Here is a 56,998-nt window from a genome sequence, read left to right on the forward strand (position 1 = left end):
GGAGTGATGAAGAACGCAGCCAGGGCAACGCTTGAGTTGAATGCTGCGCAGGTTGGAATCCGCATCTCAGCCTACGGCGCCGCGATGTTGCTTTTGCCCCCTCCCTTGCGCCGCAGGCGGAGGGGAGGGCTGGGGAGGGGTTGAGCTTCTGCCTGTCTGCGGCAACACCGACAAACACCTCGTCGTGCAACGGAGGGTTCCATGTATCGGCACTGGCTCTCCGTTACCCTGCGACTCCCTGCACGACAAAGGAATCGCCCCATGCGCATTGATATCTGGTCCGACGTGGTCTGCCCCTGGTGCTGGATCGGCAAACACCGTTTCCAGCGTGCGCTGGCGTTGATGGGTGACAAGGCGCCCGACCTGGACGTGCATTGGCATCCGTTCCTGCTGGCACCCGACGCCGATGCCAACCCGGTGCCGCTGCGTGAGGCCTACGCGGCCAAGTTCGGCGGTATCGAGCGCACCAACCAGATGCTGGCGCAGACCCAATCCACCGCCCAGGCTGAGGGCCTGCCGATGGACTTCGACCGCGGCCAAGTGAAGGTAACCACGCTGCCGGCGCATCGGCTGCTATGGCTGGCCGGCACGCTCGGCGTGCAGGAGGCGGTGGGCGAGGCCTTGTTCCGCGCGCACTTCGCGCATGGCCAGAATCTGGCTGACCCGCAGGTGCTGGTCGAAGCGGCCGCAGCAGGCGGCATCCCGGCCGAGCGCGTCACCGCCATGCTCGGCTCCGACGAGGGGCTGGCTGAAGTTCGTGCCGGCCTGGGCCAGGCGCAGGCGCTGGGTATCCAGTCGGTGCCGACCTTCGTCATCAACGGCAAGTACGCGATCCAGGGCGCGCAGCCGCCGGAAGTGATCGCCCAGGTGCTGGAAAAGGTCGCTGCCGAACTGGCCCCCGCTGCACCGGCAAACGATGAACAGGGCTGCGGCCCGGATGGCTGCAGCGTCTGACGACAAAGGCGCCATCTGCGACAATGCCGGGCTATGCCGCAGCCTGCGGTGACCTGGAGTTCTTGCATGCTTTTGATCGGCGTCGCCGGCACCGGACTGACGGCCCAGGAGCGGGATTGGCTGCAGCACGACGCAGTGGCCGGGGTGGTGCTGTTCAAACGTAATTTTGCCTCCCGTGAGCAGGTGGTCGAGTTGACCTCGGCCATCCGCGCGGCCACCGCGCGGCCGCTGTTGCTGGCGGTGGACCAGGAAGGCGGGCGCGTGCAGCGCTTCCGTGAGGGCTATACCGAACTGCCGCCGCTGGATGGCCTCGGCAAGCTTTACGGCACCGACCCGGCCGCCGCACTGGCGCTGGCCGAGCAGCACGCCTGGCTGATGGCCAGCGAAATCCGCGCCAGTGGCCTGGACCTGAGCTTTGCGCCGGTGGTCGATGTCGGCCACGGCAACCTGGCCATTGGCAACCGTGCCTTTGGCGAAGACCCGCAGGCCGTGGCCGCGCTCACTGCCGCCTATGTGCGCGGCATGCACTCGGTGGGCATGGCTGCCACGCTCAAACATTTCCCGGGGCACGGTACGGTGCGTGAAGACACGCATGTGGACACCGCAATTGACCCGCGCCCGCTGCAGGAAATGGAAACCCTTGATCTGGTACCGTTCCGTGCAGGCATCGCCGCCGGCGCTGATGCAGTGATGATGGCGCACGTCATCTACCCGCAGGTCGCGCCGGAACCGGCCGGTTACTCGCCGCGCTGGATCAACCAGATCCTGCGTCAGGACATGGGGTTCCGTGGCGTGGTGTTCTCCGACGACATCGGCATGGCGGCCTCGTTCGCTGCCGGTGGCGTCAAGGCCCGGGTCGATGCCCACCTGGATGCCGGCTGCGACGTGGTGCTGGTCTGCCACCCGGAACTGGTCGAAGAATCGCTGCAGGCCGTTGCCGGCCGCAGTCTCAATACCGCTGCGCTGCTGGGGCTGATCTCCCGCGGTGCGATGGGCTGGGGTGGCCTGCTGGCCGACAGCCGTCATGGCGATACCCGCAACCATTTGCTTGAAAACCTTGGAAGAACCGTCTGATGCCCAACCTCACTATCGAACAGGCCCTGGCCCAGGCCGACCTGCTGGTCGACCGTCCCACCATCGACAAGGCCATTGCCGACATCGCCGACGCGATTGCGCGCGACTACAAGGGTGAAGTCCCGGTCTATCTGTCGATCATGCACGGCGCGCTGCCGTTCGCCGGCCAACTGGCGCTGGAGCTGGGCGCGCGCGGCCAGGACCTGCAGTTCGACTACCTGCATGCCACCCGTTACCACGGCGAAACTGGCGGTGAGCTGGTGTGGAAGCACCGCCCGGCCACCGCGCTGTTCGGCCGCCGCGTGCTGCTGGTCGATGACATCCTTGACGAAGGCTTCACCCTGCAGGGCGTGCGCCAGTGGTGCATGGAGCAGGGCGCCACTGACGTGCGCATCGCTGCGATGACGGTCAAGAAGCACGACCGCGCGCTGCCGGACGTCAAGGCCGACTACGTTGGTGTCGAGCTGCCGGATCGCTTTGTGTTCGGCTTCGGCATGGACGTCAACGAGTCGCTGCGCACCCTGCCGGCCATCTACGCGATGAAGGAATAAGCCACGCTGCACCGGAGCGCCCTGCGCGCTCCGGGCTGCCGCTGGCAACGATGTGCCCCGGGCGTGCCGTCTGGCCGCCGGGGACCGTGCAACACCGCATCAGGAATCAGACATGCAACCTATCGCTCTGGCCGTGATCGGCGGCACCGGGGTCTACAAGCTGGCCGCGCTGGACGACGTCCAGACCCATGAGGTGGAAACCGTTTATGGCGCCCCGTCCGGGCCTGTTCGCGTCGGCCTGTTGAATGGCCAGCGCGTGGCCTTCCTGGCCCGCCATGGCGAGGGCCATTCGATCCCGCCGCACAAGATCAATTACCGCGCCAACCTGGCCGCGCTCAAGCAGCTGGGCGCCACCCGCGTGCTGGCGCTGAACACGGTGGGCGGCATCACCGACAACTTCGGCCCGCGCGTATTGGCCTGCCCGGATCAGTTGATCGACTACACCTGGGGGCGCATCTCCACGCTCAGTGAAGAGGCCGGCAGCGAGGTGCTGCATGTCGATTTTGGCCATCCCTACACGCCGTCTTTCCGCGACCAGGTGTTGGCCGCGGCCAAGGCCAAGGGGGTGGAGGTGCAGGACGGTGGCTGTTACGGCGCCACCCAGGGGCCGCGCCTGGAAACCAATGCCGAAATCGCGCGGATGCGCCGCGATGGCTGTGATCTGGTTGGCATGACCGGCATGCCGGAAGCGGGCCTGGCGCGCGAACTGGGGCTGGAATATGCCTGCCTGGCGATCATTGCCAACTGGGCGGCCGGCTGCGGCGATGCCGGGGAAATCACCATGGCCGAGGTGCTGGCAAATGTGGAGGCGGCGTCGGCGGGTTTGCCGACTTTGGTGGGTGAACTGGCGCGGGGGTGATTGTCATCCCGGCCCAAGCTTTGCATACTCCGTCGGTACGCCTCATTCAGCGTGCATCAATCCATTCATCGAACAAGGTCTCGCATCACCATGCCGAACGGTACCGTCAAGTGGTTCAACGACGCCAAGGGATTTGGCTTCATCTCACCGGAGGACGGCAGCGCCGATGTCTTCGCGCACTTCTCCGCGATCAATTCCAAGGGCTTCCGCAGCCTGCAGGAAGGCCAGCGCGTCAGCTATGACGTGACCCAGGGCCCGAAGGGTGCCCAGGCTTCGAATATCACGCCGGCCGAGTGATTCACCCGGTTGTGCGGAAAAACCCCGCTTCGGCGGGGTTTTTTTTGGGTTGGATGGCGTGAGTTGGAAGCTTCCCCTCAGCCCAACCCCTTTCCCGTACACGGGAGAGGGGTTGGGCTGAGGGGAAGCTCGCGCTGGTGGCTTAAAGCCCCTCTCCCGCGAGCGGGAGAGGGGTTGGGGTGAGGGGCTGTTGAAGTCCGAAGGAACGCAATGAACAAACCATTGGATATCGCCATCGTCGGTTACGGCACCGGCGGCCAGGCCCTGTCGGTGTTGCTGTCGCGCGATGGCCACCGGGTGCAGGTGTTCGAGCAGGCGGCAACCCCGGGCCCGGTGGGCGCCGGTTTCCTGCTGCAGCCCAGTGGCCTGCAGGCGCTGTGGCAGATGCAGTTGTTGCCGCAGGTGCTGGAACACGGTGCGGTGGTGCGCCGGCTGTACGGGGAAACCCCATGCGGGCGCGCGGTGATGGACATGCATTACGCCGGGCTGGATGCGCGCCTGTATGGCGTGGGCATGCAGCGTGGCGCGTTGTTCTCGTTGCTGGATACGGCTCGGCAGGGTGCGGGCACGCTGCATGTGGACAGCCGCATCAGCGCCATCGACGACAGCCTGCAGCGCGTCCAAGACAGCCACGGCCGCTGGCATGGGCCGTTCGACCTGGTAATCGCCACCGACGGTTCGGCCTCGGGCCTGCGCGCGCAGGTGCAGGGCACGCGGCTGGACCGGATCTACCCGTGGGGCGCGCTGTGGTGCCTGCTGCCACGCGGTGATTGGGCGTTCGGCGACGAGCTGCGCCAGCGCTATGTGGCCGCGCGCAAGATGATCGGCCTGCTGCCGGTGGGTACGCGGCCCGGCGACGACGAGCCGCGCCTGAGTTTTTTCTGGAGCCTGCCGCGCGATGGCTTCGCCGGTTGGGAGCAGAACGGCCTGGCCCCCTGGCTGGACGAGATCCAGACGCTGTGGCCAGAAGCGCGCCAGCGTCTGCAGGGCGTCACCGTGCAGACGCAGCTGGCGCGCGCCAGCTACCGCGACGCAGTGATGGACCGCTGGTATCGCGGCCGGCTGGTGCTGGCCGGTGACTCGGCGCACTCCATGAGCCCGCAGCTGGGGCAGGGGGTGAACATGGCGTTGATGGATGCGCTGGCGCTGCGTGATGCCTTGCGCGCCGAAGCGGGCATCGATGCGGCATTGGCGCGTTACCAGGCCCAGCGCAAGGCGCATGTAGGCATGTACCAGTTCTGGAGCCGCTGGCTGACGCCGGTGTTCCAGTCTGAGCGCGACTGGGTGGCCGGCGCCCGTGATCTGCTGTTCAAGCCGATGGGGCGCCTGCCTGGCGGGCGCGGGCACATGCTGCGGGTGCTCAGCGGCACCCAGCACGGGCTGTTCGGCAAGCTGGCGCTGGAGGACGCATTCATCACCGCGCTGCAGGAACTGCCGGCCAGGCACTGACACGCGCGCAACGCAGGCATGCGGCAGAATCAGGCGTGCCCACACAAGGAGCCGCCGCCATGACGCTGCAATTGCCCGCGTTTGAAACGCATGTCGTCGACAACCAGCCGCCGCCGTTTGGCGGCCGCAACCTGTGGCGCGATGAGCCTGCTCTGCAGGAGGCGATGATGCGCGAAGGCGGCAAGGCGTTCATGGCGGCGCTGTCGCATTACGGTGAACTTGCCGGCGGTGATCTGTACCGCGCCGGCTTCGAGGCCAACCGCCAGCGGCCGCAGTTGCGCACGCACGATGCGCAGGGCCACCGCATCGACACGGTGGATTTCCATCCGGCGTATCACCAGCTGATGTCCACGGCCAAGACACACGGCGTTGGCGGGCTGTCCTGGCATGCGCCGCAGGCCGGTGCGCATGTTGCGCGTGCGGCGCTGAGTTATCTGCATCATCAGGCCGAAGCCGGCACCAGTTGCCCGCTGACCATGACCCACGCGGCAGTGCCGGTGTTGCGGCAGGAACCGGCCTTGGCCGAATGGGCCAACAAGGCCGCCATGCCGTTCTACGATCCGCGCGACCTGCCCATCGCTGACAAGGCCGGCATCGCCCTGGGCATGGGCATGACCGAGAAGCAGGGCGGTTCGGATGTGCGTGGCAACACCACCACCGCGACACCGCTGGCCACGCCGGGCGAATACAGCCTGGTGGGGCACAAATGGTTTTTCTCCGCGCCCATGTCTGATGGCTGGCTGGTGCTGGCGCAGGCACCTGGCGGATTGACCTGCCTGCTGATGCCGCGCCGTCTGCCCTGCGGGCGACGCAATGCGTTTCATCTGATGCGGCTGAAGGACAAGCTGGGCGACTGGGCCAATGCCTCCAGCGAGGTGGAGTTCTGCGGCGCATGGGCGCGGCGCATTGGTGAGGAAGGCCGTGGTGTCGCCACCATCATCGAGATGGTGATGCTGACGCGGCTGGATTGCATGCTGGGCGCGGCAGCTGAAATGCGCATGGCCCTGGCGCAGGCACTGCATCACGCCCGGCACCGGCGCAGCTTCGGCAAGCGCCTGGTCGAACACACGCTGATGGCCAACGTGCTGGCGGACCTGTCACTGGAATCGGAAGCAGCCACGGTGTTGTCGATGCGGGTGGCGCGGGCGGTGGATGCTGCGCCAAAAGATCCGCGCGAGGCGGCGTTCGCGCGGGTCGCCACGGCCATCGGCAAGTTCTGGGTCTGCAAGCGCGCGCCGGCCTTCGTCAATGAGGCGCAGGAATGCCTGGGCGGCGCGGGTTATGTCGAGGAATCGATGCTGCCGCGGCTGTACCGGCAGGCGCCGCTCAATTCGATCTGGGAAGGCAGCGGCAACGTGCAGTGCCTGGATGTACTGCGCGCGCTGGCGCGCGAGCCGCAGGCACGCGCCGCGCTGCTGGACGAACTGCAGCAGGCCGGTGGTCGGCTGGAGGCCTATGACCGCGCGCTGGCGGCGGTGTCGCAGATGCTGTCAGACGCCGCCGTCGTGGAGGCCGACGCGCGCAGCCTGGTCGCACGGTTGGCCGTGGTGTTGCAGGCCGCCCTGCTGTTGCGCGCGGGCAGTCCGTTGGCGGGCTTGTTCGTGCAGTCGCGGCTGGCTGGGCTGGGCCATTGTTACGGTACCTTGGATGCCGCCACACCGTTTGCCGATGTTCTGGCGCGCGCGTTGCCGGTGGATTGATCAGCCGGCGCCGTCGAGACTCGCGTCGAACGCCAGCGCACGGTTACGGCCGCTGCGCTTGGCGCGGTACAGCGCGGCATCGGCCTTGCGTAGCAAGGTGATGCCCGCCACGCCATCAACCGGATAGGTGGCCACGCCCAGCGACACCGTGATCGGCGGCAGTGTCTTGCCGGAGAACGGCACGCTCATCTGCGACAGGGCAAGGCGCAGCTCCTCGGCATAACGCAGTGCCGAGGCGCGGTCGGATTCGGGCAGGATCACGGTGAACTCTTCGCCGCCATAACGGCAGGCAATGTCCTCGCCGCGCAAACGCGAGGACAGCATTTGCCCGACCGCGGCCAGCAGCGCATCACCACCGCCGTGGCCATGGGTGTCGTTGAACTGCTTGAAGTGGTCCACGTCCAGCATCAGCACCGACAGCGGGAACTCGCGGCGTCCACAGCGGGCCACCTCGCGCGCCAGCGATTCCTCCAGGTAGCGCCGGTTGTACAGGCCGGTGAGGGGATCGCGGATGGATTGCAGGCGCAGCGATTCGCGCAGGCGCAGGTTGCTCAGGGCCAGCGACAGCTGCTCGACGGCGGATTCGGCCACGGTCAGCCTGGGCAAGGGCCCGGGGCCGGCGCCGCACAGGAACAGAAAGCCCAGCTGCACGCCCTGCGCCGACATCGGGATGCAGGCCGTTGCCACACTGTTGCCGGGCTCGGGGCGCGCGATGTGCGGGCAACCGGCGTCACGGTGCAGGTCGTCGGTCAGGTGCGGTTGCCCGCGGCGGATGGCCCAGCAGTCACTCGGTGCCAGGAAGGCACTGGTTTCCACCTGCGGTGTGCCCCAGCTGACGATGTTCTCCACCCGGTCATTGGAGGCGCGCAGCAGGTAGACCGAACCGGCGATCTGGGGCAGCAACGCTTCCAGCGTGCGCGCAGTGATCTCCAGCGCTTCCTCCGGGTTGGCGCAGCTCTGCAGCAGCCCGGTGTAACGGCCCAGCGTCTGCAGGTCGGCACTGGAGCGCTCCAGGTGCTCAAGATTGATGGCCAGTTGCTGGCTGGCACTGGCGGCGCGTTTTTCCGCGCGCGAGCGCCGGCGCAGTTCGGACAACAGAATGCCGTACACCGAGGCCACCACCGCCAGGCCGAACGGAATGCCGGCAAAGGCCAGGCCCAGCAGCAGATCCGCGCTGCGGCGTGAACTGGCTGCGCGTTCGGCCAGCAGTACCTGCTCGGCCTGCACCATCAGCCGTACCTGCTCGCGGATGGCGCTGGTGGTGCGGAACGCACTCTGGTTGATGGCCGCGCGCGTGGCGTCCAGGCCTTGGCGGTCGTAGATGTCAATCACCTGCTGCATCTGCATCAGCCGCCGCCCGACCAGTTCTTCGAGCGTGTGTGCCCTTTGGATCTGCTCGGGGTTGTCGGTGACGGAGCGGGAGAGTGCAGCCAGCATCAGCGGCAAGCGCTCCACGCTCATCTGGTAATCGACCAGATATGCCTGGTTGTTGGTCAGCAGGTAACCGCGCTGGGCAGATTCGGCATCCAGCACCATCGCCTGGATTTCATCGATGTGGCCGATGACTTCATGGGTGCGTGCGACCAGGCGTGCGTCGGCGATGAACCAGCGGGCACCGACAAAAACGCCGACTCCAATGGCAATGAAGACAAGCGCGGAAAAGGCCAGTGCGAGCTTGTTACGTGTGCGCTGTTGCATCGCCACTTCGAGTGCGTGAGGGTGAAGCCGGTGCAGTCCCCGCGCCAGCAGTTTTGTGTAAGCGGATTGTTCTCCGGGATTCCCCGGTGTTGCTGGCATCGCGCCAGTGATGCAGCCACCGGGTGAGCGGTGGCTGCGCGGGGAAGTCTATCAACGCTTGGCTTGCTCTGCCTTGTCGCGTGCATCCTTGGCAACGTCGTGAGCATGGTCGGCCACTTTCTGTGCGGCATCGGCGGTGGCCGCACTGGCATCGGCGGCGGCCTGCTTTGCCGAAACAGAAGCATCTTTTGCCGCCTGGCTGGTGGCATCGGCCGCCTGGTCCAGTGCCTGCTGCGATTCGGCCGCTGCATTGCGCGTGGCTTCGGCTGCCTGGCTGGCGGCATCCCGGGTGGCATCGGCTGCCGAATGTGCAGCGTCCTTGGCCGCTTCCGCAGCAGCGGCGGCATCGCGCTTGGCTTGTTCGGCGTCGGGGTTGTTGCAGCCCGCAAGCGCCAGGACCAGGCTTCCTGCAAGCAGGGGAACGAACAGCTTCATTGCGTTTCTCCGGGTTGGGGCAACGCTGCAAGCCTAGGGAATGGCGTATTCAGAGCGCGTCAACGGCGCAGTGTGGGGGCAATAAAAAAGCCGCTGGCGAACCAGCGGCTTCTCAAAACGTGCTTCGAAGAAGAAGTTATTACTTCTTGGCTTCTTCAGCAGCGTCCTTGGCTTCGGTTGCGACGTCCTTGGCGGCTTCGGCAACGTCAGCAGCGGCGCCAGCAGCGGCGTCGGTAGCAGCGCCGGCGGTAGCAGCAGCGGCTTCGCCAGCGGCGTCAGCAGCGGTAGCGGCGGTGTCGGCAGCAGCCTGGGCAGCGTCAGCGGTAGCGGCGCCAGCGGCAGCAGCCTGGTCAGCAGCACCCTGTGCTTCGGTGGCGGCGGTGTCGGCAGCAGCGGCGGCGTCGGCAGCCTGCTCCTGCTTCGAGCAGGCGGTCAGGGCCAGGCCCAGGGCCATCGCGATCAGCAGCTTGTTGATGCTCATTGTGTGAATCCTCGTCGTGGAAATTTGGCAACGCGCCATTGCGCGCCGGGAACATGATGACAAGCCCATTTCGACTGTCAAGCGGTCCCGCATTCATATTTCAGAATTTCTTGAATTTCCAAATTAAATCAATTCGATGGCGATGGCGGTTGCTTCGCCGCCGCCGATACAGAGCGACGCAACACCACGCTTGAGGCCACGCGTGCGCAAGGCGCTTACCAGCGTAACGACCAAGCGTGCACCCGATGCACCGATCGGATGACCCAGTGCGCAGGCGCCACCATTCACGTTGACCTTTTCATGCGGGATGCCCAACTCGCGGATCGGCGCCATGGCCACCACGGCGAAGGCTTCGTTGATCTCGAACAGATCCACGTCCCCGATTTTCCAGCCGGCCTTGTCCAGTACGTTCTTGATCGCACCAATCGGCGCGGTGGTGAACCACTCCGGCTCCTGCGAGAAGGTGGCGTGGGCCACGATGCGGGCCAGTGGCTGTACCCCGCGCTGGGCGGCATCGTCGGCCGACAGCAGCACCACGGCGGCGGCGCCATCGGAAATGCTGGAGGAGCTGGCGGCAGTAACGCTGCCGTCCTTCTTGAACGCCGGGCGCAGGGTCGGGATCTTGGCGATGTCCGACTTGCCCGGCTGTTCGTCCTGGTTGAACTCGACTTCGCCCTTGCGGGTGGCGACCTTGACCGCAACGATTTCGTCGTTGAACGCGCCGTTGGCCTGCGCGGCCTGCGCGCGGGTCACCGACTCGATGGCGTAGGCGTCCTGTTCTTCACGGGTGAAGCCGAACTTGGCCACGGTGCCTTCGGCGAACACACCCATGGCCTGGCCGTCGTAGGGATTGGTCAGGCCGTCCCATGCCATGTGGTCCACGGCCTGGAAGTTGCCGTAGCGGTTGCCGGTGCGCGAGTTCGGGAGCAGGTGCGGGGCGTTGGACATGGACTCCATGCCGCCGGCGACGACGATGCTGGCCGAGCCTGCCTTGATCAGGTCGTGGCCCAGCATGATGGCCTTCATGCCCGAACCGCAGACCTTGTTGAGCGTGGTGGCGCCGGTACTGGTCGGCAGGCCGGCCGCCAGCGATGCCTGGCGCGCCGGGGCCTGGCCCAGGTTGGCCGGTAGCACGCAGCCCATGATCACTTCGGAGACGTCGGCGGCGGGAACGCCGGACTGCGCCATGGCCGCGCTGATGGCAGCTGCGCCCAGGGTCGGGGTGGGGACGCCGTTGAACTGGCCAAGGAAGGAGCCGATGGCGGTACGTTTGGCGGCGGCGATGACGATGTCGGACATGAGCAATCTCGGTTATACCTTGCGGCAATTATCGAACGTCGCCGGGGCGTAGCCCATTGGACCAACGGCACATCCGGCGGACAGTGGATTGTCGTTGCAGTATAGAAGGTCGGTCGCCGGGAGCTGGTTGCCGGCAATACCTGAATTGGCGGCAGCTGTACCTATCAGGACGAGGGGGCAAGCAATGAACAGGAATTTGGCTGTGCGTGGTGTCTTGGCCGGGTCACTGGCGATGGCGCTGGGGGCGTGTGGTGGCGGTGGCGGGACAAAGTCGAGTCCGCCACCTGTACAGCCACCCCCGACGACACCTCCACCCACCACGCCTCCACCCACGCCGCAGCCGGCGATGGATGCGCACCTGGCGTTGACCAATGCCAAGGCTGCGCAGGCCATGGGGCTGACAGGTGCCGGCTACCGCATCGGCGTGGTCGACTCGGGCGTGATGCGCAATCACCCGGCACTGGCTGGGCGGGTGGTGGCCAACTACTTCTATCTGGACCCGAGCCGGAACAATGCCAACGTCGATGACGTGGTTGGCCATGGCACCGCAGTGGCCGAGTTGGCCGCAGGTGCGGCGGTGGGTGCGTGGCCGGGCGGTGTTGCACCGGGGGCGCAGATTGTGTCGGCCCGCATCATCAGCGACACCCGGCCCACCGATGACGGCTCCGGACAGGGCAATGAGGTGGATGGTGCATTGGGCTTCGCGCCGATCCATGACGACCTGATCCGTGCCGGCGTGCGCATCATGAACAACTCCTGGGGCGGGCTGTACTGGAGCAAGCCCACCGCCACGGCGCCCATCGCCGCCGAGTACCGGCCTTTCATCATCGACAACGATGGGTTGGTGGTGTTTGCCACCGGCAACGAGTCGCGCAGCAACCCGTCGAGCATGGCCGCATTGCCCAGCCAGCTGGGGCCCAGTGGCAGCTTGCCGGCGGCGGACCTGGAGCGCGGCTGGCTGGCGGTGGCGGCGCTGGACACCGCCAATCCAACGCAGCTGGCGTCGTATTCCAATGCCTGCGGCGTGGCGAAGGACTACTGCCTGGTTGCGCCGGGAACGGCGGCCTATGTCGGTCATCAGAGCACCGCCGGCAACCTGAGCTATCAGTACAACAGCGGTACATCGTTCGCCGCGCCGTTGGTATCCGGTGCGGCGGCATTGGTGTGGCAGGCGTTTCCGTATTTCAACAATGATCTGGTGCGGCAGACACTGCTGGGCACGGCGACCGACCTGGGCACGCCGGGCCCGGATGCGCAGTTTGGCTACGGCCTGCTCAACGTTGGCAAGGCAGTGAAGGGGCCGGCGAAGTTCGATTGGGGCGACACCGTGGTTGATGTCGATCAGTTCGGGCTGGAATCGGTGTGGAGCAATGACATCAGCGGCAATGGCGGGCTGGTGAAACGTGGCGCTGCCGCACTGAGCCTGTCGGGCAGCAACACCTACAGTGGTGCCACCCGCATCGAGCGGGGCACGCTGGCGTTGCGCGACGGCGGCTCGATCCGCTCCGATGTCACCATCGTGCCGCAGTCCAATCCATCCGCTGCCGCGTTGCAGTTCCTCAATGGCGACACGCGCGTGGTGGGCAACGTCGACAACGGCGGCAGCGTATTGCTGATCGGTGATGACAGCCGCGGCACCATTGAAGGCAATTACGTGCAGCGTGCGGGCGCGCAGTTGATGATCGCGCTGGGTGCCAAGGCCTTGCAGGTCAGTGGTACGGCGACGCTGGACGGCGGCGTGCTGATCAACGGCATGGTCAGCGGCTACGTCGCGCAGGACGGCACGCGGCAGGATCTTGTGCATGCCGGTGGCGGTGTAAGCGGAGCGTTCGCCACGCCTGCCGCGGTAACCCAGAACACCGGCCTGAGCCTGCTGCAGAGCCATTACGACTACGACCCCAACAATGCGTGGCTGGTGCTGGACCAGGTCAGCGTAACCAGTGCAGCGCAGTCGGCAGGGCTGGGCATACAGGCCATGTCGGTGGCGCAGCGGGTGGAGCGCGCATTCGAGTTGCTGGATGGTGACCTTGCTCTGCAGGGCAGCACGTTCGGCGCTGCTGCGGCGGCGGTGCAGCAGGTCGGCGGTGGTTTCAATGGCCTGGGTAGCAGCCTGGAAAGCCTGTCCGGCAAGGCGCATGCAGCGGCAACCGCGATGACCTTCGACAGCGTTGACATGAATCGTCGCGCGCTTTCGGCGCAGTTTGCCGACGCGACATCCACGCCCTCGCAGGTGCGCAGCTGGACGCGCGCGCTGGGCGGCGGCGGACAGGGTGGTTACCTGGGCAGTGACTACAACGTGGGCGGCTGGATGATGGGCGGCGAGGCGGCCATCGCCGGCAACGGTGTGCTCGGTTTTGCGTTTGGCGAGACCCGCGCCAACGGCATGGCCGGGGTAGCGCAGGATCGCAGCCGTGACCGGCAGACGCAGTCGCAGCTGTATGCCGGTTGGCGCATGGGCAATGCGTATGTGCTGGGCCAGGCCGGCTTTGGCCAGTACCAGCGCGAGCTGGACCGCGGCCTGTTGCTGGGCAGTGAACGTGCCGGGGTGCATGCGCGTTACAGCGGCAATTTCCTCTCCGGCAGTGTCGAGGCCGGGTATCGCCTGGGCGCAGGCGCGGCCACTCTCACGCCCTACCTGGGCGCGGAATACACCCGCATCGACAACGACGCCTTTCGCGAGCAGGGCGGCTATGGCTTTGGCCTGCGTGCCGATGACTGGAGCAGCCGCCGCAGCCAGGCGCTGGCCGGCCTGCGTGGCCAGTACCTGTGGAAGCGGATTGCCTTCAATGGCTACGCCGAGTGGCAGCAGGCCCTGGATGGCAGCGGTTTGACGCTGGATGCCAGCTTCGTCGGCGTGGATGCGTGGGCGCCAATGGTCGGGCTGCAGCCGGCGCGCTCCGGTGGCCTGCTTGGGCTGTCGGTGGATTCGTGGTTGTCACGCAGCACGCGTTTGTCGCTGGGCTATGACCAGCGTGTTGGCCCACGTGGCGACAACCGGCAGGTGTCGTTGCGGCTTTCGCAGGAGTTCTGACACAGGGCGGGGCGGCAACCCGCGCGGATACCTGACTCCCTCCCTTGCGCAGCGCGCAGGGGAGGGTTGGGGAGGGGGCTCTTGGCTTGCGGGGCTTACTCGCCCCGCAGGCGGTTCATGCGCGGGGTGGAACGGCCCATCGGCAGCTTCAATTTGCCGATGGCATCCAGGCGGCTTTCGGCGATACGGTCGGCCGCGCGCTGGGGCGAGATGTCATCGCGTTCGGATTGGTCGAAGATCTTGCCCAGGTTGTGATAGATGCTGCGAATCAGGCGCATCGCGCGTTCGCGGTTGTAGCCATCGATCTCCAGTGACACGTTCATCACGCCGCCGGCATTGACGGCGTAGTCCGGCGCCCACAACACGCCGCGCTTGTGCAGCTCGTCGCCCACTGCATGGCTGGCCAGCTGGTTGTTGGCGGTGCCGCAGATGACCTTGGCCTTGAGCCGGTCCAGCGTTGCCATGTCGATGGCGCCTTCCATCGCGCAGGGGGCGAATACATCCGTCGCAACGTCGTAGATGGCATCGGGCTTGACCGCTTCGCAGCCGAACTCAGTGACCGCGCGCTGCACCAGCACCGGGTCCAGGTCGGTCACCTGAAGCTTGGCGCCGCGTTCGCGCAGCAGCTTCACCAGCTCCATGCCAATGTGGCCCAGGCCCTGCACGGCGATGCTGACCTTGCCGATTTCCTCATGGCCGAACTTGCGGTTCACCGATGCCATCAACGCCTGCAGCGCGCCGTAGGCGGTGAACGGGGCCGGGTCGCCGGAGCCGCCATGGACCTGGTGCACGCCGGTGACATAGCCGGTTTCCAGGTAGATGTTTTCCATGTCGTTGACGTCGGTGCCCACGTCTTCGGCCGTGAAATAGCGGCCACCCAGTGCCTCGACCTGGCGGCCGAAGGCGCGGAACAGCACTTCGCTCTTGTCGGTGCGGGGGTCGCCGATGATCACGGCCTTGCCGCCGCCGACGTTCAGCCCGGCCAGCGCGTTCTTGTAGGTCATGGTCCGGCTCAGGCGCAGCACGTCGCGCAGCGCGTCGTCGGTATTGGCGTAGGGGCGCATGCGCACACCGCCCAGTGCCGGGCCCAGGGTGGTGTTGTGGATGGCGATGATCGCCTTCAGGCCTGCATCGCGGTTCTGGCAGAACACGACCTGTTCATGGCCGGAGGTTTCGAGGGTTTCGAAAAGCATGGAAGCTCCGATGGCGGTTGTTACCACAACGTCAGTGATCTTGCTGCCAAAATGGCGGCCCATAAAACAAAAATGCGACTTCGTCGTTGGGGTGACGGGTCGCGAGGGGGCCATTCTAATCCATTCCCGGTTCGGGAATGTTCAGACAGGCATGCCTGACGCCGCCCCTTGCTTTGCCCGTACGGGTCTTCAGCCCTGTTACCGATAGCCTAAACCCGGGAAAGGTCACGCTGCGCTGCAACCTGACCTCGCGCGCGCGCGGTTCTATGATCGGTTTCAACAGAAACCGGATGTTGCACGGCCCATGAGCACCCCCGCCTCGCAGTTCCCGCAGACGCAGCCAGAAACCACCCCGCTGCGCTTCGTCACCGCCGCCAGCCTGTTTGATGGCCACGACGCGGCCATCAACATCATGCGCCGTCTTATCCAGGCGCAGGGCGCCGAAGTGATCCACCTGGGCCACAACCGCAGTGTCGAAGACGTGGTGCGGGCGGCGTTGCAGGAAGATGCCGATGCCATCGCGCTGTCGTCCTACCAGGGCGGCCACGTCGAGTACTTCAAGTACATGGTCGACATGCTCAAGGAGCGCGGTGCCGGCCATATCAAGGTGTTCGGCGGCGGTGGCGGCACCATCACCCCGGAGGAAATCCGCGAGCTGCAGGCCTACGGTGTGGAGCGCATCTATCACCCCAACGACGGCATGAAGATGGGGTTGGTGGAGATGATCGAGGATGTGGTTCAGCGCGCTGGTAGCGCGCGGGATTCGGGATTCGGGATTCGGGAACCGCAGCTTGCCGTGATGCCGGAGATCAGCGACGAGATCGGCATCGGCCGCGTGCTGAGCGCGTTGGAAGACGGCGTGTGGACCGATGGTGAGCTGGAGAGGCTTCGCAAACAATGGGCCAAGGCGGATGGTCAATCCCCATTCCCCAATCCCCAATCCCGACCGGCAACGCCGGTCATCGGCATCACCGGCACCGGCGGTGCGGGCAAGTCGTCGGTGACCGACGAGTTGTTGAACCGCTTCCTGGCCAACTTCCCGCAGATGCGCATTGCGGTGATCTCGGTGGACCCGACCCGTCGCCGTACCGGCGGCGCGCTGCTGGGCGACCGCATCCGCATGAATTCGCTGCGCTCCAAGCGCGTGTACATGCGCTCGATGGCAACCCGCCGCCAGCATGCGGCGATCAATACGGTGCTGCGTGACTGCATCGGCTTCCTGAAGTCGCTGCATTTTGATCTGGTGATCGTCGAGACGGCCGGTATCGGGCAGAGCGATTCGGAAATTGTCGATCTGGTCGACTTCCCGATGTACGTGATGACCAGCGACTTCGGCGCGCCAAGCCAGCTGGAAAAGATCGACATGCTCGATTACGCCGAACTGGTGGTGTTGAACAAGTTCGACAAACGCGGCGCCGAAGATGCGCTGCGTGATGTACGCAAGCAGTGGAAGCGCAACCGCGTCGCTTTCACGATGAAGGATGAGGATGTGCCGGTTTATCCGACCATCGCCAGCCAGTTCAACGACCCCGGCATCAGCTGGATGTTCGCCAACCTGTGCCGTCTGCTGCGCGAGAAGGCCAAGGCAGACGCTGGCCTGCAGCCGCAGATCGACACGACGCTGAAAGAGCCGCGTGCGACGGTGCTGATCCCCGGCAGCCGCGTGCGCTACCTGGCCGAGATTGCCGAGCAGGGCCGCGGCATCAACGCCCGTATCGAATCGCAGGCCGAAGTGGCCGAGCGTGCGCAGAGTCTGTGGCAGGCACTGAAGGAACTGGGTGACGTCACGTTGCCGGGTGCGCTGGATCTGTATGCGGCCGATGCGCTGACCGCTGCGGATGCTGACAACAGCATCCGTACCCTGCGCCAGCGCTACAACGACGCGGTGCAGTCGCTCGACTCCGATGCGCTGCGCCTGCTGCGCGAGTGGCCGGCACGGCTGAAGTCGATCACTGAGCCGGTCAACGAATACCAGGTGCGCGGCAAGACCATCCGCGTGGAGAACTACCGCGAGTCGCTCAGCCACCAGCAGATTCCCAAGATCGCCGCGCCCACCTACCGCAGCTGGGGCGAGTTGCTGGTGTTCCTGCAGAAGGAAAACCTGCCCGGCTCGTATCCGTACACCGGCGGTGTGTATCCGTACCGCCGCACCGGCGAAGACCCTATCCGCATGTTTGCCGGCGAAGGCACGCCGGAGCGCACCAACCGCCGCTTCCATTACCTGAGCGTCGGTCAGCCGGCCGCGCGTCTTTCGACTGCGTTCGACAGCGTCACCCTGTATGGCGAAGACCCGGCACCGCGCCCGGACATCTACGGCAAGATCGGCAACTCCGGCGTCAACATTCCCACGCTGGATGACATGAAGAAGCTGTATTCCGGCTTTGACCTGTGCGCGCCCACCACGTCGGTGTCGATGACCATCAACGGCCCGGCGCCGATGATCCTGGCGATGTTCATGAACACTGCCGTCGATCAGCAGGTCGAAAAATACCTGAAGGAAGATCCGGCGCGCTGGGCCGAGGCGGAACAGAAAATCGCCAGGCTTTTCGAGGGCCGCACGCGCCCGCAATACCACGGTGATATGCCGCCGACCAACAATGGTCTGGGCCTGGCGCTGCTGGGAGTCACCGGCGATCAGCTGGTGGATGCGGAGACCTACGCGCGGATCAAGACCGAAACCCTGTCCACGGTGCGCGGTACGGTGCAGGCGGACATCCTCAAGGAAGACCAGGCGCAGAACACCTGCATTTTCTCCACCGAGTTCGCGCTGCGGATGATGGGCGACATCCAGCAGTACTTCGTTGACCACAAGGTGCGCAATTTCTACTCGGTATCGATCTCCGGTTATCACATCGCCGAAGCCGGCGCGAACCCGATCAGCCAGTTGGCCTTCACCCTGTCCAACGGTTTCACCATCGTCGAGTACTACCTGGCGCGCGGCATGAAGATCGACGACTTCGCGCCCAACCTGTCGTTCTTCTTCTCCAACGGCATGGACCCGGAGTACACGGTGATTGGCCGCGTTGCACGCCGCATCTGGGCGCGCGCAATGCGTGAGCGCTACGGCGCCAACGAGCGCAGCCAGATGATGAAGTACCACATCCAGACCTCGGGCCGTTCGCTGCACGCGCAGGAAATCCAGTTCAACGACATCCGCACCACGTTGCAGGCGCTGTATGCGCTGTTCGACAACTGCAACAGCCTGCACACCAACGCCTACGACGAAGCGATCACCACGCCGACCGAGGAAAGCGTGCGCCGCGCGGTGGCGATCCAGATGATCATCAACAAGGAGCTGGGGCTGAACTTCTGCGAGAACCCGTGGCAGGGCAGCTTCATCGTCGACAAGCTCACCGATATCGTCGAAGAGGCGGTCTACAAGGAGTTCGAGGCGATCAGTGAACGTGGTGGCGTGCTCGGTGCAATGGACACCATGTACCAGCGCGGCAAGATCCAGGAAGAGTCGCTGTACTACGAGCACAAGAAGCACGACGGCAGCCTGCCGCTGGTCGGCGTGAACATGTTCCTGCCCAAGGAGCATGCCGGCGAGGTGGCCACCGAGATCGAGCTGATCCGCTCGACCGAGGAGGAGAAGGGCCAGCAGATCGAGAACGTGCGCAACTGGCAGCGCAATCGCAATGCCCTGGCACCGGCGGGCGAGACCTCGCATTCGCATGAAGTCGAAGGCGCCGTGGCCGATGAAGGCGACGCGCACGATGGCCACGGCCTGGCCTACCTGCAGAAAACCGCGCGTGATCGTCGCAATGTGTTTGAGGCGCTGATCGAAGCGGTCAAGACCCACAGCCTGGGCCAGATCAGCCACGCGCTATATGACGTGGGCGGCGAGTACCGCCGCAACATGTAATCCCCGTGCAGGTGGTGCCGAGCCATGCTCGGCAGAGGCTTTCCAAGAAAACCCAGCCTTGTAGTGCCGAGCCATGCTCGGCAGAGGCTTTCCAAGCAAACCCAGCCTTGTAGTGCCGAGCCATGCTCGGCAGAGGCTTTCCCGGTACGGCTCCAGCCGAGCATGGCTCGGCTCTACCTGGGCTGCTGATAATCCTGGCTGTTACCCTTGGGCGCACATCCCGGGCAATAGGTAGCAGCATGGATAGACGGCGTTTCATCGGTGGTACCGCTTTGGCAGCCGCGCTGCCGTTGTTTGGCATGCAGGGCACGGCGGCGGCCGCGCCGCGTGCCCGTGTGCTGCCGCCGGCGCTGAGCAAGGGCGATACGGTCGGGCTGGTCAGCCCGTCCTCGGCCACCAGCGACCGGCTGAGCCTGCAGCTGGCGCGCGAAGCCATGGAGGCGTTTGGCCTCAAGGTGAAGACCGGCGCACATTACGATGCCCGCTACGGCCACCTGGCCGGCACCGATGCCGAGCGTGCTGGCGACATCAACGCCATGTTTGCCGACAAGCAGGTCAAGGCCATCGTCTGCGTGCGCGGTGGCTCGGGAGCGGCGCGTCTGCTGCCGTTGCTGGATTACGAGCGCATCCGCGCCAACCCCAAGATCCTGCTGGGCTACTCGGACATCACCGCGCTGCACAGCGCGATCCAGGCCCGCACCGGCTTGGTGACTTTCCACGGGCAGATCGGTTCGGGCACCTGGAACCGCTTCAATGCCGACCAGTTCGAGAGCCTGTTCTTCAAGCGGGAGCTGATGCAGTACCAGAACACGGTGGTGGATGCCGACGACGAGCTGGTGCCGCGCCGGAACCGCGCGCTTACCCTGCGTGGCGGCCGTGTAAGTGGTGAGCTGGTGGGCGGCAACCTCACGGTGCTGAGCGCGCTGGCGGGTTCACCGTATCTGCCGGATTTCACCGGCAAGATCCTGTTCCTGGAAGACGTGGAGGAGGCGCCGTACCGCATTGACCGCATGTTCAGCACCTTGAAGCTGATGGGCGCGCTGGACAAGATCGCCGGTTTCATCTTCGGTGAGTGCACCGATTGCAACCCGGGCGACGGCTACGGCTCGCTGACCTTGGACCAGATTTTCGACGACTACATCCTGCCGTTGAAGATCCCCGCCTATCGCGGCGCGATGATCGGCCACATCCGCGAGCAGTTCATCGTGCCGGTGGGCGGCAAGGTGGAGATGGATGCTGACGCCGGCAGTTTCCGTTTGCTGGAGCCGGTGTTCTCCGGCGTCTGAGTGGGCAAGGGCGCGGCGGTGGCTGCCGCGCCCAACTGCTTATTCTTCTTCGTCCCCGCTGTCTTCCTGCTCGTCCTCATCGGGGGACATCCACCAGCTGCCGCCGGCAACACAGGCCGGCGGCGCATGTTCGCGGGTTTCGATGGCGTCGATGTGGCGCCCGCTGTGACCGCTGGCCCAATCCTTGAGCAGCTTCTCCACCGATTTCCGGCTCTGTGCAGCGATGCCCAGGTTGCGCTCGCTCTGCCAGTCGCTCTCTTCGTCGTGATCATGCTGGTGCGGCGCGCCGTAGCTGCAGCGCAGGCAGTAATGGCGGATGCTGCGGGTCCAGTCTTCGGCATAACCGATGCCCGGTGCGGTCGCCTGCAGCAGGGCGTCGATATCGGCCTGTCTGTTGGCGCGCACGAACACGACGAAGGTCTGGAACTCGGACGGCACCAGCCGGCCCAACTGGTTGAAGACGTGGACCTCGCGCTCGCCATCGAAGCGGCTGCCGGTGGAAGCGCCGTCGTGCAGCACGATATCGCCGAAGCGGTGGCCGCTTTCCGGCAAGGGCACGTTGAGCAGGCGTGCACGCACCGGATCGATACGGCGCACGAACACGGTTTCGCCGCCTTGCCACGGGTTCAGCCGCACCACCGCAAGGCCAAAGTCGCCATCGATGGGGCCAGCGCCTTCGGGCAGCGAGATGCTGCAGGCCGTCCAGAGTTTGCGAACGGTTTCCCAGTCGCCCAGTGCGGTCGCGGCGATGGCCGCATTCCAGTGCTGGGCCTGGCTGAATTCATCTGAGAGCGCGATGGCCTGCAGGTTGTGCCGGAGCGAAATCGGCCAATCCAGCAGGTATTTGTGCACCAGCCCCTGCATGTAGTGGTAGTACGGGTTTTCGGGAACGCGTTCCAGCAAGGCGGCGAAGTCGCGTGCGGCCTCGGCCAGTTCCCCCGCGTCCACGGCTGCGTAGGCGCGTTCGTGCAGTTCCTGCAGTGCTTCGTCTTGCTCGTTCATTGTGTGCGCTTCCATTGCGGTATTGCGGGGCCGGCGTGCGGTCGTGGCTCAGTGGATGGGGATGTACAGCTCCATTTCCGAGGCAGGGTCGAACGGGTCGTCGAACCGTTGGTCGTAGCGCTCGAAGTCCACGCCATCACAGGCCTGGAATCCATGTTCCTCCAGCAGGTGATCCATGATGGTCTTGAAGCTGGTGCCGATCTGCGCCGCCGTACCGATGTGGGTGAACGCGGCATAGCGCTGTGCCGGTACCTGGATGCGGACCATGCCTGCCGGCACCGGCGCATCGTCCTCGACCTCGAAGCCGGCCACGTATTGCAGCCAACCATCGGCGCGTGGAACGCAGACGCCGTAGCTGACCGCAGGTTCCCGCTTGCCGGTGATTTCGTTCTCGCGCGGGATGAAACGCTCCCACAGTTGGCCGAAACCCTCGTCGCCGTCGCGGAACAGGTATTCCATCCCGACAACGGTGAAGCCGGGACGTTCGATGATGCGTGACTGCATGGCGTGGTTCTCGAAAGCGGCCCGCAGGAGGCGGGCGAGGGGATGTGGATGCGGGCCGGTGGGTTCAGCCGCCGCGCTGCGCACGGTGATGGGCGACCAGTGCGTTGGCGTGGCCGTGACCGATCTGGTGCTGTTCCTTGAGGAAGGCCACCTGTTCCATGTGTTTCTTTTCCTTGACCGTGTCCAGCAGCGCAAACCAGTGCGTGACCGGCTTGCCGTAGGTTTTCTCGATGGACGGGAAGTACGAGGCCGGGCCCTGGACTTTATCGCTGGTCATTGCTGTTTCCTGCGGGATGACACAGTGGGAATGATGGTTGAAATGCGTTGTCTCGGCGACTCAATTCTGCGCTTGTCCGAGGATGCCGGTGATGTGGGTTTTGGCGAAGTGGATGAATGCGGCCAGCGCTGTATCCGGCAACGTGGCGGGGCGGCCATCGCGATAGGCTTGCCGCGCCTGCGAAACGATGGCGTGATGCTCGGCGGGCAGGTGTTGCAGCAGCCAGTCGGCGGCAACGTCCTTGGCCGCGATGTCGCCGGTCCGTGCGCTGTACCAGATGCGCGCCAATGCCAGCACGATGTTGATTTCGTCGCCGCGCCAGTCATCGGGTGTGTTCCATTGCATCACGGTGTCGTTCAATGCCTGGACGAAATCCCGGCGCGGGACCGGATCCAGCAGCTTGCCGATGGCGGGGCCGTACAGGGCGACATTGTGCCGGTGCGCCTTGGTCAGCAGGATGGCGAGGTCGGGATCGGTCGTGGGCGGTTCGAGCCTGTCGGCCAGGATGTCCGCGCGCAGCCATTCGCCGAACTGCAGTTCACGCCGTGCCGGATGGCGCCAGGGCGTGAGGTGATCGCGTGCGATGACCGTTACTTCGAGGGCGCGCAGCTGTGGGTGTTGGCCGGGGGGCGCGGAGATGGCCAACAGCTGGCGTTGCAGATTCCGCAAGGTGGCTTCATCGGGTGCTTGCGCCACGATCACCAGCAGGTCGATGTCGCTGCTGGGCTTCAAGCCACCGTCGAGTGCGGAGCCGTAGAGGTGGATGGCAAGCAGGTTGTTCGCCAGCCGTTGCTCGATCGCCTTGCAGGCAAGGCCGAGTTGGTCGGCGATGGTATCGGGGACATGCGGAGTCATGAAGACGGCAATCAGTTGCGAAAGGCTGATTGTGCCGCAAACAGAACGGGCGCCTTGCGGCGCCCGTTCTGGTGTTGCATTGCGTCGGCCAGCGCCCTCTTCCTTCTCCCGCGTGAGGGACTGCAGGGGAAGGTGCTCCGAAGGGGCGGATGAGGGGGAGCTTTCCATCGTTCGCCTTCAGGGCGCGTGGCGACGCGTTCCTCATCGCTACGGCTTGGTGGGCGTTGAGGCGCCCCTCACCCCAACCCCTCTCCCGTAAACGGGAGAGGGGCTTGAGCAAAAGCAGATGCTTTGCCGATCAGTAGCGGTAGTGGTCCGGCTTGAACGGGCCTTCCACCGGCACGCCGATGTAGTCGGCCTGTTCCTGGGTCAGGGTGGTCAGCTTCACGCCGATCTTCTCCAGGTGCAGGCGGGCCACTTCTTCGTCCAGCTTCTTCGGCAGCAGGTACACCTTGTTCTCGTAGCTGTCCTTGTTCGCCCACAGGTCGATCTGTGCCAGGGTCTGGTTGGCAAACGAGTTGGACATCACGAAGCTCGGGTGGCCGGTGGCGCAGCCCAGGTTGACCAGGCGGCCTTCGGCCAGCAGGAAGATCGCGTTGCCGTTCGGGAAGATGTACTTGTCCACCTGCGGCTTGATGTTGACGTGCTGCACACCCTTGTAGCCCACCAGCGCATCGACCTGGATTTCATTGTCGAAGTGGCCGATGTTGCAGACGATGGCCTGGTCCTTCATCGCGCTCAGGTGCTCGATGCGGATGATGTCCTTGTTGCCGGTGGTGGTGACGTACAGGTCAGCGCGGCCCAGGGTGGATTCGATGGTGTTGACCTCGAAGCCTTCCATCGCCGCCTGCAGTGCGCAGATCGGGTCGATCTCGGTGACCACCACGCGCGCGCCGTAGGCACGCAGCGAGGCGGCGCAGCCCTTGCCGACGTCGCCGTAGCCGCAGACCACGGCCAGCTTGCCGGCCAGCATCACGTCCATCGCGCGCTTCAGGCCGTCGGCCAGCGACTCGCGGCAGCCGTACAGGTTGTCGAACTTGCTCTTGGTGACCGAGTCGTTGACGTTGATCGCCGGGATCAGCAGGGTGCCGGCCTGGGCCAGCTGGTACAGGCGGTGCACGCCGGTGGTGGTCTCTTCGGAGACGCCCTTCCAGTCCTTGACCACACGGCCCCAGTAACCCGGGCGCTCGGTGGCCACGCGCTTGAGCAGGTTCTTGATGACCTGTTCTTCGTGCGAGGACGCCGGCTCGTTGACCCAGTTGCTGCCGTTTTCCAGCTCATAGCCCTTGTGGATCAGCAGGGTCACGTCGCCGCCGTCGTCGACCACCAGCTCCGGGCCGGTCAGGGTGCCGTCGGCCAGGGTGAAGGTCAGCGCGTCGAGCGTGCAGTCCCAATATTCTTCCAGCGACTCGCCCTTCCACGCGAACACCGGGGTGCCGGTGGCGGCGATGGCGGCAGCGGCGTGGTCCTGGGTCGAGAAGATGTTGCACGAGGCCCAGCGCACGTCGGCGCCGATGTCCTTCAGCGTCTCGATCAGCACTGCGGTCTGGATGGTCATGTGCAGCGAGCCGGTCACGCGCACGCCCTTGAGCGGCAGCTCGGCCTGGTACTTGCGACGGATCGACATCAGGCCCGGCATTTCGTGCTCGGCGATATCCAGTTCCTTGCGGCCCCAGTCGGCCAGGGTGATGTCGCGGATCTTGTAGTCACCTTCCTGCGAGAAGGTCTGTGCAACAGCGTTCATTCAAAGCTCCGGTGTGGTGCGAGCAGGCTCGCGTTCGCCGGGCGCCGTTGTTGCATGAAAGCCGTCCGAGCCTGGCCGGTGGGCATGCCCGCACGGACAGGTGCGGAAGGAGCCATTCAACGGTCGCAGCGCCCCTCGGAACGGGCCGCGCATTATATCGCGGCAGCGCTGTGACAGCCGTGGCCCAACCAACGGCAGATGAGATTGGCGACAGAGATTGTTAAGTTGGCCAATTGCCCCGTTGTTGAGGATTGCCATGAACACATTCCCCGCCCGTCGCGCCAAACGGGCTTCGGCTGTACTGGTGCTGTGCGCCGGCCTGCTGCTGGCAGTGCCGCCGGTGATGGCATTGACCCCGCCGGCAACGCAGAAGGCGGCCCAGCAGGGCGAAGGCTATCGCCTGCCTTCGGCGGCACTGCAGGCCGTTGTGGACGCCCCGCGTGCGCCCGGCCTGTACCTGTCGCCCAGGCGCGACCTGACCGCGCTGCTGCAGACCCCGGCACTGCCGTCCATTGCCCAGGTGGCGGCCCCGGAGTTGAAGCTCGGCGGCCTGCGGATCAACCCCAGGAGCGTATCGGACAGCCGCTTCTCGTTCGGCAACAAATTGTCGCTGGCTTCCACCACCGACGGTGCCGAGCGCCAGATCAGTGGCCTGCCGCAGCCCTTGTCGGTGGCCTCGCTGGCGTGGTCGCCGGACCAGAAATACCTGGCCTTCAATCAGTTGAACCCGGCCACAGGCGCCAATGAACTGTGGCTGGTGGACGTGGAGTCAGCCAGCGCCCGCCGCGTGGCCGAAAACCTGAACAGCATCGTCGGCAATGGCTACGCCTGGCTGCCGGGCAGCGGTGCCCTGCTGGTGCTGCAGCGCCCGGCGGGGCGGGGAGCGCCGCCGGAAAGCAAGGGCGTACCGGCCGGCCCGGCGGTGCAGGAAACCGTCGCCGGTCAGGGTGTGCGCACGGTGCGTACCTACCAGGATCTGCTGAAGAACGAAGACGACGCGCGCGTGTTTGAGTATTTCCTCAAGGCGCAGCCGGTCCGCGTTGCAATCAATGGCCAGGCCACGCCGGTGGGGGCGCCGGGAATGTTCCTGGGGCTGTCGTCCTCGCCCGATGGCAAGTACCTGCTCAGCCAGCGCGTGGAGCGGCCGTTCTCCTATGCGGTGCCGGTGAGCCGTTTCCCGCGCCATATCGAAGTGCTGGATGCGCAGGGCAAGCTGGTGCACACCGTCGCCCGGCTGCCGTTGGTGGATGGCCTGCCGACCGGCAATGACGCGGTGCCGACCGGCGTGCGATCGATCAGCTGGCGCGCCGATGCACCGGCCATGCTGGTCTGGGCCGAGGCACAGGACGGCGGCGACCCCGCGCGCGAAACCGCCATCCGCGACGCGGTGCTGATGCAGGCCGCACCGTTCGAGAAGCCGCCGGTCACGCTGGCGCAGCTGGGCTCGCGTTATGCGGGCATCACCTGGAGCAGCGGCGATGTCGCCCTGCTGGACGAATACTGGTGGAAGAGCCGCCAGGTGAAGCAGTGGAAGATCAGCCCGGACAATCTGCAGCAGGCGCCGGTGTTGTTGTCCGAGCGCTCGGAGGATGACCGCTATGCGGATCCGGGCGACCCGGTGCTGCAGGCCGATGATGCCGGCCGTGCGCGCCTGCAGCTCAGTGCCGACGGCAACAGCTTCTATCGCATCGGCAAGGGTGCTTCGGTTGAAGGCGACCGTCCGTTCCTGGACCGCGTCAACCTGGCAAGCGGCCAAAGCGAACGCCTGTTCCATTCGCAGGCGCCGTACTACGAAATGCCGCTGTCGATCATCGAAGGCGGCAACGCACGCATCCTCACCTACCGCGAATCCAACGATGTCCCGGGCAACCTGTTTGCGCGCGGTCTGAGCGCCGATGCAGCGCCGGTGGAACTGACCCACTTCGCACACCCGCTGCCGCAGCTGCGTGGGGTGAAGAAGGAGCAGATCCGCTACACCCGCAACGACGGCGTTGAACTCACCGCTGACCTGTTGCTGCCGCCGGGTTATGACCCGAAGAAGGACGGTCCGCGCCCGGTGCTGATGTGGGCGTACCCGGCCGAGTTCAAATCCGCCGAAGACGCCAGCCAGGTGAGCGGCTCCAAGTACCGTTTCAACGCGGTCAGCTACTGGGGCCCGCAGGCATTTTTGGCCAAGGGTTATGTGGTGCTCAACAACCCGACCATGCCGATCATCGGCGAGGGCGATGCCGAGCCGAACGACACCTATGTCCAGCAACTGGTCGCCAGTGCCGAGGCGGCGGTGAATGAAGTGGTCAAGCGCGGCGTCGGTGATCGCGAACGCATCGCCGTGGGCGGGCATTCCTACGGTGCGTTCATGACCGCCAACCTGCTGGCGCACACGGGCTTGTTCAAGGCGGGCATCGCGCGCTCGGGTGCGTACAACCGCACCTTGACGCCGTTCGGCTTCCAGGCCGAGGAACGCAATTTCTGGCAGGCGCAGGACGTGTACCTGAAGATGTCTCCGTTCAACCATGCGGACAAGATCAAGGACCCGATCCTGTTCATCCATGGCCAGGAAGACAACAATTCCGGTACGTTCCCCATCCAGAGTGAACGCATGTTCGCCGCGGTGAAGGGCCTGGGCGGAACCTCGCGACTGGTGATGTTGCCCAACGAGTCGCACGCGTATCGCGCACGCGAATCGATCATGACCATGCTGGCCGAGAGCGAGGACTGGCTGGACAAGTGGCTGGCCGCACCGAAGGCCGGCGAAGCGAAGCGCTGAGAAAGAGGAGCATCCCCTCCCAACCTCCCCCTGCGTGCTGCGTACGCAAGGGGAGGGGCAAGACAGCTTTTTCGCACGCAGTGGATGGCGACAATGCGCCCCCTCCCTTTCGCGTAGCGAAGGGGAGGGTTGCGGAGGGGTAGCTTTCGCAGCTCATCTGTCGTGGGGGGGGGCCCCCGCCCCCCCGCCGGCCCCCCAACCCCCCCCCCCCCCCCCCCCACTACAGGTGGAGCGTAGCCATTTCGGCATGTCCACAAACTGGCTGATCAAACATGCGTTTCTGTCCAGAGGGACAGGCGCTAGACAACATTCAAATGCAACTGTTTCAGATTTGGTGCGCTGCAAAATTGTGCTGATTTTTGCGGTAGGCTTGACGGGTTTCCGCTCTCCAGGCTCTCCGTCTTAGATGAACGAGTACCGCAGCAGCGTTGTCTTCGCTACCCCCGACCTTCCGTTGCGCGACGATGTGCGTCGCCTTGGCACGATGGTTGGCGATCTTCTTTCCGAGCAGGTTTCGCCCGGCTTCCTTGATGAAGTCGAGGACGTGCGCACCGCGGCCATCGCGCGCCGCGAAAGCCAGGCGCCCCTGCTCTCGCTGAGCACACAACTGGCCGGCCGCTCGCCGCGTGAAGCCGAGGCTCTGGTGCGTGCGTTCAGTACCTACTTCCAGGTGGTGAACATCGCCGAGCGCGTGCACCGCATTCGGCGCCGCCGGGATTACCAGCGCGCAGGCACCAAGCGTCCGCAACCCGATGGCCTGCATGACGCATTGCTCGCACTCAAGGCGCAGGGCGTGTCGCTGGAAGAGTTGGCGCAGTGGTTGCCGCGCATCGACATCGAGCCGGTATTCACCGCGCACCCCACCGAAGCCGTGCGTCGCGCGCTGCTGGAAAAAGAACAACTGATGGTGGCTTCGCTGGTCGACAACCTCGACGGCCAGCGCACGCCGGGCGAGCAGGCCGTCGATGCCGCACGCTTCCGCATGGCGCTGACCGCATCGTGGCAGACCACGGATTCCTCGCCGGTGCGGCCCACGGTCGATGACGAGCGCGAGCATGTTGGCTTCTATCTCACCCGCGTGCTGTACCGGGTGATCCCGGTGTTCTATGAATCGCTGGAGCAGGCATTGCGCGACACCTGGGGGCGCACGGTGCCGTTGCCGCGCCTGCTGCGGTTTGGAACGTGGGTGGGCGGTGACATGGACGGCAACCCCAATGTGGACGCCGGCACCATCACCGCCACCTTGAATGCACAGCGTGCGGCGGTGCTGGATCTGTACATCAAGGACATGCTCAAGCTCGCCAGCCTGCTCAGCCAGTCCACGGAACTGGTGGGCGTCAGCGATGCCGTCGTGGCGCGTGTGGCCGAATACCGCCGGTTGCTGCCGAACGTTGAATCGCGCCCGCGTCATGCCGACATGCCGTACCGGCTGCTCAACGACCGCATGCGCGCACGCCTGCAGGCCACGATGGAAGATGCGCCGGGTGCGTATGCATCGCCAGAAGAGTTCATTGGTGACATCCAGCTGATCCTCGACAGCCTGGAAGCAAACAAGGGCAAGCACGCCGGCTGGTTCTCGGTGCGCCGCCTGCTGTGGCGCGTGCGCACGTTTGGTTTCCATCTGGCCCGCCTGGATGTGCGACAGGAGTCGAGGGTGCACTCGCGTGCCCTGGCCGAAGTGCTGGGTGGCCAGGACGCATTCGATGCCTTGGACGGCGCTGCACGCGCGCAGTTGCTTGCACCGTATGCAGCCGGCGAGGCCGTGCTGGCAAACGGTGCCGATGAGGCAGGCCAACGCCTGGACAAGGTGTTGGCCGCGCTGGCCGATGCACGTCGCCGCCACGGTGCCGATGCATTGGGCAGTTACATCATTTCCATGGCGCATGACCGTGGCGACGTGCTGGCGGTGCTGGCACTGGCGCGGCGTGGCGGCTTGCTCGATGCCGGCAACGCGGTGCCGCTGGATATCGCGCCGTTGTTTGAAACCGTGGATGACCTCGGGCATGGCACGGCAACGCTGCGTGACCTGTTGGCCGACCCGGTGTATCGCGCGCACCTGGCCGCACGCAATGACGTACAGATGGTGATGCTGGGTTATTCGGACAGCGGCAAGGACGGTGGCATTGCCGCGTCGCGCTGGGGGCTGCAGCAGGCGCAGGTGGAACTGTCGGAGGTGGCCAACGCGTTTGGCGTGCAGCTGACGTTCTTCCACGGCCGTGGTGGTTCGATCAGCCGCGGCGGCACCAAGACCACGCACGCGGTGAATGCATCGCCGCGCGGCAGCATCGGTGGCCGCCTGCGCGTGACCGAGCAGGGCGAGGTCATTCACCGCAAGTACGGCATCCGCGCGCTGGCGCTGCGTTCGCTGGAACAGTCGGCCGGTGCGGTGCTGCGTGCCAGCCTGCGGCCGCGCGAAGCCGAGCCGCGTGAGGAATCGTGGAAGCCGGTCATGGCGCTGGTAGCCGAGCGCAGCTCGCATGCGTACCGGGCATTCGTCGGCGATGCCGAGTTCATGAATTATTTCCGCCAGGCCACGCCGATTGATGTGATCGAGCGGATGACGCTGGGGTCGCGCCCTTCACGGCGGCTGGGGCAGGACGCAGCGCTGAGCAACCTGCGCGCGATTCCCTGGGTATTTGCCTGGAGCCAGGCGCGGGCGGTGATTCCCGGCTGGTTCGGCGTGGGCAGTGGCCTGCAGGCGGCTGCCGATGCCGGGCACGAAGCCCTGTTGCGCGAGATGGCGCACGACTGGCCGTTCTTCGAGACCTTCCTCGACGACATGTCGATGGTGTTGAGCAAGGGCGACATCCATATCGCCGAACAGTTCTCGCGTTTGGCGGGCCCCTTGCACGAGCGCTTTTTCCCGCTGATCCGCGAAGAACTGGCATTGACCGCGCATTGGGTCAAACGCCTGAGTGGCCAACAGGAGTTGTTGGAGCACGACCCGCGCCTGGCGTTGTCGATCCGCCTGCGCAACCCCTACATCGACCCGATCAGCACTTTGCAGGTAGACCTGTTGCAGCGCTGGCGTGCCAGCGGGCGGGAGGATGAAGGCCTGCTGCGTGCGCTGGTCGCCTGCGTAAACGGTGTCTCGCAAGGCGTGCAGAACACTGGTTGATTGCTGCTACCCCCTCCCTTGCGCCGAAGGCGTAGGGGAGGGGTAGCTCTGCAGGCATTGCCAGCTTTGCAGCGTGCGCCGCTGCTGGCGGGCTTCAGAAGTCCGCTTCACCCGAGGGATTGCTCTTCAGCAGTTCCAGGTGCCGCTGTTCCATCTCCTGGCGCAGTTGGCGGCGGATCTGTGCCGCGGCAAAGCGGCGTTTTTCGTCACTGGTTTCCGGTTGCAGCGTGGGCACCGGCGTCGGCTTGCCGTCATCGTCCACCGCCACCATGGTGAAGAAGCAACTGTTGGCATGGCGCACGCTGGCCTTGCGGATATCCTCGGCAACGACCTTGATGCCCACTTCCAGCGATGACGTGCCGGTGTAGTTCACCGAAGCCAGGAAGGTAACCAGCTCACCCACCGCAATGGGCTGGCGGAACATCACCTGGTCCACGGAAAGCGTCACCACGTAATTGCCGGCATAGCGGCTGGCGCAGGCGTAGGCAACCTGGTCGAGCAGGCGCAGGATGGAACCGCCATGAACCTTGCCGGAGAAGTTGGCCATCTCCGGGGTCATCAGCACGGTCATCGACAACTGGTGGTGCTTGTGTTCGTTCATGGCGGCGAGTGCAACTGCGGGAAGGGCAGGCTACACCGTCGTGCCGGGTGATGCTTGGCTGGGGTTGCAGCGGGCCGAGCATCTGCTGGCACCATCAGGAATCTGGCTGCTGGTAGTGCCGAGCCATGCTCGGCAAGGGGCGCTCCCGGTAGAGCCTCTGCCGAGCATGGCTCGGCACTACAGCTGGCTTACTGGAAGTTGTAGCGCACCACATGGAAGAACACCGGCGCGGAGAACACCACCGAGTCCAGCCGGTCGAGGATGCCGCCGTGGCCTTCGATCATTTCGCCCCAGTCCTTGGCGCCAAGGCTGCGCTTCACCGCTGACAGCGCCAGCCCGCCCAGGAAGCCGCAGATCACGATCAGCAGCGACAGTGCGGCCGATTGCAGCGGCGAGAATGGCGTGATCCAGTACAGTGCCGCGCCGACGCCGGTGGCCGCCAGGCCGCCGCCGATCAGGCCCTCCACCGTTTTGGACGGGCTGACCAAGGGGGCAAGCAGGTGTTTGCCGAACAGCTTGCCGAACACGTACTGCAGCACGTCGCTCAACTGCACGACCAGCAGCAGATAGAACAACAGCATCAGGTTCTGCCCCTCGTAGCCGGGGATGCGCAACAGCATCAGCGCCGGCGCGTGGCTGAGGCAGAACACGGTGAGCATCACGCCCCACTGGATCTTGGTGTTGCGCTCCAGGAAGTTCTCCGTGTCACCGGACAGGGCCGAGATCGCCGGTAGCGCGAGGAAGCCATACACCGGGATGCACATCACGAACAGGCCGTACCAGTCGATGCCGATCAACCAGTACTGCAGCGGGATGGCGATGTAGAAGCACAGGCACAGCGCAAGATGGTCGCCGCGGCGCGTCGGCGTAAGCGAAATGAACTCACGCAGCGCGAAGAACGACAGCAGGCCGAAGAACACCAGCGTGGCGATCTTGCCCAGCAGGAAGCAGAACAGCAGCACCGCGGCCATCACCCACCAGGCGCGGATGCGGGCGTTGAGGTTGTCTACCACCGAACCAGGTTTGACCCGGCCCAGGATGAAGCCAATCACACTGGCCAGTACCAGCACACCGATCACGCCGCCGATCATCCACCAGAAACTGGGCGGGGCACGGTCGATGGCCTGCTGCAGGAAACTGCCCAGGGGCAATTGTTGGAAGACGTTGTTCATGCCAGTTCCACCACGGCGTTGCGGGCACGTTCCAGGAACTGCGCCTTGTCCTCATCGGGGATGCGGCTGAGCGGCGCCCCGAAACGGGCGGTGCACACCAGTGGCACCGGCACCATGCTGCCCTTGGGCAGGGCGCGGCGCGCGTTGTCCAGGTACACCGGCACCAGCTCCACATGCGGGTACTGCTGCGCCAGATGGAACAGGCCGGCCTTGAAGGGTTGCGGCAGCGGCTCGTGGTTGCGTGTGCCTTCCGGGAACAGGATCAGTGAATCGCCGGCATCCAGCGCATCGTGCAGCGGCTGCAGCGGATCGCCTGCGCACTTGCTGCGGTCACGCTCGATCAACACCGCATTGAAGCCCTTGTCGGCGATGACCTTGCGCACGCCCTTGCTCCAGTAGTCGCGCGCGGCGACCGGGCGGGTGTGTTCGCGCAGCGCCGGCGGCAGCGCCGACCACAGCGCCACCGTATCCAGATGGCTGGCGTGGTTGGCGAAGTAGATGCGTTGCGTGTCGGTGGGGCGGCTGCCTATCCAGCGTGGATAGGCGCCAATGAAGACTTTGACGGCGGCGACCAACAGGCTTGAGAGCATCAGGACCGGGCCTTGAGTTGCGCGGCGATGGCGCGGGTGCGGGTAATGCAGGTCAGCAACGAGCCGGCGGCAATGACCACCGCTGCGGTCGGCAGCACATGGGCCGTGCGCGTGGTGAGCTGTTCGACGATGGCCAGCACGCAGGCCAGGGTCAGCACGAACATGCGGTGCTGCTTGGCCATCGGCCCGCGGAAATCCTGCGCCAGGCCGAGGCTGGCACCGGACAGGCGCACATAGGCAGTCAAGGCGGCGAGCAGGGCACCCAGCCAGCCCAGCCAGGGCAGGCCGGCGGCATAGCCAAGGGCGACGATCAGCAGCGAGTCGGCGATGCGATCCGGGTATTCGTTGTACAGCGCGCCAGTGGGGGTCTGCTTGCCGCCTTCCATCGCCACCATGCCGTCGAGCAGGTTGCAGATCAGCCGCAGCTGGATGCCGACGGCACAGGCAATCAGCCCGGGAATACCCGGCCAGTACAGCAGCGCGGCAGCAGCGCCAGCGGCGAAGAAGATGCTGAGCACCGAAATCTGGTTCGGTGTAACGGAAGAGCGTGCCAGCGCGGCGCTGAGGGCACGGGCCCAGCCGGTGGAACGGGCGGCAATTGGTCGGCGGTCATCCTTTCCCATGCGGGCGATGGTAGTGCATTGGCGCAGGGGAGGGACAGAGTGGCTGGCAGATGGGTGGTGGGTGGGTGTTGTCCGGGGAGGCTGGCTTTTTGATTGTGTCGAGTGCGCGGGGGGGGCGGTCGCACGGGTATTTCAGTGCTGGGACTGCTGCGATGGCTTTTTTGCTCTTGTTGCTGTGGCTGTTGCTGCTGTTGCGGGTGCTGTTGTTGTGGCTGTTGTTGTGGCTGTGGCGGTGGCGGTTGGGGTTGCCGTTGCTGGTGCAGTTGCCTTTGCCTTTGTAGTTGTTGGTGCCGTTGCAGTTGCTTTAGCCCTTCTCCCGCTTGCGGGAGAAGGGTTGGGATGAGGGGAGCTCTGCTTTTGCCTATCGCTTTTGCTTATCGTATTTGCTTTAGCACCAACCACAGCCACAGCCCCCTCATCCGCCCTGCGGGCACCTTCTCCCGCAAGCGGGAGAAGGGCTGAAGCAAAAGCCCAAGCCCAAGCCCAAGCCCAAGCCGAAGCAAGAGCCAAAACCGAAAACAAGAAAGGCCGCCCTTGCGGGCGGCCTTTCTCGATCAAACGCTCTCGCAGCCTTACTTCAGCTTTGCAGCCTTGCGCAGGGCTTCGGCGCGGTCAGTCTTCTCCCAGGAGAAGGCGGTCGCGTTCTGGGTCTTGCCGTCGCCGTCGACGTACGAGAATTCCTTCGGCTTGCGGCCGAAGTGGCCATAGGCAGCGGTCTGCTGGTACATCGGGTGGATCAGGTCCAGCATCTTGATGATGCCGTACGGGCGCAGGTCGAAGTGGCCGCGGATCAGCTTCTCGATCTGTGCGTCCGGAATCTTGCCGGTGCCGAAGGTGGTGACCGAGATCGAGGTCGGCTCGGCCACGCCGATGGCGTAGGAGACCTGCACTTCGCACTTGTCGGCCAGGCCGGCGGCAACCACGTTCTTGGCGACGTAACGGGCAGCGTAAGCGGCCGAACGGTCAACCTTGGACGGATCCTTGCCCGAGAACGCACCGCCACCGTGACGGGCCATGCCGCCGTAGGTGTCGACGATGATCTTGCGGCCGGTCAGGCCGCAGTCGCCCACCGGGCCGCCAATCACGAAGATGCCGGTCGGGTTGATGTGCACCTTGTTCTTCGGCAGCTTGTCCAGCCATGCCTTCGGCAGCACCGGCTTGAGGATGTGCTCGCGCACGGCCTCGACCAGGTCCTTCTGCTTCACGCCCGGGTCGTGCTGGGTGGACAGAACCACAGCGTCCAGGCCTTCGATCTTGCCGTCCTGGCCGTAGCGCAGGGTGACCTGGCTCTTGGCGTCCGGGCGCAGCCACGGCAGCGGCGAGTTCTTCTTCTTGCGGATCTTGGCCTGCTGCTCGACCAGGCGGTGCGAGTAGTAGATCGGCGCCGGCATGAACTCCGGGGCTTCGTTGCAGGCGTAGCCGAACATCAGGCCCTGGTCGCCAGCGCCCTGTTCTTCCGGCTTCTTGGCCTTCTTGTCGGTGCCGTCAACGCCGGCAGCAATGTCCGGGGACTGCTTGCCAAGCATGTTGATGATGGCGCAGGTGTGACCGTCGAAGCCGACATTGGAGTTGTCGTAGCCGATCGCGTTGATCACGTTGCGGGTCAGTTCTTCGATGTCGACCCACGCCGAGGTGGTGACTTCGCCGGCCACGATGGCCGCGCCGGTCTTGACCAGGGTTTCGCAGGCAACGCGGGCGCGCTTGTCCTGGGTCAGGATTGCGTCCAGCACCGCATCGGAGATCTGGTCGGCAATCTTGTCCGGATGGCCTTCGGAGACCGATTCGGAGGTGAACAGGTAGCTGGACATCGGGCTATATATCCCTTGATTCGGATGGAAAGATGGGCGCGCATGATACACGGACGGCACCTTGACGGAATAGTGCCAATACGGCTGTTGCCATACGGTTAAGGCGGGGTCACCAAATTGCCGCAAATCCGCAACCGGCCTGCCTTGTGGTGGGCGCAGGCTCCCGGCCAATGGGCCGTCAGGGAGACCTTGCCATGCATCGGATCGAGCATCGCCTGCAGCAGCGCTACCCCGGCTGGTTCCACGGGCCGCGTGGCCACCTGGCCCGGCCGTTGCTGCGTACTGTTGGGCATTGGTCGCGTTTTGCGCAGATGGACGCCTTCCTGCAGCGCAGTGCCGGGCTGCAGGGCTTCGCCTTCGTCAGTGCCGCGCTGGGATTCCTGGACGCCGCCTACGCAGTGGAGCCGACGGCACTGGCCCGTATTCCGACAACGGGCCGGCTGCTGATCGTCGCCAACCATCCTTCCGGCGCGCTGGATGCGCTGGCCCTGCTGGATGCGGTGGGCAAGGTGCGCGGCGATGTGCGGATCATCGCCAACGACATGCTGCTGGAGCTGGAGCCGCTGCGTGAACTGCTGTTGCCGGTCCGCATCCTCGGCGGCCGCGCACAGCGGGCCAGCCTGCAGGCGGTGGAACAGGCGCTGCAGGCCGAGCAATGCGTGATCGTGTTCCCGGCCGGGGAGGTCTCGCGGCTGTCGCTGCAGGGCATCCGCGATGGCCGCTGGAACCGCGGTTTTGTCAGGTTTGCCCGGGCCTGCCAGGCGCCGGTGCTGCCGGTACGGGTACAGGCGCGCAACTCGGCCCTGTTCTACGGCGCCTCGGCGATGTTCAAGCCGGCTGGCACGGCGCTGCTGGCGCGGGAGATGTTCGCCCGCCGCAAACGCCCGCTGCGGCTGCAGATTGGCCAGCTGATGCAGTTGGACCCGCAACAGGAACCCGGCCAGCAACTGCAGGCGGTGCGCGATGCCTTGTACGCGCTGGGCACGGCAGCGCAGACCACAGGGGCGGCAGTGCAGCGCCCGCAGCCACTGGCCGCGCCGCTGCCAGCGGCACAGTTGGCGGAGGCCATCGAGGCGGCGGAACTGCTGGGCCAGACCGGCGACGGCAAGCAGATCCGCCTGGCCCGCTGCGCCGCCGATTCACCGCTGCTGCTGGAGCTGGGCCGGCTGCGTGAGCTGACGTTCCGCGAAGTGGGTGAGGGCACCGGCCGCAGCCGTGATCTGGATGACTTCGACCCGCATTACCAGCACATCGTGGTCTGGGATGCGCCGGCCCAGCGCATTGCAGGCGCCTACCGGGTGATGCGCGGGGCAACGGCGCTGGCCCGCAGCGGCCTGCAGGGGCTGTATACCGCCGGCCTGTTCCGCTATTCGGACGACGCGATACCGCGCATCGCCGAGGGCTTGGAGCTGGGCCGCAGCTTCGTGGTGCCCGACTACTGGGGCAGCCGTAGCCTGGACTACCTGTGGCAGGGCATCGGCGCCTACCTCGCCAGCCAGCCGTGCGTGCGCTACCTGTTCGGCGCGGTGTCGATCAGCGCTGCGTTGCCGCGCGAGGCGCGCGAGCAACTGGTGGCCTATTACCAGCAGTACTACGGCGCCGCCCGCAGCCTGGCCGAGTCGAACCGGCCCTTCCAGTACTTCGCCGCGCCGCCGAGCTTCGGCGGACTGGACGCGCAGGCGGCGTTCGACGTGCTCAAGGCCAATCTGGCGACGCTGGGCACCAGCGTGCCGACCTTGTATCGGCAGTACACCGACCTGTGCGAACCGGGCGGCGCGCGCTTTCTGGCCTTTGGGGTGGACCCGGATTTCAGCGATTCCATCGATGGGCTGATCGAGGTGGACCTGCAGGCCATCCGCCCGCACAAGCGCAAACGCTATCTGCGCGATGCCGGAGCAGTGGCATGAGCGCGGTGCCGGTGCTGCCGCCGCACCGGCGCGCAGTGTTCATCTCCGACACACATCTGGGCGCGCGCCATTGCCATGCCGCCGAGCTGGCGCGTTTCCTCGGCAGCCTGCGCTGCGAGCGTCTGTATCTGGTCGGCGACATCGTTGATCTGTGGTGGCTGGCGCACAAGCGCGCGACCTGGCAGCAGGCGCACAACGAGGTGATCGAGGCGCTGCATGCGCTGCGTCGTGCCGGCACCGAAATCATCTACATCCCCGGCAATCACGATGCGCCGCTGCGCCGCACCTGCGGGCTGATGCTGCCGGCCATGCAGGTGCGTCGTCGTGCCATCCATACGACCGTTGATGGCCGTCGCCGGCTGGTGGTGCATGGCGACGACTACGACGGCGCCACCCATTTCGGTGGACTGCAGGAGCGCTTCGGCGACTGGCTGTACTACCGCATCCTCACCGGCAACCGCCTGTTCAATGCGGTGCGGCGGCGGTTGGGCATGCGCTACTGGTCGTTGTCAGAGTTCCTCAAGCGGCAGAGCGGTGCGGCCGAGCGCTATATCGAGCGTTTCGTGCAGGCGGGGCTGGCCGATGTGCGCCGGCGCGGGCTGGACGGCATCGTCTGCGGCCATATCCATCGCGCGGCGCTGGTCGAGCGCGATGGCCTGGTCTATGCCAACGACGGCGATTGGGTGGAAAGCCTGACCGCGTTGGCCGAGGACCCGGATGGCAGCCTGCGTCTGCTCGACCATGGTGGGCGCAGCCTGGCCTGCCTGGCGCCTGTTGGCCTCGCGCCGCAACGGCCGGCACAGGCGGCCTGAGCCAGCAGCCGGCGCGGCTGCTTGCTAGCATCGGCGCATGGATTCCCTTAGTCAGATCGTTCTTGGCGGCGCCATCGCCGCCGCCATCACCCCGGCCGCCCATCGGCGTGCGGCCTTGCTGGCCGGCGCGGCGCTGGCCACCTTGCCGGACCTCGATGGGCTGCTGATCATGGCGTTCACCGACAACCCGGTGAGCCTGATGACGGTGCATCGGAGTTTCAGCCATTCGCTGTTCGTGCTGCCGTTGCTGGGCACGCTGATCTGGTGGCTGTACAAGCGCTTCGGCCATGGCCGAGTGGCTGCGACGCCGGGCCGCTGGTGGTGGGCGATGGTGCTGGCGCTGGTCACCCATCCGCTGCTGGATGCCTTCACGGTTTACGGCACGCAGCTGTGGTGGCCGCTGATGCCGCCGCCGACCATGTGGTCCAGCGTCTTCATCATCGACCCCTTGTATACGGTGTGGCTGCTGCTGGGCTGTGCGGTGGCCTGGTTCGCCCGCGCACGGCCGGTGGCGCAACGGGCGCTGGTACTCGGGCTGGTGTTGAGCACGGGTTACCTGGGCTGGTCGCTGCTGGCCAAGGCGCAGGTGGACCGTGCAGCCGATCAGGCGCTGGCGGCGATGGGCCTGGGGGAAGCGCCACGCTTCTCGGTGCCGATGCCGTTCAACACCTTGCTGTGGCGCGTGGTGGCGATGACACCGCAAGGCTATGTGGTGGGCGACCGTTCGTTGTGGGCCGACCAGGGGCCGATGCAGTTCCAGGGTTATCCGTCGAACGTGCAGGCGTTGCGCCAGGCCGGGGAGATCCCGGCGGTACAGCGGCTGCAATGGTTCAACCACGGCTTCATGCGGGCCCAGGTGCAGGACGGCGAGCTGGTGCTCAGCGACCTGCGCATGGGGCTGGAGCCGGACTACAACTTCAACTTCGCCGTGGCCGCCGAGCAGGGCGGCCAGTGGCAGGCCATCGCCCCGCGCCAGCAGGTGCCGGCGTACCGTGAGGCCGGCAACCGCGACATTCTCAAGCAGCGGCTGGCGCAGATGTGGCAACGCATATGGCGCGCGCCCGAGGGCACGGCTGCCGCCGTCAGCACTCAGTAGACCGTGGCGCTGGCCTGCACGAAGGAATAAAAGAACACTGCATTGGGGTCGTTCTGTACCTGGTCGAACTCCCGGCGCATGCCCTCCACGGTTGCCGCGTCCACCTTGCCGGCGTCCAGCAACTGGTCGGCCGCTGACAGCAGCAGTTCCTCCCACAGCGCGAACATCACCTTGCGCCGGGCCGGCTCGCGGTTGTCCAGGTGCACGGTCTTGGTCTGTGTCTGCACGTCACGGAAGCCACCGCCCAGCAGCAGGTTGCCCAGCTTGGCACCGACAAACGGGTCGCCGCCGCTGTCGATCTGGAAATCGTTGAAGGCCATCCAGTAGCGCCACAGATTGGGCGAGTACGGGTCGAGCAGGAACGAGGCGTTCATCACTTCGGTGACAAACACCGGCGAGCCGGGGCTGAGCACGCGGCGTACTTCGGCCAGGGCGCGGGCCGGCGAGGGCACGTGTTCCAGCACCCAGCACAGGAAGGCGCCGTCGAAGCTGCGTGGCTCGAACGGCAGGTCGGTGGCGTCGGCACGCTGGAACTCGCAGCGTTCGCGCAGCCACGGCGTCTGCGCCATGTGCGCGTTGGCGGCGGCGAGCTGGCGTTCGTTGAGGTCAATGCCGGTGACGCGCAGGTCAGGGAAGCGGCGCAGCAGGATTTCGGTCTGGGCGCCGACGCCGCTGCCGACTTCCAGCACGTGGCGTGCATTGCAGAAATCGACGTCGTGAAAGATGGCCGGTTCAAACAGGCGCGCCTGTTTGCGCAACCGGGCCTGCTCGTTGGCGGAGAAGCCATGCAGGTAAGGGAAGTCGTTGAGCGTCATGGGGACTGCGTCCTGCAGGAATCAGGGAAGTATCGCCAGCGGCTGTTACCGCAGCGCATGCAATCCGGGAACCCAGCATTGCGGTGTGGGCGGCAATCCTTGCGGGGCGGGCATTCGCGCCGGTTTGCGGCTGATAGCCCGTGGTTTTGAGCTGCGAAGCGGATGGAATCAAGGCGATTGAGACCCTGGGCGGCCGTCCGTCGACGCTGCCTGGTGGCACGGGCAGCTGCGAAGCAGGGAACGCGTGCGATTGCTGGTTGTGCGAAGGGCGATGCATGCCTGGTTTCGCGGCTGAAGCCGCTCCTACGGCAGCACCGGCGCATCGTGCTGTGCGATTTGTTCTGAAAATGAAACGATTTATTGGGTTTTGAGTGATTGTTCTGATTTTGCTGGCAAATAGAATGGCCGCCAACAAGACGGATCGGCGGTGTCGCCGGCCTACTTCCCTTTAAGGAAATGATCATGAGCAGCCAAGCCATCTCCCTGTACAAGAAGCGTCGTTCCCAGTACGCGCTCGGCAAAAACCTGCCGATCGGCCAGAACGACACCACCCACCTGATCAAGCAGGCCGTGCGCGAAGCGCCGTCGGCCTTCAACGCGCAGTCCTCGCGTGCGGTGATCCTGTTCGGCGCCGAGAGCCAGAAGTTCTGGAGCCGTGCCAAGGATGAACTGCGCAAGATCGTCCCGGCCGATGCGTTCGCTGGCACCGAGAAGAAGATCGACAGCTTCGCCGCGGGTGCAGGCACGGTGCTGTTCTTCATCGATACCGACGTGGTGAAGGGCCTGCAGGAGCAGTTCACGCTGTACGCCGACAACTTCCCGATCTGGGCCGAGCAGTCCAACGGCATGGCGCAGTTCGCGGTGTGGACGGCACTGGCCGATGCCGACATCGGTGCCAGCCTGCAGCACTACAACCCGCTGGTGGACGAAACCGTGCGTGAAGCCTGGGGCGTGCCGGCCAGCTGGACCCTGCGTGCGCAGATGCCGTTCGGCTCCAACGAGGGCGCTTTCGGCGAAAAGGCCTACGTGGGAGATGAAGCCCGTTTCAAGGTGTTTGGCTGATCGTGTTTGTTTGATCGGCACCGGCGCGACTCTCTCCCCCGCGCGCCGTGTAGCAGCCACACCCGCCCGCCAGCTTTGCTGGCGGGTTTTTTTTGTGGTGAGGTGGCCGGACTTCGAGGGTTGAAACATTCCCCCTCTCCCCAACCCCCGCTCCGCGCCCCGGCCCTTGCGTTGACGCAAGGGCACTCATCGGATCGCGAACCAATGGTTCGCAAACGCTCCTCTTCGTCCCGCGAGGGGAGGGGCTCTAACAAGCTGCAATTGCCAGCGATGCTTGAACTTGCAGTGGGCAAAGCCCCTCTCCCCTTGCGGGGGAGGGGTTGGGGAGAGGGCGCTTTGCAGCAAGATGCCGCTTCCACGAATAAAGAAACCTGCCGAACGCGATTCGGCCCCAGGCAAATTTGAAATGTCGGCATCAGCCGCTTCAAACCCACAAAAAAGCCAGCCGGTTCGCACCGGCTGGCTTTTCTTCAATCAGCACTCAGTTGACGCGCAGGGCCAGTCAGGCTTCCACATCTTCCTTGTAGGCATCCACCGGAATACAGGCGCACATGATGTTCTTGTCGCCGTACACGTTGTCCACGCGTGCCACCGGCGGCCAGTACTTCTGCAGCTTCAGCGACGGCAGCGGGAAGGCGGCCAGTTCGCGCGGGTAAGCGTGGGTCCACTCGCTGGCCGACACCGCACCGGCAGTGTGCGGTGCGTTCTTGAGCGGGTTGTCCTCGCTGTCCAGGCGGCCGTCTTCGATGGCCTGGATTTCTTCGCGGATCTGGATCATCGCGTCGATGAAACGGTCCAGCTCGTGCTGCGATTCGCTTTCGGTCGGCTCCACCATCAGCGTGCCGGCAACCGGGAAGCTCAGGGTCGGGGCGTGGAAGCCGAAGTCGATCAGGCGCTTGGCCACGTCCTCGGCGCCGATGCCGGAGGTCTTCTCCAGCGGGCGCACGTCGAGGATGCACTCGTGTGCCACCAGGCCATTGCGGCCGGTGTACAGCGTCTTGTAGTGCGGGGCCAGGCGCTTGGCGATGTAGTTGGCGTTGAGCAGTGCCACCTGGGTGGCCTTGCGCAGGCCGGCGGTGCCCATCAGGGTGATGTACATCCAGCTGATCGGCAGGATCGAGGCGCTGCCGAAGCTGGCCGCGCTGACCATGCCCACCGGGCCGTTGTCACCCAGCTTGCCCGGCAGGAACGGCGCCAGGTGCGACTTGACCGCACACGGGCCAACGCCCGGGCCGCCGCCGCCGTGCGGGATGCAGAAGGTCTTGTGCAGGTTCAGGTGCGACACGTCCGAGCCCCACTTGCCGGGCTTGGCCACGCCAACCAGGGCGTTCATGTTGGCACCGTCGGTGTACACCTGGCCGCCGTGCTTGTGGATGATCTCGCAGATCTCGACGACCTCTTCCTCGAACACGCCGTGCGTGGACGGGTAGGTCATCATGATCGCGGCCAGGCGGCTGCTGTACTTCTCGGCGTTGAGGCGGATGTCATCCACGTCAACGTTGCCATTGGCGTCGGTCTTGGTGACGACCACGGTCATGCCGCACATCTGTGCCGAGGCCGGGTTGGTGCCGTGCGCCGAATCCGGAATCAGGCAGATGTCGCGATGGCCTTCGCCACGCGACTGGTGATACGCGCGGATGGCCAGCAGGCCGGCGTACTCGCCCTGTGCGCCGGAGTTCGGCTGCAGGCTCACTGCGTCGTAGCCGGTGCATTCGACCAGCATCGCTTCCAGGCCGTCGATCAGTTCCTTGTAGCCCTGCGCCTGGTCAGCCGGCACCAGCGGATGGATGTTGGCAAATTCCGGCCAGGTTACCGGGATCATCTCGGCGGTGGCGTTGAGCTTCATGGTGCAGCTGCCCAGCGGGATCATGGTGCGATCCATCGCCAGGTCCTTGTCGGCCAGCGAACGCAGGTAGCGCAGCATCTCGTGCTCGCTGTGGTGCGTGTTGAACACCGGGTGGGCCAGGAACTCGCTGGTGCGCAGCAGGCTCTTCGGCAGCGCGTCGGCGGTGCTGGCGTCCAGTGCGTCCACATCGACCGTGGCGCCGAACAGCTGGCCCAGCGCGACGATGTCGGCACGGGTGGCGGTTTCGTCCAGGCTGATGCCGACCGAGCCGGCGTCAATGATGCGCAGGTTGATGCCGGCCGCTTCGGACTTGGCCTTCAGTGCGGCCGAGTCAACGCCGGTGATGTGCAGGGTGTCGAAGAAGTCGTTGCCGACCGCCACGCCCTTGCCACGCAGTGCGGCGGCGAGGATCGCGGCCAGGCGGTGGGTGCGGCGGGCGATGCGCTGCAGCCCCTGCGGGCCGTGGTAGACGGCGTACATCGAGGCCATCACCGCCAGCAGCACCTGTGCGGTACAGATGTTGGAGGTGGCCTTCTCGCGGCGGATATGCTGCTCGCGGGTCTGCAGGGTGAGGCGGTACGCGGCCTTGCCTTCGGCATCGACCGACACACCGATCAAACGGCCCGGCATCGAACGCTTGTAGGCATCGCGGCAGGCCATGAAGGCGGCATGCGGGCCACCGAAACCGAACGGCACGCCGAAACGCTGGCTGTTGCCGACCACGATGTCCGCGCCCCATTCGCCGGGCGCGGCGATCAGGGTCAGCGCCAGCAGGTCGGTGGCCACGGCGACCAGGCCCTGGCGCGCATGCACCGCATCAACCAGCGCCTTGTAGTCGCCGATCTGGCCCAGGCTGTCCGGGTACTGCAGCAGCAGGCCGAACGAATCGGCGGTCAGCGCTTCAGCCGGGGTGCCGATCTGCAGTTCGATGCCCATCGGCTCGGCGCGGGTGCGCAGCAGTTCCAGCGTCTGCGGGTGCACGGCGTCGTGCACGAAGAAGGTCTTGGACTTGGACTTGGCCGAACGCTTGGCCAGGGTCATCGCTTCGGCCGCGGCGGTGGCTTCGTCCAGCAGCGAGGCGTTGGCGATTTCCATGCCGGTCAGGTCGGCGACCATGGTCTGGAAGTTGATCAGCGCTTCCATGCGGCCCTGCGAAATCTCGGCCTGGTACGGCGTGTAGGCCGTGTACCACGCCGGGTTTTCCAGGATGTTGCGCAGGATCACGTTCGGCGTGTGGGTGCCGTAATAGCCCTGGCCGATGAAGCTGCGCAGCACCTTGTTCTTGTCGGCAATGGTGCGGATCTTGGCCAGTGCGTCCACTTCGGTCAGCGATTCGGGCAGTGCCAGCGGTGCCGGCGACTTGATCGAGCCCGGCACGATGGCATCGGTGAGCGATTCCAGCGAATCATGGCCAACGGTGCGCAGCATCTGCGCGATTTCAGCGTCGTTGGGGCCGATGTGGCGGTCAACGAACGCCGAGTTGTGTTCGAGTTCGCGCAGCGAAGGGATGTTATGGGTCATGGCTGACGTCCGGAGAAGGCATGCAGGGCGGGTGAGCCAGGTCAGCCCCGCTGCCGTCCGGGTGCCGCGCACGCGACACCGCAGCCGGCAAGCCGGTGGCTTACCTCGCGCCCCTCTGTCCTTTTGCCTGAGAGTTTGGAAGCCACGCGACGAGGATCGTGCGCTTCGTGCACCTTCGGCGCCGGAATGAACCGGTCTCTCCAGAGTTTTGATGCAGGTGGTATCGGGCCTGAGCGATTTACGGGCGTTTGCGCCTTCGGCAGCGGGGTGAACCGCTTCTCCCACCGTGTTGCGTGCAGCGGCGCGATTATAGCCCGGGGCAGACCTGCGCACCGGCTTGGATTACCATCTGCGTCCCGGTTTGAGTACCGCGCGGCGCACGCATGGTGGCCGGGGTACCGGAACCGCTGGCTGAAGCGGCTGAACGTCCGGATGAATCGACCCGTCTTGGCCGCCCCTGCCGCAGGTTTCCGGCCCTGTTCATTTTCGTTTTCCCACCTGCGCCCGCTCGGTGCAGGTGCCGTCGCACGTTGTTTCACAGGAACTCATGGAAGCTAGCAAACAGGTTTCGCTGCGCCGCATCGCCGTGCTGGTCGGCGGGTTGTCGATGTTCGGCCCGTTCGCGATTGACGCCGTATTCCCGGCATTTCCGCAGATCGGCGCCGATATGGGCGCTGACAAGCTGGCGATGCAGCAGGTCATCAGCGTCTATCTGCTGGCCTATGCCTTGATGAGCCTGGTGCATGGCGCGCTGTCCGATGCACTGGGCCGCAAGGTGGTGATCATCGGCGGGCTGGTGGTGTTCATCGGCGCCTCGGTGGGCTGCGCGCTGGCCACTGACATGGCAACGCTGCTGTTCTTCCGCGCGCTGCAGGGCCTGTCGGCGGGCGTGGGTTACATCATCGGCCGCGCGGTCATCCGCGATCTGTATGACGGTGACGACGCGCAACGGCTGATGAGCCAGGTGTCGATGATCTTCTCCATTGCCCCGGCCATCGCCCCGATCATCGGCGGCTGGCTGCTGGGCTGGAGCAACTGGCAGGGCATTTTCTGGTTCCTGATTGCCTTCTCCAGTGCCTTGCTGCTGATCACCCAGCTGTGGCTGCCCGAAACCCATCCGCGGCATGCGCGTCTGTCACTGCACCCGGCACGTCTGCTGCGCGATTACGTCAGCATTGCCAGCAGCCCGCGTTTCCTGCGGCTGGCCGCGGCGGGCTCGTTCGGCTTTGGTGGCTTGTTCCTCTACATCGCCTCGGCGCCGGCGTTCATCCTGGACCTGCTGCATTTGAACGAGCGCCAGTTCGCCTGGTTGTTCATTCCCACCATCGGCGGCATGGCCCTGGGCGCCTATGCCTCGGGCCGCGCGGCAGGTCGCATCGATGGCCCGCGCGCGGTGCGCATCGGCTATGCCTGCATCGCGGTGGCCACGCTCTACAACGTCGGCTACAACGCGCTGGCGCCGCAGATGAGCGTGCCGTGGGCGGTGTTGTCGTTGCCGCTGACCTCGTTCGGGGTGGCGTTGATCTTCCCGATCCTGAGCCTGGCGATCCTGGACATGTACCCACGCCAGCGCGGTACGGCCTCGTCGATGCAGGCCTTCAGCACGCTGCTGACCAACTCCATCATCGCCGGCGTGTTGTCGCCGCTGCTCAGCCAGAGCGGGCTGCTGCTGGCCATCGGCGCAGGCCTGTTCGGGCTTGGAAGCTGGGGCATGTGGAAATGGGAGCGCCTGAGCCAGCGTGCGCAGCGTTCTGAACAAGCGTCCTGACGCCATCACGACCCGCGTCAGCGGACAATAGACAGGCCGCCATCAGCGGCGACGGTAGAGAGCACTCAACGATGTCGATCCAATCCAAGGGCCGCCGCGAGGCGAAAAAGAAGCTGGCCGAGCGCGAGCGCAACCAGGCCGAGGCCAATCCGGCGCCAAAGGCAAAGGTGGAGCCGCACGCGGAACTGCGCGACCAGCACCGCACGCTGCTGGCCGGCATTGTCCGTCGCGATGGGGAATGGGTGCTGGGCATGGACGGCAAGATCGCCGGTGAAACCACCAGCGCCGCCCGCGTGCTGGCGCTGATCATGCGCGCTGCCGAGCTGCATGAGCGCAACGACACCCCCGTGCGGCTCATGTACTCCGATGCACTCAAGGATGCCGCGCATGCGGAAGTGGCGGAGCAGGGCATCGACTTCGATACCTACAGGCAGAACCTGCTCGCGGAACTGGGTGTCAAGGCAAGCAGCCCGGCGGCGACGCACTGAGGTGCATGCTGCCGGTCAGGACACGAGGGCGCCGTATGGTGCCCTTGTTGTTTGTGCCGGTGCAGACTCCACGCCCGGCCCCGTGCCTGTGTGAAGCGTCAGTCCTTCAGCCCAGGGCGCCAATGCGCGATGGCAAGGTCGTTATTACGTTCCAGTGCGAGCGTGCAGTTCGCTTTGAGTTGCCCTGGCTCTGTTTCAGACGGTGCGGGGTCTGAAGCTGCGTGCCGCAAGTGAAGGCGTCCAGGACAGGGCTGCGGAGGGCCCGGTCATACACAATCGGGTGTCAAAGTGGGTGTCAGACTTGTTGTTATACTCCGCCGGACGACGTCCCTTTGAGCACGGAGGCTTGGCCTGATGTCCGCAGTAGGAATTCCCGACGTTTCGCTGGTAGACAACAGTGAGCAGCGCACGCCGCTGGTGTTGGTGCTGGACTGCTCCGGCAGCATGGATGGCGCCCCCATCGAGCAGTTGAACGCCGGCCTGAAACTGCTGGAACAGCAGCTCAAGTCTGATGTCATCGCCGCCAAGCGCGTGCGTGTGCTGCTGATCGAGTACGGCGGCATGGACAATGTCGCGGTCGTCGGTGACTGGTGTGACGCGATGGATTTCAGCGCACCGCGGCTCTCGGCCAATGGCACCACGCCCACTGGCGCAGCCGTGGAGCTGGCCTTGCAGGAGATCGAGGACGAGAAGGCGCGCTTCCGCGCGGCGGGCGTGGCTTACACGCGGCCATGGCTGTTCCTGATGTCCGACGGTCATCCCACCGATGCCTGGGAGGCAAGCGCCCAGCTGTGCCGCGAAAGCGAAGAGAAAAACCGGGTTGCAGTGTTCCCGATTGGCGTGGGCGGGGCTGACGCCACGGTGCTGGGCCAGTTCAGCCGTAACGGCGAGCGTGGGGTGAAGCAGTTGCAGGGCCTGCAGTTCAAGGAGCTGTTCCTGTGGCTGAGTGCGAGCATGCGGGTGGTGTCCAACTCGACGCCGGGCGGCCAGGTGCAGCTGCCTTCGACCGACACCTGGTCGCTAGCGCCAGTTTGAACAGGGGCTGGCGCGTGGTGGCGGCCTCTGCCACCGGACGCTCGCATCTGGACCGCGGCCAACCCTGTCAGGACGCGTTTGCTTCGGCGTGCGAGGGTTCCGTGCTGGTTGCGGCGGTGTGTGATGGCGCCGGTTCGGCCTCGCACAGCGACGTGGGCGCAAGGCAGGTGGCCACGTCAGTGGTGTCTGCCGTTGCCCGGCATCCGCGGTTGCGCGACAGGCCACTGACCCTCGGTGTGGAGACGATGCGGGAGATCATCGAGCGCGCGGTGAATGATGCGCGCGGCGAATTGGCAATGGCGTCGGTATCGCAGGGGCTGCGCTTGGCTGACCACGCCTGCACGCTGGTTGGCGTGGTGGCCGATGCCGGCGGCGGATGGTTCTTCCATGTCGGCGATGGCGTTGCCGCCTGTGCGTTCGACAGCGCCCTGCCGACGGCGGTGTCGTTGCCCGCCAATGGGGAATATGCCAACGAAACCTGGTTCGTCACCGGCAGCAACTGGGAGCAGCAACTACGGCTGATGCGCTTCGAAGGCGATGTCGGGTCCATCGTGCTGATGTCCGACGGTGTGCAGCCATTTGCGATGACCCGCGATGGCAGCGATCTGTTCCAGCCCTTCATCGCGCCCGTGGTGCGCTACCTGCGGGGTGTTGGCGACGTGCAGGGCAGCGAGGCATTGCAGGCCACGCTGGCCGATCCGCGCACGGACCAGATAACCGGCGACGACAAGACGTTGCTGGTGGCGCTGCCGGTGTAGCGCCGTGTCGGTGCGCAGTGGTGAAGTCATACATGATGGGCGGCGGGCGTCGCTGACGCTGGGTGCGTTGATCAAGAGCGGTGGCGCGGGCAGCGTCTATCTGCTGAAGGAACGCCCGGACGAGGTAGCCAAGCTTTATCACCCCAACGTCGACCTGCGCGTGTATGAGCGCAAGCTCAAGGCGATGCTGGCGTTGAGCCCGGATCTTCCCGACGTGGAAGAGAAGGGCGTCCGCCATGTGCAGATTGCCTGGCCCACTGGCCTGCTGCAGGACCGCAACGGGCGCTTTATCGGTTTCAGCATGCCGGTGCTCGACATCGCTGCAACCAGTGACCTGGAACATGTGCTGCAGGAGCGCCAGGCGCGTGCCGCAGGCTTGCCCACGACGCTGGGAGCGAAGGCCGCGCTGGCCGCCAATCTGGCGGTGATGCTGGCGGCGCTGCATCGTCGGCAGCACTATGTCGTGGACCTCAAGCCACTCAATGTGCGCTTCTATCGCAAGTCGTTGTTCATCGCGATGCTGGACTGTGATGGTTTCAGCATCCAGGGCAGGGATGAGCGCTTTCCCGCGGGGCAGGTGACCACCGACTACCTGGCGCCGGAGTTCCAGCAGCGGGGCGTGAAGCCGGGCGAGGAAGAGGCCCAGGACCGCTTCGCGCTGGCGGTGATGGTGTTCCAGTTGCTCAACTCGGGCCTGCACCCGTACAGCGGGCGCCCGCAGGGGGAGAACCTGCCCAGCGATCTGCCGGGACGTATTGCCGCGCAGCTGTATGCCTACGGCAGGGGCGCGGGTAATCGGCGCATCCTGCCTTCGCCGGTCAGTGGCCATCAGGGCTTCCCCGAGCCGCTGCGCGAGATGTTCGACCGCGCCTTTTCCAAGCATGCGCTGCAGCGCCCTGCCGCAGCGGAATGGGCGGCCTTGCTGCAAGGGTATGCGCGGCGCAGCGCCGGCCTGCTGGTGAAGTGCAGCAAGGATGGGACGCACCAGCATTTCGCCGAGATGCCCTGTGCGGCCTGCATGCGCAAAGGGCTGCTGAGCAAGGCCGAGCGTGCGTCCCGTTCGCATGCCACGCGCCGCAAAAGCACCGGCAAACAGCGCCCCCGCGCCAATGTGCAGCGTGGCACGGCAACTGCTCCGCGTACCGCTGCGGCCGCACCCGGCCAACCGGCGGCGCAGCCGCTGGGCCCGCCCGGTATCGGCACGCGGGTGACGATGGCGGTGATCGGCACGTTGCTGCTTGGCTGGGTAATGGGCTGGGGCATGCCGGCTTTCCGGCGTTACAGCGCTGCGGCCGATCCCAGTTGGTGGGATGCATTGACCCTGGGTTCGCAGACGGGGTTGCTGGGGGTGTTGGTCCTGATCTTCATCGTCACGGTGCCGGTGGTGATCCTGAGTAAACGGCCATGAGGGTTTTCATCGGCATTGTTGTTGTCGTAGCGCTGTTGCTGCTGCTGGCCCCGTTGTGGGGCTGGATAGGTGCGCTGGTCTACAGCACGATCGCCTGGCTGGGGCAGCTGTTCGCGCACGGTGAGTTGAGTGACGGCAGGCTGGCCTTCCGTGCCGGTGTGTTGCTGGGCGGTTCGGTTTCGGTGCTGTCGCTGTTGCGTGTGGCATGGCAGGACAGGTCGGGCAGTTATCTGATGGCAGCAGGGATGTTGGGGCTGGGCGTGTTCGTGACACTGCTTGCCACCAGCTTTTCGTCGTCGCGTACCGAGCGTGGCGGCAGCACCGAATCATTGATGGAGCCCCGCAGCAGCGCGGCGGGCCTGCACTGGTTCTCGCGCGACAGCTACGAGCGTGATGCCTTCGAGCGTGTCGAGCAGATCGCACGTGCTGCGGCACGCGGTCAGCTGCAGCGTGCCGACATGCTGCTTGAAGAACTACAGCAGTGGCCACGTCGCCGGCCGCGGAATCAGGACGACCGGGCTCGGTATGAGCAACTGTGGGATGAATACAGCGCCACGTTCGATTCGCCGCCAAGCAGCAAACAGGCCTCGATGGAGACCCGACAGAAACGACGCGATCTGATGCGCCGCCTGTGGGAATCGTCACGTTCCAACAGCGGGGTCGGCATCCAGTTGCTGTTGGATGACATGTCCAGCCTGCATCTGCAGGTGTGGCGGTATGCCGGGGCCGATATTGATGCAGAGCAGGCCGAGAAACTGGAAAACAGCCTGCGCGATGTCCATGCCCTGCAGCAGTCCCTGTTCGCCTATGAACCAGGGATGCCGGAGCTGTGGAAGACCTATGCCGCAACCATCGCCGACAGCGACGAGGAGCTGGCCCTGGGGGCGCTGGTTGTGGCCGGGCGCCTGGCCGACGCGGACACGGGCGTCAATGCCTACACCACGCAGCGGATTCTGCTGCGGTCGGATCTGCGCGTGGTCACCTCGCTGCTGACGAAGGCGTCGGGCAAGCGCTTGCAGATACTGGAGGCCAGAGCGGCACAGCTGGTCGCCGGGCAGGCGAAGCCGGCAGCCCCTGCTGCGAGCGTCGACACCGCATCAGCCGAGCAGGCAATGCCGCCGGCCGGCAAGCTGACGATGGATGAAGGGCTGTGGCTTTCACCGCGGCCCTCGCCACCATCGATTCCACCCATGCAGAACTGGGGTGTTGTGCAGGTGGATTTGCCGGCGGCGGGTTTCCGCGATGACCAGCCGGGGATCATCCTGGGGCAGCCGGGTATAAGCACTGCAACCCGGACGGTATTGGTGCTGGACGTGTGGAAGGACGGCCGCATCACCTCGGTGCTGGTGGAGCGCAGCAGTGGTGACGAAATGCTCGACCAGGCGGCGCGACAAGGCGCGCGGCATTGGAAGAACGTTGCCGAAGTGCCGCCTGATGGCGAACGACGGCGTGTCACCGTGAAGTTCAACCCTCCAGCCCCTGCCGGGCAGGTGAGCATGGCCGCTGTGGGGGATGAGAAGCAGGCGATAATGCTGCTGGGTAAGTTGCTTGTCGAGCGCGCGCAACGCGATCCGGCCCGCTATCCCTCCAGTGCCGCCCGTGGGCAGCAGGAGGGGCTGGTGCTGCTGTCGGTGACGCTGGCGGCAGATGGCAGCGTGAAGGATGTCGGTGTGGCCCGCAGCAGTGGTCACCCGGTGCTGGATGAGGCAGCGCGAGAGGCGGCCTGGAGGTGGAGTGTGCAGCCGCCGGAAGGCGCAGTGCGCGGTGTGGACCAGGTCACCCTGGCGTTCCCGGTGAGGTTCCGGGTGGAGCCGTGATCCCGCAGCGAAGGAATGGGGCATCAGTAGCTGCGTGCGCAATCAAAGCAATGTGGTGAACGAGGATGGCTGCTGCAAGCGTGAGCAAGACGCCGCTGTGCATACGCGTGGCCTGACGAGTGGATTTAGCTGCCGCAGCAAGTGGCGTTCGGTTTGAATGAACTTTCAGGCACCAACAACGTGCGCTTGAGCGCCGATCGCTGTTGCCCACGCATTGCGGCCAAAAAGGACGAAGCGATACTCAGCGCCGTCGATCGTCGACACTGCCAATGAGTTTGGGAACAGCGGAATCAGATTGAGTAGCTTCGTCCAGCAACGTCGCGTGCCAACGACCTGGGACAGCGGAATCTCCGTCGCACCCGTTTGGATGTTGAGTGCGTGTGACTGAAAGAACAGGCGCTGGTTCGTCAGGAATAGTTTGCCGCCGACAGTCTCGGCGCCGCGCTGGAGATTGGCAGCACCCTCACGAACAAGCCTTTCGTTGGGATTCAATGTGATCTTCATAGGGGGGCCGGGGTTTGAGTAAAGACGAGCTGCGAGACGGAGTTGGCTTGAATGAACTGCTAGGTCTCACCATCGTCCTGACCGCGGTAGTGATACTGGCGGAAACCATCCTTCTGCTCGAATTCAGCAGGTAACCAGCCGCGTGCCAGTACGCGATCTGTCACGATAGCCATACTGATGCCGGTTGGGTCCTGTAGACCATCAGAAATGGCGAGCACCAGTTCTTCCGGACGGCCGGTGAAGCTGTCGATGGTTGCCAGGATGGAATCAATGTCTTTGAAAATTCGATTGCTCATTTGAGGCTTGACGCCGGATTAAGCCGAGCTGCGAAAGCGAGCTCGGCTTGGATGAGTTGTTGGACTGCGGCAAAGGCATCAACCGCTATTGCTTTGTAGAATGCGCTGCATCGAGCTGCGCGCTCTTGTCCGCAGCAGCGTCGTATATCTCAAACAGCGATGCCCTGGTAGACCAGATGCCCATGCATACGAGAAGCAGGGCCAGCGGCAGAAATCTGTAAATTCGCTTTTCAATCATGGGAATTACGTCCTTTGTAAAAGCTCGATTGAGTAGGCTGACGTCAGAATCAAGTCGGCGCTGTGAAGCATCGGTCGGCTTGAATGAATTATTAGGTACAAAACCCATTGGCTGCCAGCAGGCGGGCCAGGATGTAATAGCCGAAGTTTGCCAGTTCTTCTTCGGGGAGTGTTGCCAAGTCCTCAAGAGTGCCAGGTGAGTAGTCCTTGAAGGTAACCAAGCCTTGGTGTGTCCAGGCGCCTGGGCCTTGGCCCTTGCTGGCGTCATCGAGCACCACCCTTAATGAACCATCAGGTAGAACCGCCAGGCTGCACAAAACAGCCATGCGCTCTGGTGGGATCGTCTGGGAACTTTCCATGGAACCTGTCGCCTGAATTAGGCCGCGTCGCAAAGCGGCTTCGGTTTGAATGAACTGTTAGGCCGCATCCGCTGATCCTGGGCGGCCATCCATACCGGCGGGGTCTGCGCCGAGCAGGTCTTCGTAGAGCCCGAGCAGATCATCGTCGTCCACCCCAGGGTCGCCAAGTGCGTACAGCGTGCCAAATACTGCCTCATAGGCTGTGCCACGGTTGATAAGGCACAGGTCTTTCGGCGAAACGCCGGCGGCGAGAGCGCGCTCGATGGCTGGCCCTACATCAGCGAACGGGCCATCCGGGTGACTTTTGCAGGATGCGATAACGCTGTCCAAGCCCGTGCAATCGAGATGGCTATTGATGATGGATTGCCAGAGGTGTGTAAGCAGTTCTTCTCTTGTTGCCATGAACTTTCCCTGCGGTGTAATGCCTGAGTCAAGCCGAGCCGCAAAGCGGTTTCGGCTCGAATGAATTGTTAGGGAGTACCGGCCGTGGGACAACCCCATCCGGAGCATTCACCGCCGAAGTGTTGTGCGATCTGTTCTAAGTGGCTTTCCACTGCGCAGATCTCTGAGTGCTCAGGGATCATGTGCGGAATTGCGAGAACCGTCCAAGGCGACTCTGGATCGTCTTCCAGTGGCGGTTCAAGTTGAATCTTGTACTCGTTGCGGAATAAGAACACGCCACAATCAACCGCAGCTTCCTCAGTCGTGAAGTCGAGACAGAAATCAATATCACGAGCAACAGCGTGGTCGTCTCCATGCTCCAGGAGACGCCAGAGGACATTGCCGTTGTCGTCATCGGGATACTTGCTGAAGTCACGTTGCATGGAATGTGCCCCTAATACCTGAGTTAAGCCGAGCGGCGAAGCGGCTTCGGCTTGATTGAGTTGTTAGACCTGGCCTAGTAAACGACCAAATCCTGATTTGGAAGAAGGGTTCTACCCCGGAATCACGGACGGTTGTGAAAGGGTTGAGAACTTCAAATCGTGCCTGGCGATCCTCCGCCGCATCCGACGGTTGTGGAACCGCTCGATGTATTCAAACACATCGGCCTTTGCTGCATCGAGTGTTGGGTAGCTCATCCGGTATATCCGCTCGCGCTTGAGCATCCCGAAGAAGCCTTCGCATGCAGCGTTGTCCCCGCAATGTCCCACCGCACCCATCGAACAAAGCAATCCGTTGGCTTTCAGGCAGCGCTGATAATCGCCATTCCGAAATTGACTACCGCGATCGGAATGTAGGATTACCGGATGGCGGCCTTGACGCTGCCAGACCGCCATTTGCACCGCTCGAATCACCATCTGCCGGTCTTGTCGATGATGCATTGACCCGCCCACAACACGCTGGTCAAACAGGTCCAGGACAATACATAGATACAGCTTGCTCTGTTGCGTCTTGATCTCGGTGATGTCGGTGACCCACTTGGTCTCTGGCTCCAGCGCAGTGAAGTCCCGCTGCAGCCAGTTACGTACGCCAAGGGGGGGGGGGCAGCGCAGGCCGGCTGCGCGGGCCGCGACGTTTGGGCAGAGGCCAGCCCTGCAAGCTATCTGCCGCCATCAATCGAGCCACGCGATTAAGGCTGACGGTCTCACCTTCATCCACCAAGTCTTCCCGCATCCGGCCTGCGCCCAGCACGCCGCGGCTGTCTTCGTGTAGTTCGCGGATGCGACCGAGCAAGCGCTCGTTGTCGAGTTGGCGAGGGCTGGCCAGGCGCTTGCTCCAGTCGTAATAGCCGCTGGCCGATACCCGCAGGCATCGGCACATCAGCCGAACCGGAAACGCATCGCGGCAACGTTCGATCACCTGGTATTTCAGGCTGATCCCTTGGCAAAGAACGTCGCCGCTTCTCGCAGAAATCCCGTTCCTTCTTCACCCGCGCCAGCTCGCGCTTGAGATGAGCCAGCTCTTCGTCGCGGGGTGTACCCGTGCCTGCAAAGGCCACTGAGGCTTGGCTTCTGGCCTCTCGCCTCCAGCGAGTCAGCAGGGAGTCGCGAATCCCCAGCTCTCGGGCCACCTGAGCGCAGCTGACGCCCGCCTGGTTGGCCTGCTCAACCGCACCACGCTTGAACTCTGCGCTGAACTTCCTTCGCTTCAACATGAACACTCCTCAGGACCTTGGTCGGCCTTCTCGTAAGTGTCCGTGAAAACGGGGGGGAACCCCTCTTTGGTCTTCCATGTACGCGCCCTAGCGCCCTAGCGCCCTAGCGCCTGAGTTAAGCCGGCCCGCCCGATGCGGTTCCGGTCGGTCCGAGACCGCGAAGCGGGCTCGGCTTGAACGAATTGTTAGGCCTACAGCGAGTAGTCGAAGAAGCCGCCGCTGCCATAGTCATACAGTGAGGTGGATGTGCCATTCACTGTTCCGCTGAAATGGCATGAGGAGCCATAGTCGTAGCCCTCGTATTTGTTGCCGCTGACTTTGAGCTCGACATGGTGCGAGTTTCCGTAGTCATAAAGGCTGAACTTGCCATTGGAGCCATTTCCGCCGAAATGGGCGCTGCGGCTATAGTCGTAAACATTGACGTTAGTGGCAGTTATCTGCCCGTCAATGCTTATATACCCGCCGCCTGAGTAATCGTAGACAGCAGAAGCTCGCTTGCCGGAGATGAGGCGAAGCGCAACGTATGCGGCACAAGCTCTTACGCCAGACTGCATGACTCTTTCCTTATAGGCCTAACGCCTGAATTAAGCCGAGCCGCGAAGCGGCTTCGGCTTGAATGAATTGTTAGGCAGCATTGGCCAGGGGTGTGTAACCGCTGACAAACCGCCCGCTTGTACAACCCAACGCAGGTCGATTTTGCCACAGCGAACAGGATCGTGGCTTGCCCTGTAAACCGTGAAGCGCGGTGCTGCCGAAGCCAAATGAAATGAGTGCGGTGAGGCAATGAAACATAAGGCGAAGCGCCGAACTGACCGATGGCAGAAGCGGTTGTGACCGCTGCCCGGAGCCGACTGCAAAAGGGCTGGGGCAGCACCCGAAGACAGGACCACCAATCCACTTTTTTACCAACGCTGCCTAACGCCTGAATTAAGCCGAGCCGCGAAGCGGCTTCGGCTTGAACGAATTGTTATGCCCAAACTAGGGGCGCCACATGTCGATGTCGCCGTTGCTGTGAACCCCAACCAGAATCATCTGGCTGCGCCAATCTACGAGAATCAGGTTGTGCGCAGAGTTAAGTTTGGCGAACGTCTTGGTGAGGACTAGATCGTCCGCGCCGGAGTCGAGTATGGCGCCAAGAACGGTGATGCCACTCTCGCTCTTGAGGCCATACAAGTTGATCTTATGAGCAACAGCAAGGGCAAACCCATATTTGACTTGGCCAAGCGCACTCGACGAGGTCAGGAGAATCGGAGAATTTTCCTGAACTGCGTCAAGAGTGCCGGCTAGGTTGGAGACTGCATCCGGGCCCGCGATGATTAGATGGCGCGCCACATTGCGCGCGTAAATCTGGTCCCAGCCATATTGCCCCCGATGGGCCCGCTCAAAGGGCTTGTACTCAGCCAAGAGTCGTTGGATCTCTTCTAGGCGACTTTTTGGAAAGAACTCCAATTGGGCCCACTCATCCTCATGGAATTGTGGCGCACCTTCAAAGGACTCGCGGTTTGGAGCAGCAAACTCAAGGGAGTCCGCCGCAACAGTCGGCATGGAGTAGCGAATTGATTTTGTATCCACCATCTCGACCTTGGGTTGAGGTTGAGCGGCGCTCGAAGTGCCGAAGAGAGCCAGGATAGGGGCGAGCAGTCGTTTCATCTGCGGGAATGTCTCATTGGGGCATAACGCCTGAATTAAGCCGAGCCGCGAAGCGGCTTCGGCTTGAATGAATTGTTAGGCAGCATTGGCCAGAGATGTGTAACCGCTGACCAAACCGCCCGCTTGTACAACCCAACGCAGGCCGATCTTGCCACAGCCCGAAGGGTCGTGGCTTGCCCCGTAAACTGTGAA

Annotated in this window: 48 protein-coding genes, 1 pseudogene and 2 riboswitches (1 of these 51 only partly in view); of the genes and pseudogenes, 24 read left to right on the forward strand and 25 right to left on the reverse strand. The window is 64.6% G+C overall.

Translation table 11 applies throughout. From position 1 onward, the window contains the following. The 8 genes from ACVOLO_RS06870 to ACVOLO_RS06905 all read left to right on the forward strand — a co-directional run. Positions 1–35 carry the final stretch of a CYTH domain-containing protein gene (locus tag ACVOLO_RS06870; RefSeq protein ID WP_481569504.1) on the forward strand. It extends 481 nt beyond the left edge of the window, so only the last 35 of its 516 coding nucleotides appear in the window; its start codon lies beyond the left edge, outside the window; its stop codon occupies positions 33–35. 226 nt (positions 36–261) lie between these two features. Further along, entirely contained in the window at positions 262–954 is a 693-nt protein-coding gene (locus ACVOLO_RS06875; RefSeq protein WP_481569505.1) for a DsbA family oxidoreductase, read from the forward strand. Between the two features lie 66 nt (positions 955–1,020). Continuing rightward, a complete protein-coding gene (gene nagZ, locus ACVOLO_RS06880; protein WP_481569506.1) occupies positions 1,021–2,028 on the forward strand; it encodes a beta-N-acetylhexosaminidase in 1,008 nt (335 codons plus the stop codon). After that, positions 2,028–2,579 (forward strand): hypoxanthine-guanine phosphoribosyltransferase, encoded by a 552-nt coding sequence (locus ACVOLO_RS06885; protein ID WP_481569507.1) that lies wholly within the window; start codon positions 2,028–2,030, stop codon positions 2,577–2,579. The genes nagZ and ACVOLO_RS06885 overlap by 1 nt, the downstream gene beginning before the upstream one ends. Positions 2,580–2,691: 112 nt before the next feature. Continuing rightward, on the forward strand, positions 2,692–3,438 hold the full coding sequence (locus ACVOLO_RS06890; protein WP_481569508.1) for an S-methyl-5'-thioinosine phosphorylase: 747 nt from the start codon (positions 2,692–2,694) through the stop codon (positions 3,436–3,438). Between the two features lie 90 nt (positions 3,439–3,528). Beyond that, positions 3,529–3,735, forward strand: coding sequence for a transcription antiterminator/RNA stability regulator CspE (gene cspE, locus ACVOLO_RS06895; protein ID WP_057506519.1), 207 nt, complete (start codon positions 3,529–3,531; stop codon positions 3,733–3,735). 210 nt (positions 3,736–3,945) lie between these two features. Then, on the forward strand, positions 3,946–5,184 hold the full coding sequence (locus ACVOLO_RS06900) for an FAD-dependent oxidoreductase (RefSeq protein WP_481569509.1): 1,239 nt from the start codon (positions 3,946–3,948) through the stop codon (positions 5,182–5,184). Positions 5,185–5,243: 59 nt separating this feature from the next. Then, a complete protein-coding gene (locus ACVOLO_RS06905) occupies positions 5,244–6,884 on the forward strand; it encodes an acyl-CoA dehydrogenase family protein (RefSeq protein ID WP_481569510.1) in 1,641 nt (546 codons plus the stop codon). Here ACVOLO_RS06905 and ACVOLO_RS06910 read toward each other — a convergent pair whose 3' ends face one another. From ACVOLO_RS06910 to ACVOLO_RS06925, 4 genes are all read right to left on the reverse strand, one after another. Continuing rightward, the gene (locus ACVOLO_RS06910; protein WP_481569511.1) at positions 6,885–8,582 is read right to left on the reverse strand and encodes a diguanylate cyclase; all 1,698 of its coding nucleotides are present in this window, start codon (positions 8,580–8,582) and stop codon (positions 6,885–6,887) included. A gap of 150 nt (positions 8,583–8,732) precedes the next feature. Then, positions 8,733–9,116 carry a hypothetical protein gene (locus ACVOLO_RS06915; RefSeq protein WP_481569512.1) on the reverse strand — a complete coding sequence of 128 codons (384 nt, stop codon included), beginning with the start codon at positions 9,114–9,116 and terminating at the stop codon, positions 8,733–8,735. A 139-nt stretch (positions 9,117–9,255) separates the two neighbouring features. Further along, positions 9,256–9,597, reverse strand: a complete 342-nt coding sequence (locus ACVOLO_RS06920) for a hypothetical protein (RefSeq protein WP_481569513.1) — start codon at positions 9,595–9,597, stop codon at positions 9,256–9,258. Positions 9,598–9,720: 123 nt separating this feature from the next. Beyond that, entirely contained in the window at positions 9,721–10,896 is a 1,176-nt protein-coding gene (locus ACVOLO_RS06925; protein WP_481569514.1) for a thiolase family protein, read from the reverse strand. A gap of 184 nt (positions 10,897–11,080) precedes the next feature. On the opposite strand from ACVOLO_RS06925, the gene ACVOLO_RS06930 reads away from it, so the two are divergent. Continuing rightward, complete coding sequence (locus ACVOLO_RS06930; RefSeq protein WP_481569515.1) at positions 11,081–13,927, forward strand: S8 family serine peptidase; 2,847 nt, start codon at positions 11,081–11,083, stop codon at positions 13,925–13,927. Positions 13,928–14,022: 95 nt separating this feature from the next. Here the strand turns inward: ACVOLO_RS06930 and ACVOLO_RS06935 are convergent, their stop codons facing one another. Next, on the reverse strand, positions 14,023–15,120 hold the full coding sequence (locus ACVOLO_RS06935) for a Glu/Leu/Phe/Val family dehydrogenase (protein ID WP_481569516.1): 1,098 nt from the start codon (positions 15,118–15,120) through the stop codon (positions 14,023–14,025). 304 nt (positions 15,121–15,424) lie between these two features. Here ACVOLO_RS06935 and ACVOLO_RS06940 point away from each other — a divergent pair, with 304 nt between their 5' ends. Together ACVOLO_RS06940 and ACVOLO_RS06945 are read left to right on the forward strand one after the other, a co-directional pair. Beyond that, positions 15,425–18,985 (forward strand): methylmalonyl-CoA mutase family protein, encoded by a 3,561-nt coding sequence (locus ACVOLO_RS06940; protein WP_481569517.1) that lies wholly within the window; start codon positions 15,425–15,427, stop codon positions 18,983–18,985. A gap of 239 nt (positions 18,986–19,224) precedes the next feature. Then, positions 19,225–20,271, forward strand: a complete 1,047-nt coding sequence (locus tag ACVOLO_RS06945; RefSeq protein ID WP_481569518.1) for a S66 peptidase family protein — start codon at positions 19,225–19,227, stop codon at positions 20,269–20,271. A 39-nt stretch (positions 20,272–20,310) separates the two neighbouring features. Here the strand turns inward: ACVOLO_RS06945 and ACVOLO_RS06950 are convergent, their stop codons facing one another. From ACVOLO_RS06950 to ahcY, 5 genes are all read right to left on the reverse strand, one after another. Continuing rightward, positions 20,311–21,273 (reverse strand): tetratricopeptide repeat protein, encoded by a 963-nt coding sequence (locus ACVOLO_RS06950; RefSeq protein WP_481569519.1) that lies wholly within the window; start codon positions 21,271–21,273, stop codon positions 20,311–20,313. 48 nt (positions 21,274–21,321) lie between these two features. After that, positions 21,322–21,777: a GyrI-like domain-containing protein gene (locus tag ACVOLO_RS06955; protein WP_481569520.1), complete on the reverse strand. Its 456-nt coding sequence runs from the start codon at positions 21,775–21,777 to the stop codon at positions 21,322–21,324. A gap of 64 nt (positions 21,778–21,841) precedes the next feature. Beyond that, positions 21,842–22,054, reverse strand: a complete 213-nt coding sequence (locus ACVOLO_RS06960; RefSeq protein ID WP_481569521.1) for a DUF4287 domain-containing protein — start codon at positions 22,052–22,054, stop codon at positions 21,842–21,844. A gap of 60 nt (positions 22,055–22,114) precedes the next feature. Then, positions 22,115–22,909: an aminoglycoside adenylyltransferase family protein gene (locus ACVOLO_RS06965; protein WP_481569555.1), complete on the reverse strand. Its 795-nt coding sequence runs from the start codon at positions 22,907–22,909 to the stop codon at positions 22,115–22,117. 298 nt (positions 22,910–23,207) lie between these two features. Beyond that, the gene (ahcY, locus tag ACVOLO_RS06970) at positions 23,208–24,653 is read right to left on the reverse strand and encodes an adenosylhomocysteinase (RefSeq protein ID WP_481569522.1); all 1,446 of its coding nucleotides are present in this window, start codon (positions 24,651–24,653) and stop codon (positions 23,208–23,210) included. Between the two features lie 32 nt (positions 24,654–24,685). Further along, a riboswitch (S-adenosyl-L-homocysteine riboswitch) is annotated at positions 24,686–24,796 on the reverse strand. Positions 24,797–24,909: 113 nt separating this feature from the next. On the opposite strand from ahcY, the gene ACVOLO_RS06975 reads away from it, so the two are divergent. Further along, complete coding sequence (locus ACVOLO_RS06975; RefSeq protein WP_481569523.1) at positions 24,910–27,420, forward strand: alpha/beta hydrolase family protein; 2,511 nt, start codon at positions 24,910–24,912, stop codon at positions 27,418–27,420. Positions 27,421–27,826: 406 nt separating this feature from the next. Continuing rightward, the gene (gene ppc / locus ACVOLO_RS06980) at positions 27,827–30,538 is read left to right on the forward strand and encodes a phosphoenolpyruvate carboxylase (RefSeq protein ID WP_481569524.1); all 2,712 of its coding nucleotides are present in this window, start codon (positions 27,827–27,829) and stop codon (positions 30,536–30,538) included. A gap of 94 nt (positions 30,539–30,632) precedes the next feature. Here ppc and ACVOLO_RS06985 read toward each other — a convergent pair whose 3' ends face one another. The 4 genes from ACVOLO_RS06985 to ACVOLO_RS07000 form a co-directional block, all read right to left on the reverse strand. Further along, positions 30,633–31,139: an acyl-CoA thioesterase gene (locus ACVOLO_RS06985; RefSeq protein WP_481569525.1), complete on the reverse strand. Its 507-nt coding sequence runs from the start codon at positions 31,137–31,139 to the stop codon at positions 30,633–30,635. Between the two features lie 188 nt (positions 31,140–31,327). After that, positions 31,328–32,230 carry a phosphatidate cytidylyltransferase gene (locus ACVOLO_RS06990; protein WP_481569556.1) on the reverse strand — a complete coding sequence of 301 codons (903 nt, stop codon included), beginning with the start codon at positions 32,228–32,230 and terminating at the stop codon, positions 31,328–31,330. A 77-nt stretch (positions 32,231–32,307) separates the two neighbouring features. Then, positions 32,308–32,901: a lysophospholipid acyltransferase family protein gene (locus ACVOLO_RS06995; protein ID WP_481569526.1), complete on the reverse strand. Its 594-nt coding sequence runs from the start codon at positions 32,899–32,901 to the stop codon at positions 32,308–32,310. Then, positions 32,901–33,524 carry a CDP-alcohol phosphatidyltransferase family protein gene (locus ACVOLO_RS07000; protein WP_481569527.1) on the reverse strand — a complete coding sequence of 208 codons (624 nt, stop codon included), beginning with the start codon at positions 33,522–33,524 and terminating at the stop codon, positions 32,901–32,903. Before ACVOLO_RS07000 ends, ACVOLO_RS06995 begins: the two co-directional genes overlap by 1 nt. A gap of 152 nt (positions 33,525–33,676) precedes the next feature. Between ACVOLO_RS07000 and ACVOLO_RS07005 the strand changes: the two genes are divergently transcribed. Beyond that, positions 33,677–33,805 carry a hypothetical protein gene (locus tag ACVOLO_RS07005; RefSeq protein ID WP_481569528.1) on the forward strand — a complete coding sequence of 43 codons (129 nt, stop codon included), beginning with the start codon at positions 33,677–33,679 and terminating at the stop codon, positions 33,803–33,805. A gap of 291 nt (positions 33,806–34,096) precedes the next feature. Here ACVOLO_RS07005 and metK read toward each other — a convergent pair whose 3' ends face one another. Further along, entirely contained in the window at positions 34,097–35,332 is a 1,236-nt protein-coding gene (metK, locus tag ACVOLO_RS07010) for a methionine adenosyltransferase (protein WP_481569529.1), read from the reverse strand. A gap of 194 nt (positions 35,333–35,526) precedes the next feature. On the opposite strand from metK, the gene olsF reads away from it, so the two are divergent. The 3 genes from olsF to ACVOLO_RS07025 are packed head-to-tail and all read left to right on the forward strand — an operon-like array spanning position 35,527 to position 39,147. After that, positions 35,527–37,239, forward strand: coding sequence for a bifunctional ornithine lipid synthase OlsF (gene olsF, locus ACVOLO_RS07015; RefSeq protein ID WP_481569530.1), 1,713 nt, complete (start codon positions 35,527–35,529; stop codon positions 37,237–37,239). Continuing rightward, the gene (locus ACVOLO_RS07020; protein WP_481569531.1) at positions 37,236–38,051 is read left to right on the forward strand and encodes a UDP-2,3-diacylglucosamine diphosphatase; all 816 of its coding nucleotides are present in this window, start codon (positions 37,236–37,238) and stop codon (positions 38,049–38,051) included. The genes olsF and ACVOLO_RS07020 overlap by 4 nt, the downstream gene beginning before the upstream one ends. A gap of 37 nt (positions 38,052–38,088) precedes the next feature. Further along, positions 38,089–39,147 carry a metal-dependent hydrolase gene (locus tag ACVOLO_RS07025; RefSeq protein ID WP_481569532.1) on the forward strand — a complete coding sequence of 353 codons (1,059 nt, stop codon included), beginning with the start codon at positions 38,089–38,091 and terminating at the stop codon, positions 39,145–39,147. On the opposite strand, the gene ACVOLO_RS07030 is transcribed toward ACVOLO_RS07025, so the two are convergent. Beyond that, positions 39,141–39,962 carry a class I SAM-dependent methyltransferase gene (locus ACVOLO_RS07030; protein WP_481569533.1) on the reverse strand — a complete coding sequence of 274 codons (822 nt, stop codon included), beginning with the start codon at positions 39,960–39,962 and terminating at the stop codon, positions 39,141–39,143. The genes ACVOLO_RS07025 and ACVOLO_RS07030 overlap by 7 nt on opposite strands. 462 nt (positions 39,963–40,424) lie before the next feature. On the opposite strand from ACVOLO_RS07030, the gene ACVOLO_RS07035 reads away from it, so the two are divergent. After that, positions 40,425–41,024, forward strand: a complete 600-nt coding sequence (locus tag ACVOLO_RS07035; protein ID WP_481569534.1) for a nitroreductase family protein — start codon at positions 40,425–40,427, stop codon at positions 41,022–41,024. Between the two features lie 502 nt (positions 41,025–41,526). Here ACVOLO_RS07035 and gcvP read toward each other — a convergent pair. Next, the gene (gene gcvP, locus ACVOLO_RS07040; protein ID WP_481569535.1) at positions 41,527–44,391 is read right to left on the reverse strand and encodes an aminomethyl-transferring glycine dehydrogenase; all 2,865 of its coding nucleotides are present in this window, start codon (positions 44,389–44,391) and stop codon (positions 41,527–41,529) included. 105 nt (positions 44,392–44,496) lie between these two features. Continuing rightward, positions 44,497–44,605: riboswitch (glycine riboswitch) on the reverse strand. A gap of 333 nt (positions 44,606–44,938) precedes the next feature. Between gcvP and ACVOLO_RS07045 the strand changes: the two genes are divergently transcribed. The 6 genes from ACVOLO_RS07045 to ACVOLO_RS07070 all read left to right on the forward strand — a co-directional run bounded on the left by ACVOLO_RS07045 (position 44,939) and on the right by ACVOLO_RS07070 (position 51,665). Beyond that, entirely contained in the window at positions 44,939–46,159 is a 1,221-nt protein-coding gene (locus tag ACVOLO_RS07045) for a multidrug effflux MFS transporter (RefSeq protein ID WP_481569536.1), read from the forward strand. A 71-nt stretch (positions 46,160–46,230) separates the two neighbouring features. Next, positions 46,231–46,647, forward strand: coding sequence for a hypothetical protein (locus tag ACVOLO_RS07050; protein ID WP_481569537.1), 417 nt, complete (start codon positions 46,231–46,233; stop codon positions 46,645–46,647). A 354-nt stretch (positions 46,648–47,001) separates the two neighbouring features. Beyond that, entirely contained in the window at positions 47,002–47,682 is a 681-nt protein-coding gene (locus ACVOLO_RS07055) for a vWA domain-containing protein (protein WP_481569538.1), read from the forward strand. A gap of 14 nt (positions 47,683–47,696) precedes the next feature. Further along, positions 47,697–48,440: a PP2C family serine/threonine-protein phosphatase gene (locus ACVOLO_RS07060; RefSeq protein WP_481569539.1), complete on the forward strand. Its 744-nt coding sequence runs from the start codon at positions 47,697–47,699 to the stop codon at positions 48,438–48,440. Between the two features lie 4 nt (positions 48,441–48,444). Next, positions 48,445–49,848: a hypothetical protein gene (locus ACVOLO_RS07065; protein WP_481569540.1), complete on the forward strand. Its 1,404-nt coding sequence runs from the start codon at positions 48,445–48,447 to the stop codon at positions 49,846–49,848. Beyond that, a complete protein-coding gene (locus tag ACVOLO_RS07070; RefSeq protein WP_481569541.1) occupies positions 49,845–51,665 on the forward strand; it encodes a TonB family protein in 1,821 nt (606 codons plus the stop codon). Before ACVOLO_RS07065 ends, ACVOLO_RS07070 begins: the two co-directional genes overlap by 4 nt. 165 nt (positions 51,666–51,830) lie before the next feature. On the opposite strand, the gene ACVOLO_RS07075 is transcribed toward ACVOLO_RS07070, so the two are convergent. The 8 genes and pseudogenes from ACVOLO_RS07075 to ACVOLO_RS07110 all read right to left on the reverse strand — a co-directional run bounded on the left by ACVOLO_RS07075 (position 51,831) and on the right by ACVOLO_RS07110 (position 56,806). Next, on the reverse strand, positions 51,831–52,169 hold the full coding sequence (locus ACVOLO_RS07075; protein ID WP_481569542.1) for a GRAM domain-containing protein: 339 nt from the start codon (positions 52,167–52,169) through the stop codon (positions 51,831–51,833). Between the two features lie 59 nt (positions 52,170–52,228). Next, a complete protein-coding gene (locus ACVOLO_RS07080; RefSeq protein WP_481569543.1) occupies positions 52,229–52,465 on the reverse strand; it encodes a hypothetical protein in 237 nt (78 codons plus the stop codon). Between the two features lie 329 nt (positions 52,466–52,794). Next, positions 52,795–53,061, reverse strand: coding sequence for a hypothetical protein (locus ACVOLO_RS07085; RefSeq protein ID WP_481569544.1), 267 nt, complete (start codon positions 53,059–53,061; stop codon positions 52,795–52,797). Between the two features lie 57 nt (positions 53,062–53,118). After that, positions 53,119–53,463 carry a hypothetical protein gene (locus tag ACVOLO_RS07090; protein ID WP_481569545.1) on the reverse strand — a complete coding sequence of 115 codons (345 nt, stop codon included), beginning with the start codon at positions 53,461–53,463 and terminating at the stop codon, positions 53,119–53,121. Positions 53,464–53,531: 68 nt separating this feature from the next. Beyond that, positions 53,532–53,885, reverse strand: a complete 354-nt coding sequence (locus tag ACVOLO_RS07095) for a ribonuclease E inhibitor RraB (RefSeq protein WP_481569546.1) — start codon at positions 53,883–53,885, stop codon at positions 53,532–53,534. Between the two features lie 111 nt (positions 53,886–53,996). Continuing rightward, positions 53,997–55,156: pseudogene (locus tag ACVOLO_RS07100) on the reverse strand (IS3 family transposase). 191 nt (positions 55,157–55,347) lie between these two features. Next, positions 55,348–55,710, reverse strand: coding sequence for a hypothetical protein (locus ACVOLO_RS07105; RefSeq protein WP_481569547.1), 363 nt, complete (start codon positions 55,708–55,710; stop codon positions 55,348–55,350). Positions 55,711–56,134: 424 nt separating this feature from the next. Further along, a complete protein-coding gene (locus ACVOLO_RS07110) occupies positions 56,135–56,806 on the reverse strand; it encodes a hypothetical protein (protein WP_481569548.1) in 672 nt (223 codons plus the stop codon). Positions 56,807–56,998: the final 192 nt, after the last annotated feature.

Source organism: Stenotrophomonas sp. STEN056, from assembly GCF_056759635.1.

Coding starts and splice junctions, on each gene's coding strand:
- ACVOLO_RS06995 (WP_481569526.1), bottom strand. CDS start 32,901: ATGCTCTCAAGCCTGTTGGTCGCCGCCGTCAAAGTCTTCATTGGCGCC.
- ACVOLO_RS07105 (WP_481569547.1), bottom strand. CDS start 55,710: ATGCAGTCTGGCGTAAGAGCTTGTGCCGCATACGTTGCGCTTCGCCTC.
- ACVOLO_RS06990 (WP_481569556.1), bottom strand. CDS start 32,230: ATGATCGGCGGCGTGATCGGTGTGCTGGTACTGGCCAGTGTGATTGGC.
- ACVOLO_RS06965 (WP_481569555.1), bottom strand. CDS start 22,909: ATGACTCCGCATGTCCCCGATACCATCGCCGACCAACTCGGCCTTGCC.
- ACVOLO_RS06915 (WP_481569512.1), bottom strand. CDS start 9,116: ATGAAGCTGTTCGTTCCCCTGCTTGCAGGAAGCCTGGTCCTGGCGCTT.
- ACVOLO_RS06935 (WP_481569516.1), bottom strand. CDS start 15,120: ATGCTTTTCGAAACCCTCGAAACCTCCGGCCATGAACAGGTCGTGTTC.
- olsF (WP_481569530.1), top strand. CDS start 35,527: ATGCATCGGATCGAGCATCGCCTGCAGCAGCGCTACCCCGGCTGGTTC.
- ACVOLO_RS07030 (WP_481569533.1), bottom strand. CDS start 39,962: ATGACGCTCAACGACTTCCCTTACCTGCATGGCTTCTCCGCCAACGAG.
- ACVOLO_RS07050 (WP_481569537.1), top strand. CDS start 46,231: ATGTCGATCCAATCCAAGGGCCGCCGCGAGGCGAAAAAGAAGCTGGCC.
- ACVOLO_RS07035 (WP_481569534.1), top strand. CDS start 40,425: ATGAGCAGCCAAGCCATCTCCCTGTACAAGAAGCGTCGTTCCCAGTAC.
- ppc (WP_481569524.1), top strand. CDS start 27,827: ATGAACGAGTACCGCAGCAGCGTTGTCTTCGCTACCCCCGACCTTCCG.
- nagZ (WP_481569506.1), top strand. CDS start 1,021: ATGCTTTTGATCGGCGTCGCCGGCACCGGACTGACGGCCCAGGAGCGG.
- ACVOLO_RS06885 (WP_481569507.1), top strand. CDS start 2,028: ATGCCCAACCTCACTATCGAACAGGCCCTGGCCCAGGCCGACCTGCTG.
- ACVOLO_RS06875 (WP_481569505.1), top strand. CDS start 262: ATGCGCATTGATATCTGGTCCGACGTGGTCTGCCCCTGGTGCTGGATC.
- ACVOLO_RS06905 (WP_481569510.1), top strand. CDS start 5,244: ATGACGCTGCAATTGCCCGCGTTTGAAACGCATGTCGTCGACAACCAG.
- ahcY (WP_481569522.1), bottom strand. CDS start 24,653: ATGAACGCTGTTGCACAGACCTTCTCGCAGGAAGGTGACTACAAGATC.
- ACVOLO_RS06925 (WP_481569514.1), bottom strand. CDS start 10,896: ATGTCCGACATCGTCATCGCCGCCGCCAAACGTACCGCCATCGGCTCC.
- ACVOLO_RS07025 (WP_481569532.1), top strand. CDS start 38,089: ATGGATTCCCTTAGTCAGATCGTTCTTGGCGGCGCCATCGCCGCCGCC.
- ACVOLO_RS06975 (WP_481569523.1), top strand. CDS start 24,910: ATGAACACATTCCCCGCCCGTCGCGCCAAACGGGCTTCGGCTGTACTG.
- ACVOLO_RS07005 (WP_481569528.1), top strand. CDS start 33,677: ATGGCTTTTTTGCTCTTGTTGCTGTGGCTGTTGCTGCTGTTGCGGGTG.
- ACVOLO_RS06900 (WP_481569509.1), top strand. CDS start 3,946: ATGAACAAACCATTGGATATCGCCATCGTCGGTTACGGCACCGGCGGC.
- ACVOLO_RS07055 (WP_481569538.1), top strand. CDS start 47,002: ATGTCCGCAGTAGGAATTCCCGACGTTTCGCTGGTAGACAACAGTGAG.
- ACVOLO_RS07080 (WP_481569543.1), bottom strand. CDS start 52,465: ATGAGCAATCGAATTTTCAAAGACATTGATTCCATCCTGGCAACCATC.
- ACVOLO_RS06960 (WP_481569521.1), bottom strand. CDS start 22,054: ATGACCAGCGATAAAGTCCAGGGCCCGGCCTCGTACTTCCCGTCCATC.
- ACVOLO_RS06930 (WP_481569515.1), top strand. CDS start 11,081: ATGAACAGGAATTTGGCTGTGCGTGGTGTCTTGGCCGGGTCACTGGCG.
- ACVOLO_RS06985 (WP_481569525.1), bottom strand. CDS start 31,139: ATGAACGAACACAAGCACCACCAGTTGTCGATGACCGTGCTGATGACC.
- ACVOLO_RS07045 (WP_481569536.1), top strand. CDS start 44,939: ATGGAAGCTAGCAAACAGGTTTCGCTGCGCCGCATCGCCGTGCTGGTC.
- ACVOLO_RS07070 (WP_481569541.1), top strand. CDS start 49,845: ATGAGGGTTTTCATCGGCATTGTTGTTGTCGTAGCGCTGTTGCTGCTG.
- ACVOLO_RS06940 (WP_481569517.1), top strand. CDS start 15,425: ATGAGCACCCCCGCCTCGCAGTTCCCGCAGACGCAGCCAGAAACCACC.
- ACVOLO_RS07020 (WP_481569531.1), top strand. CDS start 37,236: ATGAGCGCGGTGCCGGTGCTGCCGCCGCACCGGCGCGCAGTGTTCATC.
- ACVOLO_RS06950 (WP_481569519.1), bottom strand. CDS start 21,273: ATGAACGAGCAAGACGAAGCACTGCAGGAACTGCACGAACGCGCCTAC.
- ACVOLO_RS06955 (WP_481569520.1), bottom strand. CDS start 21,777: ATGCAGTCACGCATCATCGAACGTCCCGGCTTCACCGTTGTCGGGATG.
- ACVOLO_RS06920 (WP_481569513.1), bottom strand. CDS start 9,597: ATGAGCATCAACAAGCTGCTGATCGCGATGGCCCTGGGCCTGGCCCTG.
- metK (WP_481569529.1), bottom strand. CDS start 35,332: ATGTCCAGCTACCTGTTCACCTCCGAATCGGTCTCCGAAGGCCATCCG.
- cspE (WP_057506519.1), top strand. CDS start 3,529: ATGCCGAACGGTACCGTCAAGTGGTTCAACGACGCCAAGGGATTTGGC.
- ACVOLO_RS07085 (WP_481569544.1), bottom strand. CDS start 53,061: ATGGAAAGTTCCCAGACGATCCCACCAGAGCGCATGGCTGTTTTGTGC.
- gcvP (WP_481569535.1), bottom strand. CDS start 44,391: ATGACCCATAACATCCCTTCGCTGCGCGAACTCGAACACAACTCGGCG.
- ACVOLO_RS07075 (WP_481569542.1), bottom strand. CDS start 52,169: ATGAAGATCACATTGAATCCCAACGAAAGGCTTGTTCGTGAGGGTGCT.
- ACVOLO_RS07110 (WP_481569548.1), bottom strand. CDS start 56,806: ATGAAACGACTGCTCGCCCCTATCCTGGCTCTCTTCGGCACTTCGAGC.
- ACVOLO_RS07000 (WP_481569527.1), bottom strand. CDS start 33,524: ATGGGAAAGGATGACCGCCGACCAATTGCCGCCCGTTCCACCGGCTGG.
- ACVOLO_RS07090 (WP_481569545.1), bottom strand. CDS start 53,463: ATGGCAACAAGAGAAGAACTGCTTACACACCTCTGGCAATCCATCATC.
- ACVOLO_RS06890 (WP_481569508.1), top strand. CDS start 2,692: ATGCAACCTATCGCTCTGGCCGTGATCGGCGGCACCGGGGTCTACAAG.
- ACVOLO_RS06945 (WP_481569518.1), top strand. CDS start 19,225: ATGGATAGACGGCGTTTCATCGGTGGTACCGCTTTGGCAGCCGCGCTG.
- ACVOLO_RS06910 (WP_481569511.1), bottom strand. CDS start 8,582: ATGCAACAGCGCACACGTAACAAGCTCGCACTGGCCTTTTCCGCGCTT.
- ACVOLO_RS07095 (WP_481569546.1), bottom strand. CDS start 53,885: ATGCAACGTGACTTCAGCAAGTATCCCGATGACGACAACGGCAATGTC.